Here is a 53897-nt window from a genome sequence, read left to right on the forward strand (position 1 = left end):
CTTCCCGCCCTCCCGATTCATTCCGGCACACATGCCGCCTCGCCGCAGCCCGACGCGACTGCGCGGGCCGCTGCCGGCACGCCCTCTTAAAAAGTGAACGACCGTACTTTTTTCGATGCGTTTGGCGGCCAAATCCTCTACAATCCGCCGACGCCCGATGCGCCGCCCGCGCGCCGGCGTTCTCCGCTTCGACCCCGACGCCGCTGCTGCGGCGCCAACGCGCGCATGCGCGAGGAAACCGCTACCCGATCATGAAAGTCATCAGCTCGATCCAGGAACTGCGCGACCAGTTGCGTGGACAGAACCGCACGGCGTTCGTGCCGACGATGGGCAACCTGCACGAAGGGCACCTGTCGCTGATGCGCCTCGCGCGCCAGCACGGCGACCCGGTCGTGGCGAGCATCTTCGTCAACCGGCTGCAATTCGGCCCGAACGAGGATTTCGACAAGTATCCGCGCACGCTCCAGGACGATATCGAGAAGCTGCAGCAGGAAAACGTCTACGTGCTGTTCGCGCCGACCGAACGCGACATGTACCCGGAACCGCAGGAATACCGCGTGCTGCCGCCGGACGATCTCGGCGGGATTCTCGAGGGTGAATTCCGGCCCGGCTTCTTCGCCGGCGTGTGCACGGTCGTCACGAAGCTGATGTCCTGCGTGCAGCCGCGCGTCGCCGTGTTCGGCAAGAAGGATTACCAGCAGCTGATGATCGTGCGCCGGATGTGCCAGCAGCTCGCGCTGCCGGTCGAGATCATCGCAGCAGAAACCGTACGCGACGAGGACGGCCTCGCGCTGTCGTCGCGCAACCGCTACCTGACGACCGACGAGCGCAAGGAAGCGCCCGAACTCGCGAAAACGCTGCAGCGCGTGCGCGACAGCGTGCTCGGCGGCGAGCGCGACCTCGGCAAGCTCGAGCATCACGCGCGCACGCACCTGGCCGAGCGCGGCTGGCTGCCCGACTACATCGCGATCCGCCGCCGCGCGAACCTGATCGCACCGAGCGCCGCCGAACTCGAAGCCGGCGAGCCGCTCGTCGTGCTCGCGGCCGCGAAGCTCGGCGCGACGCGCCTCATCGACAACCTGGAAATCTGACGGGCCGCCCGCCCGCGCCTCTCACGACGCATCACGGAGACACCATGCAGCGCCACATGCTCAAATCGAAGATCCACCGCGCGGCCGTCACGCACTGCGAACTGCACTACGAAGGCTCGTGCGCGATCGACGAAGACCTGCTCGAAGCGGCCGGCCTCATCGAAAACGAACGGATCGACATCTGGAACATCAACAACGGCGAGCGTTTCTCGACCTACGCGATCAAGGGCGAGCGCGGCAGCGGGATGATCTCGCTGAACGGCTCGGCCGCGCGTCGCGCGCAGCTCGGCGACCTCGTGATCATCGCCGCATTCGCGATGGTCGATGAAGCCGAGATTCAGGCCGGCTGGAAGCCGAAGCTCGTGTTCATCGACGACGGCAACAAGATCAAGGGCCACCGCGATCACGTGCCGACGCAGAACTGGACCTGACCTGACTGGCCGGCCGCTTGCGGTCGAAGGGTCGAAGGGTCGTAGGATCGAAGGGCCGGATGCCGTATGCCACGGGATCCGGCCCTTTCTCATTTCATCGCGTACCGGCCCGGCGGCCGCGCGATCAGGACGCCTTGGCGGCCCTCTCCGTCTTCTCGGCCTTCGGCGCGCGGCGTTCGGCCCATTCGACGATCGGCCGCCACTGTTCGAGATCCTTCTCGACCCGGCTCTTCGCGACGTCCCACAGCGTGAGGCCGTGCGCGGCGATCTGCACGTAGTTCTGCGTGTCGCGCACGTAGCCGAGCACCGGCAGGCCGAGCCCTTCGACGAACCGGTGAAGCTGGTCCGACGAGCGCGTGCGCGCATCGACCCGCATCCCGACGATCCCGACCTCGACGCTGCCCTTGCGCACGGCCTTCTCGCCGGCGAGGCGCTCCAGAAACTGCTGCGTGGCCAGAATATCGAACATCGACGGCTGCAGCGGCACGATCACCTTGTCGGCCAGTTGCAGCGCGACGTTGAGCCGGTTGCCGTGCAGCCCGGCCGGCGTATCGATCACCGCATATTCGAGGCCGCGCGGCGGCTTCGTCGGCGCGTCCGGATCGAGTTCCCATGCCTCGATTGCCGGCAGTCCGGCCGGCCGCAGGTCGAGCCACGCATGTGCGGACTGCTGCCGGTCCAGGTCGGCAAGCGCGACCCACGCGCCCTGCGCCGCGAAATAGCCGGCAAGATTGGTGGACAGCGTGCTCTTCCCCACGCCGCCCTTCGGATTCGCCACCACGATCACCGTCATGAATTCCCCCGAAAAAGCCGCGCGGCGCCTGCCGCGGGGCAGGCGCCGCTCGATTGCGGATACAGGGAGCGATGATATCGGCAAACGGGGTGTCACCGAAACGGGTTGCGCCGCGCCGTGTATGCCGGCTTACCCCGCCGACTTACCCACTTACCCCATTACGCACGCTGAACCGCGGCTTCCCGTGCGCCGAGCGCGAACGCGCCGCCGCCCAGCAGCGCCTGCACGGCGAGCGTGACGGCCCAGAACGCCGGGTATTCCCAGCCGCCGTTCGGCGACGCGAAGCTCCAGCCGTTCGGCAGATGCGCGGCGGTCGCGCCGAGCATGAACGGCAGCAGCACCAGCGCGGCGACGCGCACGCGGAAGCCCGCGAGCAGCGCCAGGCCGCCGGCCAGCTCGACGAACGTCGTCAGGTACGCGAGCCAGCCCGGCAGGCCGATCGACGCGAAGAACTGCGCGGTGCCGGGCAGCGTGAAGACGAACACCTTCTGCGCGACGTGCGCGAGGTACAGCACGCCGAGCGCGACGCGCAGCAGGGTCGCGGCGAAATCGTTGAGGCGATTGGGGTTCATGGCGAATTCCTTCGTGAGTGGTGTGAATGGATCGCACTCTATTCGAATCGATTCGACCGATAAACGCGCCAATTCGCTTTAACTCATTCCCCAATGGAATCAATCGAGACGTAAAAAGGGGCATGACCGATCATGCCCCGCGACCTGCTTCAGTAACCGCTCTTGCCTTGTGTGGCGTTGCCGGAACCGGACTGGCCGCCGCCCGGTACGGACGAATCGCACGCATGCGCAACCGCCGACACGCCCAGCAGTGCCGCGAGCAGCATGCCCCACCACCATCGAGCCTTCATCGTCGCACTCCTCCAGGCGGACATCCGCCCTCCTGTGTTGTATGCGATCCGGCGGAAAAAGCGAGCATGGCCCGGCCCGCGTCAACGAAACTCGGCGTACAGCGCGTCGAGATCGAGATGGTCGGCGAACGAGTCGGCCAGCCGCTCGAGCGATGCCTCGCGCAACGCCGGATAGTCGATGCGCTCCGCGCCGTCGAGCCCGGCCCACGCGAGCAGCGCCGCGCATGCGTCGGGCGAGTCGAACAGCCCGTGCACGTAGGTCGCGAGAATCTGGCCATCGGCGGACACCGCGCCGTCCGGGCGTGTGGCGTCGGAGGCGTCGGGTGCGGCGTCGGCTGCCAGCGTCAGCGCGGGCGACGCGAGCGCGGGCCCGTGCGTGTCGCCCATGTGGATCTCGTAGCCGCGCACGGCCGCCCCGCCCGGCAGCGCGAGATGCCCGGTCACGTTCTTCAGCGTCTTGTCGCGCTGCAGGGTCGTGTCGAAATCGAGCAGCCCGAGCCCCGGCACGCTGCCGGGCGCCCCTTCGAGGCCGAGCGGATCGTCGAGCGTGCGGCCGAGCATCTGCATCCCGCCGCAGATGCCGATCACCTTGCCGCCGTAGCGCAGATGGCGACGGATCAGCGTGTCCCAGCCCGCGTCGCGCAGCCATGCGAGATCGCGCTGCACGCTCTTCGAACCGGGCAGGATCAGGAGGTCGGCATCCGGGACGGGGCCGCTCTTCCAGTACGTGAATTCGACCTGCGGATGCGCGCGCAGCGGATCGAAATCGGTGTGGTTGCTGATGCGCGGCAGCGCCGGCACGACGACGCGCAGCAGGCCGGCATCGCCGCGTGCGGCGGCGCTGCGCGCCTGTGCGGGCAGCATGTCCTCGGCGTCGAGCAGCAGGCCGTGCAGGTACGGCAGCACCCCGAACACGGGCTTGCCCGTCTGCGCACGCAGCCAGTCGAGCCCCGGTTCGAGCAGCTTGACGTCGCCGCGGAAGCGGTTGATCACGAAGCCGCGCACGCGTGCACGCTCGCTGTCCGACAGGCACGCGAGCGTGCCGACGAGGTGCGCGAACACGCCGCCGCGGTCGATGTCGGCGACGAGCACGACCGGGCAGTCGACGCGTTCGGCAAACCCCATGTTCGCGATGTCGCCTTCGCGCAGGTTGATCTCGGCCGGGCTCCCCGCGCCCTCGACGATCACCGTGTCGTAGCCGGCGCGCAGGCGCGCGTACGACTCGAGCACCGCTTCGAACGCGACCGGCTTGTAGCCGTGATACGCGCGCGCATCGAGGTTCATGCGCGCCTTGCCGTGAATGATCACCTGCGCGCCGCGGTCGCTCGTCGGCTTCAGCAGCACGGGGTTGAAATCCGTATGCGGCGCAACGCCCGCGGCCAGCGCCTGCAGTGCCTGCGCGCGGCCGATTTCGCCGCCGTCGGCCGTCACCGCGCTGTTGAGCGCCATGTTCTGCGGCTTGAACGGCGCAACGCGCGCGCCGCCGCGGCGCGCGAGCCGGCACAGGCCCGCGACCAGCGTGCTCTTGCCCGCGTCGGACGTCGTGCCCTGGATCATCAGCGTGCCGCGCGGCCGCGGCTCGGGTGCATTCATCGTGTAAAGGTCGTCGCGAAGCAAAGGCCGCATTATCCCCCGCGCCGGTGTGCCCGCGCCGTTACAATCACGCGATGATTCCGCACGACCTCACCTTCGTCCTCGGCGGCGCACGCTCGGGCAAGAGCGCGCACGCCGAGCGCCTCGCCGCCGACAGCGGCCGCCCCGTCACCTACATCGCCACCGCAACCGCCGCCGATGCCGAATTCGCGCAGCGCATCGCGCACCATCGCGCGCGCCGGCCGGCCGCCTGGGGGTTCGCCGACGCGCCCGTCGACCTCGCCGGCACGCTCGCGCGGCTCGACGATCCGCACGCGTGCCTGCTCGTCGACTGCCTGACGCTGTGGCTCACGAACCTGCTGTGCCCGGCCGACGGCGAACCGCTCGACGATGCGCAGTACGCGGCGCAGGTCGACCGGCTCGAGCACGCGTTGCGCGGCGCGCGCGCGAAGGTGATCGTCGTCAGCAACGAGATCGGGCTCGGCGTCGTGCCGCTCGGGTCGGTCACGCGTCGCTACGTCGACGAACTCGGGCGCCTGAACCAGCGTGTCGCCGCGCTTGCGACGCGCGTGACGCTGCTCGTCGCCGGCCTGACGCTCGACCTCAAGACGGGAGCGCCGTCATGCTGATGCTGTCGCTGCCCGTAGTCGCGATGTTCGCGGTCGCGGCCGCGATCATCGACCGCGCGATCGGCGAACCGGCCGGCTGGCATCCGCTCGTCGCATTCGGCCGCCTCGCCGCGCGCATCGAAGGCGCGCTGAACACCGGCCGGCGCGGCCGCGTGATCGGCGTCGCCGCATGGATCGCGGCGGTCGTGCCGCCGGTCGCCGTCGCGGCATGGCTCGCGGCCGTGCTGCCATGGCCGCTCGCGGCCGCGCTGCACATCGCCCTGCTGTGGTTCGCACTCGGCGCGAAAAGCCTCGCCGACCACGTCGCGCCGATCGCCGCGGCGCTGCTGCGGCGCGACCTCGGCGCCGCCCGCACGCTCACCGCGCGCATCGTGTCGCGCGACACGAGCGACGCGGACGAAGGCGCGCTGTCGCGTGCGGCCGTCGAATCCGCGCTCGAGAACGGCAACGACGCGATCTTCGGCGCGCTGTTCTGGTTCGTCGTCGCAGGCGGCCCCGGCGCGCTGCTGTTCCGGCTCGCGAACACGCTCGACGCGATGTGGGGCTACCGCACGCCGCGCTTCCTGACCTTCGGCTGGGCCGCCGCGCGCCTCGACGACGCGCTCAACTGGATTCCCGCGCGCCTGACGGCCGCGAGCTACGCGCTGCTCGGCGACACGGCCGCCGCATGGCGCTGCTGGCGCACGCAGGCACGCCACTGGGACAGCCCGAACGCGGGCCCGGTGATGGCCGCCGGCGCCGGCAGCCTGAACGTGCAGCTCGGCGGCCCGGCCGTCTATCACGGCGAGATCGAGGATCGTCCCGCGCTCGGCACCGGCGCGACGGCGAGCGCAGTCCATATCGTCGCCGCGTTGTCGCTCGTCACGCGCACGCTTGCCCTGTGGCTCGCGCTGCTGGTCGCGAGCGGCGCACTCGTCATGGCCACCCATCATGTCTGACACCCGCATCACGCACGGCGGCAACCTGCATGAAGCCGCACGCCGCCACGGCATTCCGTACGACACGTGGCTCGACCTGTCGACCGGCATCAATCCGGTCGGCTATCCGGTGCCGCCCGTCCCGGCCGACGCATGGCGCCGGCTGCCCGACGACGGCGACGGCCTCGCGGCCCGCGCCGCGCAGTACTACCACGCGCCCGATCCCGCGCACGTGCTGCCGGTGGCCGGCAGTCAGGCTGCGATCCGCGCATTGCCCGCGCTGCTGCCGGCCGGCGACGCCGGCGTCGCGACGCTCGCGTACGGCGAATACGCGCCCGCTTTCGCGCGACACGGCCATCGCGTCGTCGCGCTCGACGTCGGCACCGATACGTTGCCTGCGACGCTGCGCCACGTCATCGTCGGGAATCCGAATAATCCGACCGCCGAATTCGTGCCGGCCGAACGCCTGCTCGGCTGGCATGCGCAGCTGGCAACGCGCGGCGGCACGCTGATCGTCGACGAGGCGTTCGCCGATACGGGCGCGACGCAGTCGCTCGCGCCGCAGGTCGATCGCCCGGGGCTCGTCGTGCTGCGTTCGGTCGGCAAGTTCTTCGGGCTCGCCGGCATCCGCGCAGGCTTCGTGCTCGCGTGCCCCGGCCAGATCGTCGCGCTGCGCGACATGCTCGGCGCCTGGACGGTCGGCGGGCCCGCACGCCATGCGGTCGCCGCGGCGTTCGCCGATCGCGCATGGCAGGCCGCCGCCCGCGAGCGGCTCGCGGCCGACGGCGAGCGGCTCGCCGCACTGCTGCGCGCGCACGGCTTCGCTGCCCGCGCGACGCCGCTCTTCAGCTGGACCGACGACCCGCGGGCAGCGGCACTGCATGCGGCACTCGCGGCACGCGGAATCTGGACGCGGTACTTTCCGATACCGTCGAGCGTACGCGTCGGCCTGCCGGGCAGCGAAGCCGAATGGCAGCGCCTCGGCGACGCACTCGCGCACTGCGTGTCGCTGCTGCAACGGGAATCCGCATGATTGCGCGCCTGTTGCGCCGGCTGACACCGGTCGCGATGCTGACCGCACTCGCTCACGCACCGCTCGTCCACGCCGACATCACGACGCGCGACGACGCCGGCAACACCGTCACGCTGCCTGCACCCGCGCAGCGCGTGATCAGCCTCGCGCCGCACGCGACCGAGCTCATCTATGCGGCCGGCGGCGGCGCAAAGCTCGTCGGCACGGTCACGTACAGCGACTATCCGCCTGCCGCGCAAGCGATACCGCGCGTCGGCGACAACAAGGCGCTCGACCTCGAGCGGATCGCCGCGCTGAAGCCCGACCTGATCGTCGTCTGGCGGCACGGCAACGCCGAGCGGCAGACCGACGCGCTGCGCGCATTGCATATCCCGCTGTTCTTCAGCGAACCGAAGCACCTCGACGACGTATCGTCGTCGCTGCGCCGGCTCGGCACGCTGCTCGGCACGCAACCGGCTGCCGATGCGGCCGCGGCCGCCTATACGCGCGACATCGCGGCGCTGCGCGCACGTTATGCCGCGCGGGCGCCCGTCACGATGTTCTTCCAGGTCTGGGACCGGCCGCTGATGACGCTCAATGGCGCGCACCTGATCAACGACGTGATCGAGCTGTGCGGCGGCCGCAACGTGTTCGCGTCGCTCAGGCCGCTCGTGCCGACCGTCACCGACGAGGCCGTGCTCGCGGCCAATCCGGAGGCGATCGTGACGACGAGCGCGGGGGCGTCGCGTACGGACGAACCGTTGCCGAGCCTGGCGCGCTGGCGCGCGTGGCCCGCGCTGACGGCCGTGGCGCGCAACAACCTGTTCGCGATCGACGGCGATCTGCTGACGCGACCGTCGCCGCGGATCGCGCAGGGCGCGGCCGCGCTGTGCGAGGATCTCGAAGCCGCGCGTGGGCGGCGGCCGGCGCGCCGAGTTCCGGCGGCTTGCGCGCCCGTCGCGCATCTGAACCCGATGCGTCGGTGTTCGAGACAGATCGACCGCGCGCCGCGTCGTTCAGATGCGGACGCCGGTGCGCCTATTCATCCCAGTGCACCACTTCCCACGCTCCCGTGGCGGCATCCGCGCGCAGCCAGACGACACCACCGGTCGGCACCGGCCGCGACAACAGCGTATCGAGCGGAACGCACAGTACGTGCGCCGCGAACACGCGGATCACGCCCGCATGCGTGACCGCCCATTGCGGCCGGTCGAACCGCGCGACGGCATCGGCCCGCCGGGCGACCCGGGCAGCGAACCGCGCGACGCTTTCGCCGCCATGCGCGCGCGCATGCATCAGGTCGGCCGCCCACGCATCGAGTGCCGCGCGATCGATATCGTCCCAGCGCCGCATCTCCCACGCGCCGAAATCCATTTCCTGCCAGTCCGCATCGCGTTGCAGCGGCACGCCGCATGCCTGCGCAATCCGCTCGGCAACGGACGCGCAGCGCGTCAGCGGGCTAGTCCAGACCTGTTCGGGAAGCGGCGCGCCGAGTAGCGACAGATGTGCGCGCACGGCCTGCGCGCCGGCGTCGGCCGGCGCGGCGAGCGGCACGTCGCTGCGTCCGTAGCAGATGCCCGGCTCGACACCGACGGCCGGATGACGGATCAGGACGACGTCCATCCGAGCACCACGAGATAGATCGCCAGTTCGCACAGTTGTTGCGTGAAGCCGAGACAGTCGCCGGTATAACCGCCGATCCGCTTCACGAAATAGCGGGCTGCCCACGCGCGCACGAGCACGAGCGCCACGCAGGCGGCGACGCCCATGCGCCAGTCGGGCCAGAACAGCCACGGCAATCCGAACAGCGCGGCGACACACGCCGCGCGTGCCCCCATCCGTTGCGCGACCGGTTTCGCCTTGCCTTCGGGCCGCACGTAGTCGAGCGTCATCAGCAGGCTCACGGCCGCCGCGCGGCTCGCCGCGTGCGCGGCGATCATCGTCCATGCGGCACGCAACGGCAGCATCGACACGAGCGCCTGCCATTTCACGCCGAGCGCGATCACGAGCGCGACCGCACCGAACGTGCCGATCCGCGAGTCGTGCATGATGCGCAGCACGTCGTCGCGCGTATAGCCGCCGCCGAACGCATCGCAGCTGTCGGCGAGGCCGTCCTCGTGGAAGGCCCCCGTGGCGAGCAGCGTGGCGGCCATCGACAGCCCGACCGCGATCGACACGGGCAGCGCGCGCAGCGCGACGAGATAGACGAGCGCGCCCCACGCGCCGACGCATGCGCCGACGAGCGGGAAATATCGCGCGGCCTGGTCGAGATCGCCGGCCGCGTAGCCGATCGCGCGCGGCACGGGCACGCGCGTGAAGTAGCCGAGCGCGACGAAGAAGTAGCGCAGTTCGGCCCGCACGCCGCGCGCGCGATCAGGCGTCACGATCGTCGACGCCGGCGGATTCGAAGCTCGCCATTTCCGTGAGGAACGCGGCAGCCGCACGCACGAGCGGCAGCGCGAGCGCCGCGCCCGTGCCTTCGCCGAGCCGCAGGTCGAGCGCGAGCAGCGGCTTCGCGCCGAAATGCTCGAGCATGCGCCGGTGCCCGGCCTCGTGCGACGTATGCGAGAACACGCAGTAGTCGCGCACGCCGGGCGCGATGCGCTCGGCGACGAGCAATGCGGCCGTCGCGATGAAGCCGTCGACGAGGATCGTCATCCGTTCGCTCGCGGCCGCGAGGTACGCGCCCGTCATCATCGCGATCTCGAAGCCGCCGAACGTCGCGAGCACGTCGAGCGGCGCAATCGCGTGCGAGTGCTTGCCGAGCGCACGGCCGAGCACCGCGCGCTTGTGCGCGAGGCCCTGGTCGTCGAGGCCCGTGCCGCGCCCGACGCACGCGTCGATCGGCACGCCGAGCAGGCGGCTCATCAGGCACGCGGCCGACGACGTGTTCGCGATCCCCATCTCGCCGAAGCCGATCACGTTCGTGCCGAGCGACGCATGCAGGCGCACGCGCGCCGCACCGGCTGCGAGTGCCGTCATCGCCTCGTCGCGCGTCATCGCCGGTTCCGTCGCGAAGTTGCGCGTGCCGCGCGCGACCGGCAGCGACACCAGGCGGTCGGACAGCGGCAGCGGCGACGCGACGCCCGCATCGACGATCTCGAGCGTGCTCTGCGCGACGCCGGAGAACGCGTTGATTGCCGCGCCGCCGGCGAGGAAGTTCGCGACCATCTGTGCGGTCACCGCTTGCGGATAGGGGCTCACGCCTTCGGCGGCAATCCCGTGATCGCCGGCGAACACGATCATCACGGGACGCTGCACGACCGGCCGCTCGGTGTGCTGGATCAGGCCGACCTGCAGCGCAACTGCCTCGAGCTGGCCGAGGCTGCCGGGCGGCTTGGTCTTGTGGTCGATCACATGCTGCAGGCGCTTGCGCAGCACGTCGTCGAGCGGTGCGATCGCGGGCGGGAAGTGGGTCGGGGTCGTCATCGGGAAGCCGTGTCGTGGGCGCGGCGTGCACCGCGCATCGGAAAAGGAAAAGTCATTGTCGCTCGGGCCACGCCGGCAGCAGCGCGTCGCGGCCGTTCTCGCGGATCAGCACGAGCGGATAACCGAACGCATCGCTCGCGCGCTCGGGTGTCAGCACGTCGTGCACGGGGCCGGCCCACGCGTGGCCACGGCCGTCGAGCAACAGCGCATGCGTCGCGAAACGCCGCGCGAGGTTCAGATCATGGCACGAGAACAGCACCGTGCGCGGGCCCGCGTCGAGCCAGGCGACCAGCGCGGTCAGGCAATCGATCTGGTGATGCAGGTCGAGATGCGCGAGCGGTTCGTCGAGCAGCATCAACGGCGCGTCCTGGCACAGCGTCGCGGCCAGCGCGACGCGCTGCCGCTCGCCGCCCGACAGCGACAGCACGTCGCGCGACGCAAGCGCGGTCAGGTCGAAGGTCGCCAGCGCGTCGCGCGCGGCCGCGCGGTCGCCGTCGCGCTCCCAGCCCCAGCCGCCGAGATACGGAAAGCGGTTGAGCAACACCGTATCGAACACGGTCGCGCTGAATGCGTCGTGCAGTTGCTGCGGCATCAGCGCGCGGCGCTGCGCGAGCTGCGCGGGCGGCCATGCGGAAAGCGGGCGGCCGTCGATCGCGACGTGTCCGCCGGCCGGCGGCTGCAGCCCCGAGAGGGTCGCAAGCAGCGTCGTCTTGCCTGCGCCGTTCGGCCCGGCGATGCACCAGATCTCGCCCGGACGGAACGCCTGCGTGAAGCCGTCGAGCAGCGTGCGCGCGCCAGCCTTCAGCGTCAGGCCGACGGCCGCGCAGCTCATCTCGTCGCCGCTGGCGCGCAATCCGGCACGGGTCATCGCATCGGCCTCCTGAGCAACATCCACAGGAACACCGGCACGCCGATCAACGCGGTCATCACGCCGACCGGCAGTTGCGCGGGCGCGATCGCGGTGCGCGCGAGCAGATCGGCGGCCATCACACCGCCGCCGCCCGCGAGCATCGCGGCCGGCAGCAACATCCGCTGGTCGTTGCCGAATGCGAGCCGCAGCGCGTGCGGCACGACGAGGCCGACGAAGCCGATCGTGCCGGCGGTCGTCACTGCGGCCGCGGCGGCCAGCGACGCGACGAGATAGATCCGCACACGCAGGCGCGCGACCGGCACGCCGAGCGCGAGCGCCGTCGCATCGCCGCGCAGCAGCACGTTCAGTTGCGGCGCGGCCGGCAGTGCGATGCACGCGGCCAGCAGCAGCGCGCCCCACGCGAACCACGGTGTGCTCACGCCGTTCAGGTCGCCCGTCAGCCAGAAGATGATGCCGCGCAGCCGCGCATCGGGCGCGAGCGACAGCAGCAGCGTGACGAGCGCACCCCACCCCGCCGCGATCACGACGCCCGTGAGCAGCAGCCGCGGCGACGCATCGCGCGACTCGCCGCGCCCCAGCTCGCGGCGCGCGAGTCCGAGCACGAGCACGACCGACACGAGCGAGCCGGCGAACGCCGACACATCGACGAGCCACCATGCGCCGCCCGCGATCATCGCGACGAGCGCGAAGCCGGCCGCGCCGCCGGACACGCCGAGCACGTACGGATCGGCGAGCGGGTTGCGCAGCAACACCTGCAACAACGAGCCGGCCAGCGCGAGCAGCGCACCGCACGCGAAGCCCGCGAGCGCGCGCGGCAGGCGCAGCGTGCGGACGATGTCGGCGAACAGCGCGTCGCCGCCATGCGGCACGAGCGACGCGAGCGCCTGCCACGGCGACATCGGCACGCTGCCGATCGACAGCGACGCGACGAACAGCAACGCGACCGCCGCGGCCAATGTGGCCCAGATCGCGGTGGCGCGCGCGGCGCTCATGCGGCCCTCCGCGCGACGGACGACACTGCGCGCATCGGCGCGCTACCGCTGCGGGCCGGGCGCGACATCGGCGCAGTGCAGCGTGTTGCAGGCATAGCCAAGCTCGTGATCCTTGCGGTCAGGTGGTCGACGCGCGCGACGACCTTCCGGTGGTCGCCCGGTTCGAGAACGTCATCAAGATGGCAGAAATCGGCGCCGCCGACGATTGGGGTCAGCATCGAAGATCAATCCCGTGAAGCACTGCACGCCCCGCTTCCCCGCAGGCCGCGCGTCACGAAGCCCGTGCGGGCTCCCCGCCTCGGCCGGTATCCGGGCTGGCGGCGGTCCGGCTCGCCTTCCCGCGCGAAGACGCGCAGTGGCCCGCGTCCGCATGCGAAACGTGCATGCGGAACGCGCCCGAGCCGGCCTGCGTCATGCAACGCGGCCGCTTACCGTTGCGGGGGCAGCGCAGGTTGGCGGCGTCCTGGCGGAGCCCGCGCCCTGCTTCCCGTTTAACCGCGCGTTGCACGCGCGAGCACCGAGGCGGCGCCAGTTTAGGAGCGGGTCGCACGAGCGTCAAGGAAGCATCCGGACACGCACGTGACGCGCCGATTCGCGGCAAGAAGCAGGGGTGTTACGACTGGAAACGTTACAGATGTCGGTTTGCGCGTTATTCCGCGCTAAAATGCTGGGTCTTTAGAGGACGCAGCAAATGCTCAACGAACTCGAAACCCTATCTCAAAATATTGGCCGTCTGATTTCGCTGAACAAGCGCTATCACTCGGAACGGCTCGCGCTCGAGGAGCAGGTCGCGCAATTGCGCGCGGACGCGGACACGGTCCGCGCGGAACTCGCGCAACTGCGCGACGAACGCAATGCGCTCGCGGCCGAGCGCGACACGCTGTCGGCAAAGATCGACGACGCCCAGGTGAAACTGAACGCGATTCTCGAAAAGCTGCCGCGCTCGAAAAGTGCGGAGCAAGCCGACAACCAGCTCGACCTGCTGGATGCGCAGGCGCGTACGGATGGCGATGACGCGGCCAGCCACGGAGAACATGCATGAGCACCAAGCAGATCGAAGTCTCGATTCTCGGTCAGGCCTATCGGCTCGCCTGCTCGGCCGAGACCGAAGCGGCACTGCTCGAAGCGGTCGCGCGCGTCGACGCCGAAATGTCGAAAATCCGCTCGAACAGCTCGGTACGCGGCACCGATCGCATCGCCGTGATGGCGGCGCTGTCGCTCGCTTCCGAATTGCTGCGGCTGCAAACGAGCGTGCGGCACGGTGAAGCATTTCCGGCGGAGGAAATCCGTCGTACAATGCACCAGATGAATGAACAGCTCGGCGCGGTGCTCGCACAGCACGAGACGCAGTAACGTTTTAATCGATGCGTCGATTCCCCTTGATCTCGGCGATCAACGGTGGTCAAATTGGCGCATCGAATCACAGTTCAGTCAGCTTCCCTGCCTGGTTCGCCAAGGTCATATATTCCTTGAACCAATGCCATGTGCACGGTTGCGGAAATTTGTAGCACGGGCGCGCGCGTCACTCTGTCTGATGTACCCGAAGTGCTGCTAACTGCGACCAATTCTGAACCTCAGGTTCAGGATGCCGGCCTAGCGGCCAAGGCGGGGGCCTATCCAACGGCATCGGGCGAAGCCCGGTGCCGTTTTCTTTTGTAGCAGCCTCTTTCTGCGTCGATCACGATCCATGCAATACTGGCTGATGAAGTCCGAACCGGACGAAGCAAGCATCGACGATCTCGCCAACGCACCGCAGCGCTCGCTGCCGTGGACGGGCGTGCGCAATTATCAGGCGCGCAATTTCATGCGCGACACGATGAAGATCGGCGACGGCGTGCTGTTCTATCACTCGAGCTGCCCCGAGCCGGGCATCGCGGGCCTCGCCGAAGTATCGTCGACGCCCTACCCCGACCCCACGCAGTTCGATCCGAAAAGCCCCTATTACGATCCGAAGTCGACCCGGGAAGCGCCGCGCTGGCTGCTCGTCGACGTGCGCTACGTGAAAAAATCGCCGCTCGTGCCGCTCGCCGCGCTGCGCGAACACGACGAACTCGCCGACATGCGCGTGCTCGCGCGCGGCAACCGGCTGTCGATCACGCCCGTCACGCGCGCCGAATGGCGGTTCATCACCGAAAAGCTGATGAAGTAGGCAAGCAGGCACACGCCAAACGTCAAATCTGGTCAGTATGCGCGGCCGCCACGGAACTCGCGGCACTTTCGCGCGGCCTAAGCAACCGCTGCCGGCCGATCAAGCCGGCCGTCGTTCTTTTCGTCGCGCGGTACGCCCGCGTCGCGCACGCGTGATCCGCGTGCGCGCCCTCGCACAAGGAGTCCAACAATGACCAAGAAATCCGCACTCGCGCTGTCGCTCGCCCTTGCCGCCGCCGTTCCCGTCGCGCTGACGCTCGCGTCACCCGCCGCGCACGCGCAGGCCGCGAACCCGCACTTTCCGGAGCCGGCAGGCGTGCTGTCGCTGTCGTCGCAGGCCAGCGCCGACGTGCCGCAGGACATCATCCACATCACGCTGTTCTACGAGCAGCAGGCCAAGGATCCGGGCAGCCTCACCGCGCAGTTGAACCAGCGCGCCGACGCCGCCCTGTCGCAGGCGAAAAGCGTATCGGGCGTCACGGCACACACGGGCGCATTCTCCGTCTATCCGAGCACCGATCGCGACGGCAAGATTTCCGCATGGCGCGGCCGCACCGAGGTCGCGCTCGAATCGCGCGATTTCGCCGCGGTGTCGAAGCTGGCCGGCCAGTTGTCGAACCTGATGCAGGTCGCGAACGTCGAGTTCTCGCTGTCGCCCGAAGCGCAGCGCGCAGCCGAGCAGAAGCTGACGACCGAGGCGATCAAGTCGTTCCGCGCCCGCGCGGACGAAGCCGCGAAGGCATTCGGCTACAGCAGCTACACGATCCGCGACGTGAACGTCGGCGGCGGCCGCAACGTGCAGCCGTATCCGCGCATGATGGCAATGGCCGCGGCACCGATGGACAGCGCGAAGATGAGCGCACCGATCGCGGTCGAAGGCGGCAAGGCCACCGTGTCGGTCACCGTCAACGGTTCCGTGCAGATGAAGTAACGCGCGGCGCGCGGCAGTCCGAAATGAAAACGCCGGCCCGAAGGCCGGCGTTTTCATTTCAATGCGTGGGACCATGCACGCGCCGATCGCGCGTGCATCGTCATCACCTCACGCAACGGCATTCGCCGCGCGGCGGCGATACGCCCAGACCATCAACGCGATGCCCGCGATGATCATCGGCAGCGACAGCCACTGCCCCATCGACAGGCCGAGCGCGAGCAGGCCGAGGAAATCGTCGGGTTCGCGCGCGAACTCCACCGTGAAGCGCGCGAGGCCGTAGCCGATCAGGAACAGCGCGGACACCGCGCCCATCGGCCGCGACTTGCGCGCGAAGAGGAACAGCGCGAAAAACAGCACGATGCCTTCGAGCGCAATTTCATAGAGCTGCGAAGGATGACGCGGCAGCATCTGGTATTGCATGAACACGTCGGCGAGATGCCACTTCTCGACGAGTTCCGGATGCTTCGGCAACCATGCCGCATCGTCGCGCATCGCGCCCGGGAACAGCATCGCCCACGGTGCGGACGGATCGGTCACGCGGCCCCACAGTTCACCGTTGATGAAGTTGCCGAGCCGCCCGGCCGCGAGCCCCGTCGGTACCATCGGCGCGACGAAATCGGTGACCTGCAGCCAATGGCGCTTGCGCTGCCACGCGAACAGCATCATCGCGAGCGTCACGCCGAGGAAGCCGCCGTGAAACGACATGCCGCCCTCCCACACCTTGAACACGTCGAGCGGATGCGAGAAGTAGAAATCGGCCTTGTAGAACAGCACGTAGCCGAGACGGCCGCCGAGCACGGTGCCGAGCACGCCGTAGAACATCATGTCGTCGATGTCCTTCACGGTCCAGCCCTGCGCCGCGACGTGCGGCAGCTTCAGGCGGATCCGGCCGACGACGATCGCCGCGATGAAGCCGACGAGATACATGAGCCCGTACCAGCGCACGGCCAGCGGCCCGAGATGGATCGCAACGGGGTCGAAATTCGGGTGAATGATCATGGGTTAGCGAAGAAGTTTTCGAATGCGGTACGGCCGTCGCACACGCGCAGCACCGCGCGTTGGACGGCACCGGCGCGCCATCGTTCACGTCACGTGGCGAGCCCCTGCGCGCGCACGACGTCGAGGAAGCCGGCCAGCACGGGGCTCACGTCGCCGGTACGCCACACGAGGCCCGTCTCGACGACCGGCGCGTGACCGGCGAGCGGCCGGTAGACCACGCCGGTGCGCCGCAGGTTACGCAGCGATTGCGGCACCAGTGCGACGCCCATGCCGGCCGACACGAGGCTGACGATCGTCTGCATCTGGATCGCCTCCTGGCCGATGCACGGGGTTTCCCCCGCCGCGCCGTAGCAGCCCGTAATGATGTCATAAAAGCCGGGCGCCAAACGACGCGGAAAGATCACGAGCGGCAATGCGGCGACGTCCGCGAGATGAACGGGCTCGTCTTCAGGCGCGTCGCTCGCGGCCGCCGGCATCGCGATCACCAGCGGCTCGCGCAGGACGGGCAGGTACGACAGCCCGGCCGAGTGGCGCGGCGGCACGGGCGGAATGACGAGCCCCGCATCGATGCGGCCGGCGACGAGTTCGTCGATCTGCACGTCGCTCGTCGCCTCCGCGAGTTGCAGGCGCACCTGCGGATAACGTGCGCCGAACGCCCGCAGCAGCGAGGGCAGCAGCCCGTAATCGGCGGTCGACACGAACGCGAGCGACAACGAGCCGGCCTCGCCGCGCGCGAGCCGTCGCGCCAGCGGCGGCAACGCATCGGCCGACGCAAGCAGCCGGCGCACATCGGGCAACAGTGCGGCACCAACCGCCGTCAGCGCCACCGAACGCTTGCTGCGCACGAACAGCGCGACGCCGAGCGTGTCCTCGAGCGCGCGGATCGCCTGCGACAGCGGCGGCTGCGTCATCGACAGGCGTTCGGCCGCGCGGCCGAAATGGCGCTCGTCCGCAACGGTCGCGAAATAGCGCCACTGGCGCAGGTCGGGAGTCGGATCAGCCATGCGTCCTTCATTCATAAAACGACTTAATAGGCGACAAATAATATATTGGACATCCCAATCCGGAAACTCCATGCTTGACTAATCCGAACCGGCGCGCGCCGTGCACCGGCGCTGCCCAGACAACGATGGAGTCCCCCATGGCTTACAACCGCCGCTCGAAGCACATCACGCAAGGCGTGGCCCGATCGCCGAATCGCTCGATGTATTACGCGCTCGGTTACCAGAAGGACGATTTCGACAAGCCGATGATCGGCATCGCGAACGGCCATTCGACGATCACGCCGTGCAATTCGGGCCTGCAGCGCCTGTCGGACGCAGCCGTCGCGGCCGTGAAGGCATCCGATGCGAACCCGCAGATCTTCGGCACGCCGACGATTTCGGACGGCATGTCGATGGGCACCGAAGGCATGAAGTACTCGCTCGTGTCGCGCGAGGTGATCGCCGACTGCATCGAGACCTGCGTGCAGGGGCAATGGATGGATGGCGTGGTCGTCGTCGGCGGCTGCGACAAGAACATGCCGGGCGGGATGATCGCGCTCGCGCGCCTGAACGTGCCGGGCATCTACGTGTACGGCGGCACGATCCGCCCCGGCAACTGGAAAGGCCGGGACCTGACGATCGTCTCGTCGTTCGAGGCCGTCGGCGAATTCACCGCGGGCCGGATGTCGCAGGAGGATTTTGAAGGGGTCGAGCAGAACGCATGCCCGACGTCGGGTTCGTGCGGCGGGATGTACACCGCGAACACGATGAGTTCGTCGTTCGAGGCGCTCGGGATGTCGCTGCTGTACTCGTCGACGATGGCCAACCCCGACCAGGAGAAGGTCGATTCGGCCGCCGAGTCGGCACGCGTGCTCGTCGAGGCCGTGAAGCGCGACCTGAAGCCGCGCGACATCATCACGAAGGAATCGATCGAGAACGCGGTGTCGGTCATCATGGCGACGGGCGGTTCGACCAATGCCGTGCTGCACTATCTCGCGATCGCGCACGCGGCCGAGGTCGACTGGACGATCGACGACTTCGAGCGCATCCGCAAGCGCGTGCCCGTGATCTGCGACCTCAAGCCGTCGGGGAAGTACGTCGCGACCGACCTGCACCGGGCCGGCGGGATTCCGCAGGTGCTGAAGATCCTGCTCGACGCGGGGCTGCTGCACGGCGACTGCATGACGATCACCGGCCGCACGATCGCCGACGAACTGAAGGACGTGCCCGCCGTGCCGCGCGCGGACCAGGACGTGATCTTCCCGATCGACCGCGCGCTGTACAAGGAAGGCCACCTTGCGATCCTGAAAGGCAATCTCGCGGAAGACGGCGCGGTCGCGAAGATCACCGGCCTGAAGAACCCCGTGATCACGGGCCCGGCGCGCGTGTTCGACGACGAGCAGAGCGCGATGGATGCGATTCTCGGCGACCGGATCCAGGCAGGCGACATCCTCGTGCTGCGCTATCTCGGCCCGAAGGGTGGCCCCGGCATGCCCGAAATGCTCGCGCCGACGTCCGCGATCATCGGCAAGGGGCTCGGCGAATCGGTCGGCTTCATCACCGACGGCCGCTTCTCGGGCGGCACCTGGGGCATGGTGGTCGGCCATGTCGCACCCGAGGCGTTCGTCGGCGGCACGATCGCGCTCGTGCAGGAAGGCGACTCGATCACGATCGACGCGCACCGGCTGCTGCTGCAGTTGAACGTGGACGACGCGGAACTCGCGCGCCGCCGCGCCGCGTGGCAACAGCCGGCACCGCGCTACACGCGTGGCGTGCTCGCGAAATTCGCGGCACTCGCGCGGCCCGCGAACCAGGGTGCCGTCACGGGTTGACACGCGTACATCAGCGCATGCGACCCCGTTAAACACGGCCGCCGGGGGAACGCGCAAAACGTGCTTTCCCTTTGCTTTTATAATGCGCGGGTCATGAAGCCGGCCGTCCCCGCCGGCGGAGAACCGCATGAAACACTCGATATTGCGCGTCCTGCTCGCCACGCTGCTGATCGGCAGCGGGGCGGCGGCGCGCGCCGACCAGGCCGACGGGCTCGCGCTTGCCCAGCGCAAGAACTGCATGGCCTGCCACGCGATCGGCAAACCGCTGATGGGCCCGTCGTTCCGCGACATCGCCGGCAAGTATGCGGCGCGCGGCGACGCCGTCGATTACCTCGCCCAATCGATCGTGAAAGGCAGCGTCGGCGTGTGGGGCAGTGTGCCGATGCCCGCCAATACGCAACTGACGAGCACCGAAGCCCACACGCTCGCGCAATGGGCGCTGTCGGTACGCTGATCCGGGTTCAACGGGCGGAAACCGCCTTCGCGCGGGGCTCCGCCGGGAGGCAGGCCCGCCGAGGGCCGACCCGCACCTCGCCGGCCGCTTCATCGGCCTTTACTGGAATCGCACCCTGTTTTTTACCTGAACGGCCGCGCACTCAACCGGCATGACCGGCGCGGCGGCGTGCGATTTCTTCGTCGACCGCGTCGCGAACCCAGTCCATCACCTCGGTTTCCAGCGCCAGCGCCACTTCGCGCGTGATCTGGCCGACCAGCCAGGCCGAATGCTCATGCAGCGCGTCGCGACAACGGGCTTCGATGGCGTCGCGCCCGTCCCCGGTCAGATAGTTCGTCAGGCGATTGCGCAGGCGTTCGGCGATGTGCTGGGCATCTTCCGGCGTCAGTCCGGCCACTGCCTGCGCATCCTGCTGCGGCGCGGGGGCCGGTGCGACGGCCTCCGGCATGTGCGCCTCACGCGCGTGCCCGACCGCCTCACGCGCCACCGCGGCGAACGCGTGCGGCAGCACATCGTCGTCGGCCAGCGACGAGCGCAGCGGCGCACTCATCGCCGCCGAGTCTTCGGCAACCACGTGCTCCGCGGCGCCGGGCTCCGCCGGCGCATCGGTCTCGCCAAGCGCGGCGGCGGCGACAGTCGCAGTCTCCACCGCCTCGTCGCCCGGCAGTTCGAGCGCCGGCACGTGCGGCGTCGGCACGGGTTCGACCACGACGGAATCGGGGTCGAGCGCGTCGGACATGGAATCGGCCGGCGCCGCACCCGCGGTGCGTGGCGCGACCACGTCGGTCAGCACCGGAATCGCCGCGCCGGCAGGCGGCCGCGGAGCGTCGGGCGCGGGCCCGCGCGCCGGCACCGGCTTGCCCGGCACCAGCACGTCGGTCAGCGTCGGGATCGAGGATGAATCGGCTTCTGTCACGGGAACACTCCGTCGACGGTTGCGGCTAGCTGCCCTGCTTGTAGTTGTTCAGCGCGTATCCGCGGTCGCGGTAGAACCGGTAGCGGTCGCGGCCCGCGGCCAGTTCGTCCGGCGCGTTGCCGACCACTTCGAGCAGGCGCTCGAAGCGGGCGAACTGCGCAGGCACGGCCGCGCCGAGGTTCAGCAGCACGTGATGATGCGGTGCGCGGTCGAGATCCGCGGCCAGCACGATCGGCGTGCCGGCTGCGTGCTCGCTGTCGACACCGCAATGCGGGATGAAATCGAGCGGCGAGAACGTCCAGAGCCGCTCGTCGAGCGCGCGCAGGCGCGCGGGCTCGGCGAGCACGACGACCGGCTGCCCGGCCTGGTAGGCCTTGCGCAGCAGCCGGCACGCGTACGCGAGCGAATCGCCGACGTTCGAGTGGAAATCGATCCGCGTCATTGCCCGCGTACCCGCAGCGTCGTCAACACCGCCATCACTGGCCGGCGCGGTCGATCAGGAACTGCGCGAGCAGCGGCACCGGACGGCCCGTCGCCCCCTTTGCCGCACCGCCCTTCCACGCGGTGCCCGCGATGTCGAGGTGCGCCCACGGATAGCTGTCGGTGAAGCGCGACAGGAAGCACGCGGCGGTCACGGCGCCGGCCGGGCGCCCGCCGATGTTCGCGAGATCCGCGAAGTTCGACTTCAGCTGATCCTGGTACTCGTCGTCGAGCGGCATGCGCCATGCCGGGTCGTTCGCCTCGCGCGACGCGTCGAGCAGTTCGCCCGCAAGCGCGTCGTTCGTCGAGAACAGGCCGCTGTTGTGGCCGCCCAGCGCGATCACGCACGCGCCCGTCAGCGTTGCGACGTCGATCACGGCGGCCGGCTTGAAGCGCTCGGCATACGTCAGCGCGTCGCACAGGATCAGGCGCCCTTCGGCGTCGGTGTTCAACACCTCGATCGTCAGGCCCTTCATGCTGGTGACGATGTCGCCCGGCTTCGTCGCGTTGCCGCCCGGCATGTTCTCGCAGGTCGGCACGATCGCGACGACGTTGATCTTCAGGCCCATCTCGGCGACCGCACGCATCGTACCGAGCACCGAACCGGCGCCGCACATGTCGTACTTCATCTCGTCCATGCCCTCGCCCGGCTTCAGCGAGATGCCGCCCGTGTCGAACGTGATGCCCTTGCCGACCAGCACGACCGGCGCGGCCTTCGCGGCGGCGCCCTGGTAGTGCAGCACGATGAACTGCGGCGGCTCGACCGACGCGCGCGCGACCGACAGGAACGAGCCCATCTTCAGCGCCTGGATCTGCTTGAGCCCGAGCACTTCCGCCTTCAGGCCCCAATCCTTCGCAATCTTCTTCGCGGTGTTGCCGAGGTAGGTCGGCGTGCAGACGTTACCCGGCAGGTTACCGAGGTCACGGGTGAGATCCATCCCGTTCGCGAGCGCGACGGCCTGCTTGACCGCGACCTTCGCAGCCTTTTCGTCGGACGGATCGACGCTGAACACGACGCGCTTGAGCGTGTGCGACGCCGGTTCCGGCTTGCTCTTCATCTGCGTGAAGCGGTAGGTCTCGTTGCGCAGCGCGAGAATCGCCGCGCGCACGCCCCAGTCGGAGCTGCGCTCGTCGACCGGCAGTTGCGCGAGCGTAAACGTGACCTGGACGACCTTGGTCGCCAGCAGTGCGCGCCACGCGGCCGTCGCTGCGTCGTTATAGGCTTTCTGGTTGAAAGCATCCTGCTTGCCGAGGCCGACGAGCAGCACGCGCGACGCGCCGATGCCCGACACTTCGTGCAGGAACAGCGTCTTGCCGCGCTTGCCGTCCATGTCGCCGGCCTTCACCACGCGCGAAATCAGTCCCTTGGTGGCCGTGTCGATGTCGAGCGCCGCGCCCGAGAGGGTCTGCGCCTCGAAGATGCCGAGCACGATGCAATCGGACTTCCCGGTCAGGAACCCCTTCGCCTCGCCTTTGCTCCAATCACAGCCTTTTATGCTAAAGTCCATCGCGCTTGTCCTCGGATAAAATCTGGGCTAAGGATGAAAGCCGCAATTATCCGCTATTTTTCCCGTGGCGGCGCGAGCGCTCCGCTACGCGTGCGCAGCCTCCCGCCCTCTTCTCTTCAAGAATGATCTTCGAACGCTCCCTCCAGCGCGAGCTTGCGTATACGGCTGGCGCCGTGTTCATGGTGCTGCTCACGATCATGCTCACGACGATGATGATCCGCATCGTCGGTTACGCCGCGTCCGGTGAAATCGATCCGCGGGACGTCCTCGTGCTGATCGGCCTCACCGTGATCGGCTACCTCGCCGTGATGCTCGTCGTCACGCTGTTCGTGTCGATCCTGTTCGTGCTGACCCGGTGGTACCGGGACTCCGAAATGGTCGTGTGGCTCGCGTCGGGCGTAAGCCTCACGCGCCTCATCAAGCCGATCGGCGTGTTCGCCACGCCGATCATCCTGCTGATCGCCTTCTTCGCGTTCGTCGGCTGGCCGTGGTCGAACCAGCAAAGCAAGATGATCAAGGCACGCTTCCAGCAGCGCGACGAGATCTCGCTGCTCGCGCCGGGCCAGTTCCGCGAGTCGGCCACGAACCACCGCGTGTTCTTCATCGAGAAGATGACGCCCGACCAGAGCAAGGTGCAGAACGTGTTCGTCACGTCGACCGAGAACGGCAAGGTCAACGTGGTCGTATCGCAGACGGGTCACACGGAAACGCGCGACGGCAGCCGCTTCGTCGTCCTGGAAGACGGCCGCCGCTACGACGGCACGCCCGGCCAGCCGAACTTCAAGATCATGGAGTTCGAGCGCTACGGCGTGAAGATCACGAGCACGCCGGTCACCAACGTGCCAACCACGAACAGCACGCCGACGCCGGACCTGCTGCGCAACCCGACGCGCGACAACCTCGCGGAATTCGCGTGGCGCGCGGGGCTGCCGCTGATCGCGATCAACCTGCTGGTGCTCGGCATTCCGCTGTCGTACCAGAACCCGCGCCGCAGCCGCACGATCAACCTCGTGATGGCCGTGCTGATCTACCTCACGTACTCGAACCTGCTGAACGTCGTGCAGGCGCAGATCGAGCAGGGCAAGATGTCGTTCGGCGTCGGCCTGGTCGGCCTGCACCTCGTCGTCGCCGCGATCGTCGCGTTCATCTTCTGGTTGCGCGTGCGCAATCGTCCGCTGTTTACACGCGCGCTGTTCGGCCGCTCGGGAGCATGATCGATGCGGCTCTATGAAAAGTACTTCGCGCGACAGATCTACGTCACGTTCGTCTTCATCCTGTTCGCGTTCTCGGGCCTGTTCTTCTTCTTCGACCTGATCAGCGAACTGAACTCGGTCGGGCACGGCAACTACAAGTTCGGCTACGCGGTGCTGCGCGTCGCGCTGCAGACCCCGTCGCGCTTCTACGAGATCATCCCGGTCGCCGCGCTGATCAGCGCGATCTACGTGTTCGCGCAGATGGCCGCGAACTCGGAATTCACGATCTTCCGCGTGTCGGGTCTCGCGACCAACCAGGCGCTGCGCTCGCTGCTGAAGATCGGCATTCCGCTCGTGATCGTCACCTACCTGATCGGCGAATTCGTCGGCCCGTACGCCGATCAGTTGTCCGAGCGCGTGCGGCTGCAGGCGCTGGGCGCATCGGTGTCGTCGAACTTCCAGTCGGGCGTGTGGGTGAAGGACACGCTCGCGGCCCGCGAAAACGGCGAGCAGGTCACGCGTTTCGTCAACGTCGGCAGCCTGTCGCCCGACTCGACGATCAGCAACGTGCGCATCTACGAATTCGATTCGAAGTTCCAGCTCCAGAACGTGCGGATCGCGCAGACGGGACGCTACGAGCCGCCCGGCCACTGGCTGTTGAAGGGCGTCTCCGAGACCGAGCTGACGCCGATCAAGCCGATCAGCGGCCAGCCGGCCGACGCGCTCAACCCGGTGTACCGGTCGCAGCAGGTATCGCTGCCCGAATACCGGCTGCGTTCGGACCTGACGCCGCAGATCCTGTCGGTGCTGCTCGTATCGCCGGAGCGCATGTCGATCATCAACCTGTTCCGCTACATCCAGCATTTGCGCGAGAACCAGCAGGACACGCAGCGCTACGACATCGCACTGTGGCGCAAGCTGCTGTATCCGTTCGCCGTGTTCGTGATGCTCGTGCTGTCGCTGCCGTTCGCGTACCTGCACACGCGGGCGGGCGTGGTCGGCGTGAAGGTGTTCGGCGGCATCATGCTCGGCATGAGCTTCCAGCTCCTCAACACGCTGTTCTCGCACATCGGCACGCTGAACACGTGGCCCGCGCCGCTCACTGCCGCGACGCCGGGCCTGATCTATCTCGCGCTCGGCCTGTTCGCGCTCAAGTGGGTCGACCGGCACTGAGCGCCGCGTCATGACGGAGGCTTCGACATGAGTTCGCACGGCATCGTCCTGTTCGGCCACGGCGCCCGCGACCCGCGCTGGGCCGAGCCGTTCGAGCGGCTCGCCGCGCGGCTGCGCGGCGCCGCCTCCCCCGCGGCCCACGTGTCGCTCGCGTTCCTCGAACTGATGACGCCGACGCTCGGTGACGCGGTCGCCGCGCAGGTCGCGGCCGGCTGCTCGCACATCACCGTGGTGCCCGTGTTCTTCGGCCAGGGCGGCCATGTCCGCCGCGATCTGCCGCAACTCGTCGATGCGTGCCGCGCCGCGCATCCGGGCATCGAGATCCGCTGCGCGACGGCCGTCGGCGAAGACGACGGCGTGCTGGACGCGATCGCGCGCTACTGTATCGACCAGATAGACGGCAACGCGTGAGTCGCGCGGTTAGCGGTTAGCGTTGCACAAAGAAAAAGCGCCGGCTTGATGAAGCCGGCGCTTTTTTGTTTCGGACTGCGGCGGGATCCCGCTCAGGCAGCCCCGCTCAGGCCGCATTTCGCAGCGAATCGCCCTCTTTCGCCTGTCCGGCCCGCTCGGCGAACGCATCGCCGATCATCAGCAGGCTCGGTTCCGCGGGATCGAGCCACGCCTGCGCGTCGCCCGCCGCCATCTGCGCGAGCGTCAGCGTCAGCGCGCGCTCGCGCGCGGTGCTGCACGCCTCGACGATCGCCACGGGCGTCGCCGGCGCACGGCCTGCGTCGATCAGTTCCTGCGCAATGCCGGGCGCGCTGTCGCGGCCCATGTAGTACACGATCGAATCGGCGCGCGCGGCTTCGCGGATCTCGTCGCTGCCCGGCGCGCGGCTGTGCGTCGCGAACGCGACGCTGCGCGACACGCCGCGCAGCGTCAGCGAACGCTTCAGCGTCGCCGCGCCGGCCAGTGCCGCGGTGATGCCCGGCACGACCTCGTAGTCGATGCCGGCTGCTTCCAGCGCGCGCATCTCCTCTTCGGCACGACCGAACAGCATCGGGTCACCGCCCTTGAGCCGCACGACGCACGCGTGCTCGCGCGCCGCATCGACGATCTGCTTGTTGATGAAGTGCTGCGCGGTCGACCGCTGCCCGCAGCGCTTGCCGACCGCGATCCGGCGCGCGTTCGGCGCGTAGTCGAGCATCGCGGGCTCGACGAGCGCGTCGTGCAGCACGACGTCCGCCTGCGCGAGCAGCCGCGCGCCGCGCACCGTGATGAGGTCCGCTGCGCCCGGCCCTGCTCCGATCAGATACACCTTGCCCATGTTTGTCGCTTCGCTTCGTCCGTGCGGACGTTTGCCTACGGCCCGCGCCGCCGTGCGGCGGCGCGGTTTGCCGCGCAGATTGACGATTACGCCGAGAACGCCCGGATCATGCCCGCGGCGACCGTGTGATGCGTCGCCTCGTCGATCAGCACGAACGCACCGGTACCCGGATGCGCGTCGTACGTGTCGCAGACGATCGGCTTCTGCAGCGTCAGCGCGACACGGCCGATGTCGTTCATCTTCAGGTCGTGACGGTCGGTCGCATGCGACAGCGTGTGCACGTCGAGCACCTGCTTGACGCCGCCGATCTTCGCGAACACCGTGCTGGTGGTCTGCTTCAGCAGGTACTTGCGCTGCGGCGACAGCGGCGTCTCGTCGAACCAGCACAGATCGGCTTCGAGCTTCTTCGCCGGTGCAACCGGCTCGCCGGAGGTGACGAACATGTCGCCGCGCGACACGTCGACGTCTTCCGCGAGGCGGATCGTCACGGTCTGGCCCGCGAACGCGTGCGCGACCGACGCGGTACCGCCCGGCACCGGCGCGACGATCTCGGCGACCGTTGCCGTGCGGTTCGACGGCAACACGGCGATCTCGTCGCCGACCTTCACTTCGCCCGACTCGATACGGCCCATGTAGCCGCGGAAATCGTCGGCCGAGCTGCCGTCCTGGCGCGCAACCCACTGCACCGGGAAGCGCAGCGCGTCATGCGCCTGCGTCTCGACCGGCAGCGATTCGAGCACGTCGAGCAGCGGTTCGCCCGCGTACCACGGCATACGTTCGCTCGCGCCGACGATGTTGTCGCCCTTCAGCGCCGACACCGGCACGAAGCGCACGTCGGTGAGGCCGAGCTGCTTCGCCAGCGTGACGTACGCGTCGCGGATCTCGTTGAAGCGCGCTTCGCTGTAGTCGACGAGGTCCATCTTGTTGATCGCGACGATCACGTGCTGCAGCGCGAGCAGCTTGACGATCGCGCTGTGACGCTTGGTCTGCGGCAGCAGGTCGGCGACACCGTTCTCGACCGTCACGCGCGTCGCGTCGATCAGGATGATCGCCGCGTGCGCGGTCGATGCGCCCGTCACCATGTTGCGCGTGTACTGCTCGTGGCCCGGCGTATCGGCGATGATGAACTTGCGCTTCGCGGTCGCGAAGTAGCGGTACGCGACGTCGATCGTGATGCCCTGCTCGCGCTCGGCTTCGAGACCGTCGGTCAGGAGCGCGAGGTCGAGCTCGTCGCCGACCGTGCGCTTGTTCTTCGCGCGCGACAGCGCGGACAGCTGGTCGGACAGCACGGCCTTGCTGTCGTACAGCAGGCGGCCGATCAGCGTGCTCTTGCCGTCGTCGACGCTGCCTGCGGTGATGAAGCGCAACACGCCGAGGTCTTCGGTGTTCTCGATGATGCTCATGATGTGAATGTCCTCGTGTGCTTCAGAAATAACCTTGCTTCTTGCGCTGTTCCATCGCGGCTTCGGACGCCTGGTCGTCCATCCGGGTCGCGCCGCGCTCGGTGATCTCGGTCACCGCCGTCTCGGCGATGATCTTCTCGACGTCGTCCGCGTCGCTCTCGACCGGGCACGTGCAGCTGATGTCGCCCACGGTACGGAAGCGCACCTGCGCGAGCTCGCTCGTCTCGCCGTCACGCATCGGCGTGAGCGGCGTGACCGGCACGAGCAGGCCGTTGCGGCGCACGATCTCGCGCTGGTGCGCGTAGTAGATCGACGGCAGTTCGAGGTTCTCGCGCGCGATGTACTGCCACACGTCGAGTTCCGTCCAGTTCGAGATCGGGAACACGCGCAGGTGCTCGCCGTTGTGCAGGCGGGCGTTGTACAGGCTCCACAGTTCCGGGCGCTGCGCCTTCGGGTCCCACTGGCCGAATTCGTCGCGGAACGAGAAGATCCGCTCCTTCGCGCGTGCCTTCTCTTCGTCGCGGCGCGCACCGCCGATCAGCGCCGTATAGCCGTACTGTTCGATCGTCTCGAGCAGCGTGACGGCCTGTGCGGCGTTGCGCGAATCGGTTTCGCGACGCAGCACGACCGTGCCGCGCTTGATCGAATCCTCGACGTGACCGACGACCAGCTCGGCGCCGAGTTCTTTCGCGCGGCGGTCGCGGAAGTCGATCACTTCTTCGTAGTTGTGGCCCGTGTCGATGTGCACGAGCGGGAACGGCAGCGTCGTCTTGCGGTTCGCGCCGAGGCCGAACGCCTTCAGTGCCAGATGCAGCACGACGACCGAATCCTTGCCGCCCGAGAACAACAGCGCCGGCTTGCTGCATTCGGCGACCAGTTCGCGCAGGATGTGGATCGACTCGGCTTCGAGCCAGTCGAGGTGGCCCATGCGGTTGTCGGCACCGGCGGGCGGGGCAAAGGCGGATTGCTCGAGCGTCGTGCTCATGATTTCAGTCCTTCTCTTCTGGGTTCGTGCCGCCCGCTGTCGCGGGCGGCGCAATATTCAGTTTCTTGTCAGGCTTTCAGTGCGTGGCGCCGGCAACGGCGTCCGCGGGAATCGGCGTGATCGTGATGTGCAGGCCGCATTCCTTCGTGTCGCGCGACTCCCACCACCAGCGGCCCGCGCGGCTGTCCTCGCCGGGGCGGATCGCCCGCGTACAGGGCTCGCAGCCGATGCTCGGATAGCCGCGCGCATGCAGCGGGTTCACCGGCACGTCAAACGCGTTAAGGTACGCCCACACGTCGCTTTCCGTCCAGTCGGCGAGCGGGTTGTACTTCGCGATCCCGCGCGCTTCGTCCTGCTCTTCCTCGTGCAGCTCGGCACGCGTGACCGACTGCTCGCGGCGCTGGCCCGTGACCCATGCCCCGACGTCGGCCAGCGCGCGATTCAGCGGCTCGACCTTGCGGATGTGGCAGCACGACTTGCGCAGCTCGACGCTTTCGTAGAACGCGTTCAGGCCGTGCTCGGCGACGTACTGGTCGACCGCGTCCTGCTGCGGGTGAAACTGCTCGATCTCGTAGCCGTAGCGCTCGCGCACGCGGTCGATCATGCCGAGCGTTTCCGCGTGCAGGCGGCCCGTGTTCAGCGAGAAGATGCCGATCCGGACGCCCTTCGACAGGATCGCGTGCGTCAGCAGCATGTCTTCCGCCGCGAGACTGCTCGCGAACTTCACCTTCTCGTGACGCGCGCCGATCTGCGCGAGCAGCGCGTCGAGGCGCTCGACCTTCGCGGCGAGTTCCGGGCTCAGCGCGGTGGCGGCGGCGGTGCTCATGCGCCCACCTTCGCTTGCGCCACGCCGGCCGCCGCGGCGCGGCGGCGGAACAGCGGTTCGGGCTGGTCGAACGCGCCCTGATAACGCTGCGTGAATTCCGTGAACGCGTTCAGCGCGTCGTGGATGTCCTTGTCGGCGCGCACCGCGAATGCGTCGAAGCCGCAACGCGACATGTACAGCAACTGGTCGCGCAGCACGTCGCCGATCGCGCGCAGTTCGCCCGTCCAGCCGTGGCGCTCGCGCAGCAGGCGCGCGATGCTGTAGCCGCGGCCGTCCGCGAAGCGCGGGAAATCGACGGCGACCAGCGAAATCGCGCCGAAGTCGGCCACGAGATCGGCCGGCTCGCTGTCCGGGGCGAGCCACACGCCGAGCTCGTCCTTCGTCTTCGCGGCGACGAGCGCCGCGCGCTCGGCCTGCCACAACGCGAACGGCACCAGCACCTTGCCGGCCGGCAACGCGTCGACCGCGGGCAGTGCACCGTCTTCCGCCGCGCGCACGACCTGCCATGCATCGTCGATCACTGCGCGGTTCTTGATAATCGAAGCCATCTGCTAATTCCTTCTACCCGGTTGGTTACGCGTTCACTGCCTGGCGCGCCGCATACACGCGCTCCTTGAACGGCGCGATGCCGATGCGGTCGTACGTGTCGACGAAGCGCTCGCCGTCGACGCGCGATTCGACGAACGTGTCGATCAGCTTCGCGATCACGTCGGGCACTTCCTCCGCCGAGAACGACGGCCCGATCACGCGGCCGAGGCGCGCGCCGTTCCGGCCCGTGCCCTGCTCGCCGCCGAGCGACACCTGGTACCACTCGGCGCCGTCCTTGTCGACGCCGAGGATGCCGATGTTGCCGACGTGGTGGTGACCGCACGAGTTCATGCAACCGGAAATGTTCAGCGACAGGTCGCCGAGGTCGTACACGTAGTCCAGATCGTCGAAACGCTGCTGGATCGCCAGCGCGATCGGGATCGACTTCGCGTTCGCGAGCGAGCAGAAGTCGCCGCCCGGGCACGCGATGATGTCGGTCAGCAGGCCGATGTTCGGCGTCGCGAAACCGGCCGCCTTCGCCTTTTCCCAGACCTCGAACAGGTCGCGCTTCTTCACGTTCGCGAGAATCAGGTTCTGCTCGTGCGACACGCGCAGCTCGCCGAACGAGTAGGCGTCGGCCCAGTCGGCCACCAGGTCCATCTGCTGGTCGGTCGCATCGCCCGGCGCGATGCGGTGATCCTTCAGCGACAGCGTGACGGCTGCATAGCCGGCCACCTTGTGCGGTGCGACGTTACGCTCGACCCAGCGCGCGAACGCCTTGTTCTCGAGCAGGTGCTGTTCGAACGATGCATCGGTGTCGGCCAGCTTCTCGTAGACGGGCGGCTGGAAGTACTGCGACACGCGATCGACTTCCGCCTGCGTGAGCGTCGACGGGCCGTCCTTCAGGTGCTGCCACTCTTCCTCGACCTGCTGCGCGAACTTCGCGGGCGACAGCGCCTTCACGAGGATCTTGATGCGCGCCTTGTACAGGTTGTCGCGGCGGCCGTAGCGGTTGTACACGCGCAGCACGGCTTCGCAGTAGGTCAGCAGGTGCTGCCACGGCAGGTCTTCCTTGATCACCGCGCCGATGATCGGCGTACGGCCGAGGCCGCCGCCCGCGAGGATGCTCGCGACCACTTCGCCCTGCGCGTTCTTCTTCAGGTACACGCCGAGGTCGTGAATCTGCACGGCCGCGCGGTCGTCCTTCGAGCCCGACACCGCGATCTTGAACTTGCGCGGCAGCCACGCGAATTCGGGATGGAACGTCGACCACTGGCGCAGGATTTCCGACCACGGGCGCGGATCGATCTCTTCGTCCTGGGCGACGCCGGCGAACTGGTCGGCCGTGATGTTGCGGATGCAGTTGCCCGACGTCTGGATGCCGTGCATCTGCACCGACGCGAGCTTCGCGAGGATCTCGGGCGTTTCCTCGAGCTGGATCCAGTTGAACTGGATGTTCGAGCGGGTCGAGAAGTGGCCGTAGCCGCGGTCGTGTTCGCGGGCGATGCGCGCCAGCATCCGGAGCTGGTCGCTGCGCAGGTTGCCGTACGGAATCGCGATGCGGTGCATGTACGCGTGGCGCTGCATGTACAGGCCGTTCTGCAGGCGCAGCGGACGGAATTCTTCTTCGCTCAACTCGCCCGACAGCCGGCGGCGCACCTGATCGCGGTACTGCGCGACACGCTCGTCGACGATCGTCTGGTCGTATTGGTCGTACTGATACATTCGGGGACCCCAGGGTTTTCGTGGTGACCGCGCGACGTCCTAGCCACGTCGCGCCCGAATCTCCGTTCCGCCGTCACCGCCCCCATCCGCTGGCGGATGGATTGCTAATGACGAAAACAGATATCCATATTTGAAAAACTCCGGTGAATCGTAATAAACTCGCCTTATATTTCAAACGACTAAAAAATTCTGTTGATATGCGGAAGGGTTATAAATGAACCTGCACCAATTTCGCTTCGTGCGCGAGGCCGTCCGGCAGAATTTCAACCTCACCGAGGCCGCCAAGGCGCTCTACACGTCGCAACCGGGGGTATCGAAGGCGATCATCGAGCTCGAGGACGAGCTCGGCGTGGAGATCTTCACGCGGCACGGCAAGCGCGTGCGCTCGCTCACCGAGCCGGGCAGGATCATCCTCGCGTCGGTCGAGCGGATTCTTCAGGAGGTTGAAAGCCTTAAAAGGGTCGGGAAAGATTACGCAGCACAGGATCAGGGCAACCTGACCATCGCCGCGACCCACACGCAGGCCCGCTACTCGCTGCCGGCCGCGATCGCCGAATTCAAGAAGCGCTTTCCGAAGGTGCACCTGTCGATCCTGCAAGGCAGCCCGACGCAGGTGGCCGAGATGGTGATCCACGACCAGGCCGATCTCGCGATCGCGACCGAGGCGATCTCCGACTACAAGGAGCTCGTGTCGCTGCCCTGCTTCCAGTGGCATCACGCGGCCGTCGTGCCGGCCGACCACCCGTTGCTCGAACGCAAGCCGGTCACGCTCGACGATCTCGCCCAGTACCCGCTGATCACGTACGACGACGCGTTCGCGGGCCGCAAGAAGATCAACCATGCGTTCGCGCTGCGCGGGCTGTCGCCGGACATCGTGCTCGAGGCGATCGACGCCGACGTGATCAAGACCTACGTCGAACTCGGCCTCGGCGTCGGGATCATGGCCGACATCGCGTTCAATCCCGAGCGCGACCGCAACCTGCGGCTGATCCCGGTCGGCCACCTGTTCGGCAGCAACGTGACGCGTGTCGCGCTCAAGCAGGGCGCCTACCTGCGCAGCTACGTGTATACGCTCGTCGAACTGCTGTCACCGACGCTGAACCGCAAGCTGATCGAACAGGCGCTCAAGGGCGAAGCCGAATCGTACGAGCTTTGACCGGCCTGTATAAACACTGGGGCGCGAATCCGAACCGCGCCCCTTTTCGTTGCCCGACGGAGAATCCCGCATGACGCTTCCCGCCCTGTTGCGCCGCGCCGCCGCCGGCGCGCTCGCGCTCGCCTGTGCCGCCGCCCATGCCGACCTGAAGGTCGGCGTCGACCTGTCGTCGACCGGCCCGGCCGCCGCGATCGGCATCACGAGCAAGAACGCCATCCTGATGTGGCCGAAGACGATCGCCGGGCAGCCCGTGCAGGTGACGGTGCTCGACGATGCATCCGACCCGGGCACCGCGGTGCGCAACATCCGCAAGCTGGTCGACGAGGATCACGTCGACGTCGTGGTCGGGCCGAACATCACGCCGGCCGCGCTCGCGGCGCTCGACGCGGTCGCGGCCGGGCAGACGCCGATGATCACGCTGGTCGGCTCCGGCGCGATCGTCGAGCCGCAGGAAGGCGCTCGGACCTGGGCGTTCAAGATGGCGCAGAGCGACCGCGCGATGGCCGACGTGATGACGCGCTACATGGCGAACCACGGCGTGAAGACGGTCGGTTTCATCGGCTTCGCGGACAGCTACGGCGACAGCTGGCTCAACGAGTTCACGCGCTTCGCCGACCTGCGCAAGATCCGCGTCGTCGCGACCGAGCGCTACAACCGCACCGACGCGAGCGTCACGGGCCAGGCATTGAAGCTGATCGCGGCGAAACCCGACGCGATCCTGATCGCGGGCTCGGGCACGCCGGCCGTGCTGCCGCAGCGCACGCTGATCGAGCGCGGCTACAAGGGCCCGGTCTACCAGACGCACGGGATCGCGACGCCGGAATTCATCAAGCTCGGCGGCAAGGACGTCGACGGGACGCTGTTCCCGACCCAGCCGGTGGTCGTCGCGCGCACGCTGCCGGCCGATCATCCGGCCCGCAAGGCCGCGCTCGCGTTCGTCGACGCGTACGAGGCGAAATACGGCGCCGGCACGGTCACGCAGTTCGCGGGCGACGCGGCGGGCGTCTACCCGCGCCTTGCCGATGCGGTCGGCCGCGCGCTGAAGGCCGCGCAGCCCGGCACGCCCGCGTTCCGAGCGGCGCTGCGGCGCGAACTGGAACGCGCGCACGAGCTCGTCGTGCCGAACGGCGTCGTCAATACCAGCGACAAGGATCATGTGGGGCTCGATCAGCGCGCGAGCGTGATGGGGATCGTCAAGCAGGGCCGGTTCGTCTACCTGAGCCAGTGACGTGCGCGACCGGCACCGGGGCAGCTTGCCCGGCGTCGGGATTTCAGACATAATCCGCGTTTCGCCGCGCACAATCGCATGCGCGGCCAGGATCAAGCCCAGGTGGTGAAATTGGTAGACGCAGGGGACTCAAAATCCCCCGCCGCAAGGCGTGCCGGTTCGATTCCGGCCCTGGGCACCAGTATTTCGCAGCGTCGTGCGCTGCATCTGTCGAAACCCGCGCAAGCTCGCCGCTTCGCGGGTTTTTTGTTTTTGCCGCACGCGCCGCAACGCGCGCCCCCGCGCAACAGTCCAAGCATCATGAGGATGCGCGGCACGGAGGCACGCCATGTCCATGCGCACGATTTCATCCCCGCTCCGCCGCCGCGTGCTCGCCGTGGCGCTCGTGCTCGTGCTGGGCGGATGCGACGTCCTGACCGCGCCGCCGGTGCCTGACTGGCCGGGCCCGCACGCACCGTATCCGTTCCCGGACAACATCCCGCATCGCACCGAATGAAGCGCCGGCCGGCCTGCCGCCGGCCGTGCCTCGCGCTCAGGCCATCAGTTCGCGAACGAAGTCGAGAAACACCCTCACCTTCGCCGAGACGAGGTTTGACGCGTGGTGATACGCGTAAAGCGGGAACGTCTCGTCCGCCCATTCCGGCAACAGCAGCACCAGCCGCCCTTCAGCCAGGATGTCCCTCGCATAGAGTTCCAGTAATTGCGCAATCCCCGCGCCGCCCAGGCACGCACCGAGCAGCATGCCCGTATCGTTGACCATCAGCCGGCCGGCGGCATCGAACGGCACCACTTCCTTGCCGCGATGGAATTCCCATTCGAATGGCCGCCCCGTCACCGGGTCGCGGATCAGCACGCAACGGTGCCCGTCCGCGAGGTCCCGCGGATGCCGCGGTTCGCCATGACGCGCGACATAGGCTGACGACGCGCAGGTGAGCACACGCGTTTCCAGCAGCAGCCGCGCACGATACGACGACGGCTCCGGAATGCCGAATCGCACGGCCACGTCGAACCCGTCGGCGACGAGGTCGCCCATCCGGTCGCGCACGCTGATCTCGACGGACAGGTCGGGGAAGCGGTCAAGAAACTCCGCCATCTTCGGTGCCAGCACGTAGTGGCCGAAGGTCGCGTCGACATTGACGCGCAGCCGCCCCCTGACACGCGCCTTCGACTGGCCGGCGTCGATCGCCGCCTCCTCGATGCCGGCCAGCAGCGGCGCGACCGCCTCATAGAAACGCCGGCCCTCGTCGGTCAGCGTGATCGCGCGCGCCGTGCGGTTGAAGATCCGGATGCCGACGCGCTCTTCCAGCCGGGCGACGGCACGGCTCACCGCCGGCTGCGTCAATCCCATCGCCTCGCCGGCGCGCGCGAAGGTGCCGGCCTCGATCACCGCGGAGAGCACGCCGATACCGCTCAAAAGCCTGCTGTCGAATGCCATAAGACATACTTTTAGTCATTATTGATCTTCCGATTATTCATTATTTTTATTGACCGAGGAAGCCTACATTAGTCCTGTCGCCGGATCGCACGGCACTCACAAACCAAGGAGCAGGACATGAGCACATCGGAACAGGTCGCCCTCGTCACGGGTTCGTCGCGCGGCATCGGCGCGGAAATCGCGCGCCAGCTCGCCCGGGACGGCTTCCGGGTCATCGTCAACTATGCAGGGAGCGCCGGCCCGGCCCGCGAAGTGGTCGACGCGATCGTCGCCGACGGCGGCCATGCCGTCGCGGTGCAGGCGAACGTCGCCGACCCGGCGGCCGTGGCCGCGCTGTTCGACGCCGCGCAAGATGCATTCGGCGGCGTGGATGTCGTGGTCAATTCCGCGGGCGTGATGAAGCTGGCGACCATTGCCGACTGCGACGATGCGCTCTTCGACGATACGATCGCCATCAACGTGAAAGGCACCTTCAACGTATGCCGCGAAGCGGCCAGGCGGGTGCGCGACGGGGGACGCATCATCAACCTGTCGACCAGCGTGATCGGCATGCGCATGCCGACTTACGGCGTGTACGTCGCCAGCAAGGCGGCAGTCGAAAGCCTGACTCAGGTGCTCGCGCAGGAAATGCGCGGGCGCGGCATTCGCGTGAATGCCGTCGCGCCGGGACCGGTCGCGACCGAGTTGTTCCTGCAGGGCAAGAGCCCCGAACTCGTCGATCGGCTCGCGAAGCTGAACCCGCTCGAGCGGCTCGGCCAGCCCGACGACATCGCGCGCGTCGTCGCATTCCTCGCCGGCCCCGACGGCGCGTGGGTCAACGGCCAGATCCTGCGCGCCAACGGCGGCATGTGCTGACGGGCCGCCTGCCTCGCCCCTCGCTTACCGGAGAAAGATCATGAAGGAAGTCATTCTCGTCACGGGTGCGTCCAGCGGCTTCGGCCTGCTGACGGCCCAGGCGCTCGCCCGCGCCGGCCACACCGTCTACGCGTCGATGCGCGAAAGCACCGGCCGCAACGCGCCGCGCGTCGCCGCCATTGCCGCCTACGCGCAGGAGCACGGGGTCGACCTGCACACCGTCGAGCTCGACGTCGGCGACGACGCGTCCGTCGGTGCCGCCATCGATCGCGTGATCGCGGACAACGGCCGCCTGGACGTCATCGTCCACAATGCCGGCCACATGGTGTTCGGTCCGGCCGAAGCGTTCACGCCCGAGCAGATCGCCCTGCTCTACGACATCAACGTCGTGTCGACCCAGCGCGTCAACCGCGCGGCGCTGCCGCACCTGCGCCGTCAGGGCCGCGGCCTGCTCGTCTGGGTGTCGTCGTCCTCCGCGCGCGGCGGTACGCCACCGTTCCTCGCCCCTTACTTCGCCGCGAAGGCCGCGATGGATTCGCTCGCGGTGTCCTATGCCGCCGAACTCGCCCGCTGGGGTATCGAGACGTCGATCGTCGTGCCGGGCGCCTTCACCCAGGGCACGAATCACTTCGCCCACGCGGGCAAGCCGGCCGATGCGGCCGTGCAGGCCGCCTACGACGACGGCCCCTATGCGGGCGTCGCCGGGCAGGCGCTGCAGGGCCTCGCCGCGCTCGAACCGGCAGACGCCGATGCCGGCACCGTCGCGACGGCGATTGCCGACATCGTCGCCGCACCCGCCGGCAAGCGTCCGTACCGCGTATTCGTCGATCCGTCGCAGGACGGCGCGGAGGAGGTGTTCCGCGTCGGCGATCGCGTGCGCCGCGAGATGTTCAGGAACATCGGCCTCGCCGACCTGCTGGCCGCCCGCGTCGGCAGTTGATCCGGTGCGCGCCCGGCGCCGGGCACGCCGGCGCGCATCAGTGCGGCTCGCAGAACCCGAGGATCGCTTCCGCAACCGCCGCCGGCGCCTCGCGCTGCGGAAAGTGGCCGACGCCGTCCAGCACCTGCCGCGCGTAGCGGCCCGTGAAGAAGCGCTCACGCCCGGCCGAGCTGTCCGGATGATTGCAGGTATCCGCGCCGCCGTGCAGCACCAGCGTCGGCAATGCCAGCACCGGCGCGGGATTCAGGCGCGCGTCGTCACCGGCATGGGCCGGCGTGCCCGGCGCGAATCCCCACCGATGCCGGTACGAATGCAGGACGACGTCGATCCAGTCGGGGCCGTCGAACGCGTCTGCCGCCGCCTCGAAATCGCCGTCGCGATACCAGCCCGGTGGCGACCACGTGTCCCACATCAAACGGGCAAACGCGCGGCGATCGTCGCGCAACGCCTGCTCGCCGCGCGGCGTCGCCATGAACCAGTGATACCAGTAATTGCGCGCCTGCTGCAGCGACAGCGGCTGCCCGGGATCGTTGGTGCCGTATCCGACCGACAGCATCACGAGATGCGATGCGGCGTCATCGCGCAGCCCGCACGCGTTCGCGGCCGCCCGGGCGCCCCAGTCGTGCCCGACCAGCATGGGTCGCTCGAGGCCGAGCGCATCGACGAAGTCGAGCACATCTCGTCCGAGCGCCGCGAGCTGGCCGCTGCGCGGCACGGATGCATCACGAAAGCGTGTCGGCGCAAAGCCGCGCAGCGCAGGCGCGAGCACGCGGTAGCCGCGCGCGGCAAGCGTCGCCGCCACGGCGCCCCAGCCGATCGGGCTGTCCGGCCAGCCGTGCAGCAGTACCGCCACGCGCTCGCCGCGCGGGTTCCATTCGAGATAGGCAATATCGAGCGACGCGGTCGTCGCATGCGCGTAGGTCGTCATCGTGCACTCCGTTGAGTCGATCCGAGTGGACGATGGTAGGCCGGTCGTTCATCACGATTCGCGGAGTATCATTGTTCACTCTTCGCGTATTGTGTTGAATCGAACCATGGAACCGCTGACCGATCCCGCGTCGACCGCGCTCGACATCACGCTGCTGCGCACCTTCCTCGAAGTCGTCGACAGCCGCGGGTTCGCACCGGCCGCGGAACGGCTTGCGTTGACACCGTCCGCCGTCAGCGGCCACATCAAGCGGCTCGAACAGGCGGCCGGCACGGTGCTGCTCGCGCGCACGACGCGCCGCATCGCGCTCACGCCGGCCGGCGACACGCTGTACGCGTACGCGCGCAACATCGTCGACATGGAGCGCGAAGTGCGCGCGAGGCTGCGCGGCGCGCCGGCGCACGGGCCGCTGCGGGTCGGCGCGTCGGAGGATTTCGCGGGCGCATGGTTGCCGCATGTGCTGCGCACGTTTCGCGATCGCCACCCGCGCACGTCGATCGAACTGAAGGTCGGCATCACCGCGTCGCTGCTGCGCGAGCAGACGCTCGGCCGGCTCGACGTCGTGTTCGGCAAGCAGTGCCGGCAGGTCGACACGCCGGGCGAACTGCTGTGGGAAGAGCCGCTCGTGTGGGCGTTCGCGTCGGATCGCACGCTCGATGCCGGCGGCGACGTGCCGCTCGCGCTGTTTCCGCAGCCATGCGTTTATCGTGAAGCCGCCGTCGCGGCACTCGCCGCCGCGCTGCGCCCGTTTCGCGTGCTGTTCGAGAGCGGCAGCATGGCCGGCTGCGTGTCGGCCGCGCTCGCCGGCTTCGCGGTCACGGCGCTGGCGCGCAGCCAGTTGCGCGACGGCTTGCGCGAATGCGGGCCGCAAGACGGCCTGCCGGCGTTGCCGGCCGCACGCTTTTACGCGTTCGCGTCGAAGCCCGACGGCGCCGGCGCCGCGCTGATCGACGCGGTGCGGGCCACCGGGCGCACGCGGCAGTTCTCCGCACACGCCGACTGAACGCGCGCCGGTCGCAATGGATGTCGAATGCCGCCGGCGCGCCCCCGCCGATCGCGGTCGGCGCGTGCGGGCGCGGCGCCCCTTTCGGTCGCCGGTCCTCAGTCGCCGGTCGCGGTCGCGCCCGTGCCGTTCAGCGCATCCGCCATCAACTCCGCGAACCATTCGATGAACGCGTTGAGCCGTCTCGACCGGTGCCGGCGATGCGGATACACGGCCGACACGTCCATCGGCGCGGCACGGTGGCCGGGCATCACGTCGACGAGTGCGCCGCTGTCGAGCAGATGCTCGACGTCGAAGCGCGGAATCTGGATCAGCCCCATCCCGGCGATGCAGCTGGCGATATAGGTTTCGGCGTTGTTGACGATCACGCGGCTCGGCAGCGTGAGGGTGTACCGCTGGCCGTCCGAACAGTATTCCCAGTCGAGTTCACGCCCGGTCGTCGGCGACGCATAGCCGATCGCCCAGTGTCCGTGCGCGAGCGCATCCGGATGCTCGGGCACGCCGCATTCGCGCAGGTAGTCGGGGCTCGCGCAGTTGATCAGCGTGAACTGCCCGAGCGGCCGCACGACGAGACTGCTGTCCGCGAGCCGCCCGACGCGGATCGCGCAGTCGACGCCCTCCTGCACCAGGTCGATCGACCGATCCGTCGAGCCGAGCGACAGTTGCAGCTTCGGGTAACGGCGAAACAGCGACGGCAGCGCGGGCGCCACCATGCGGCGCGCGATCCGGCTCGGCACGTCGACGTTCAGCCGGCCGATCACGTCGCGGTCGCGGCGGCGGAACAGGCGGTCGAGTTCGTCGGCTTCCGCGAGCAGGCGCCGGCCGCGTTCGAGCAGCAACGCGCCGTCGGCCGTCAGCTGCACCTGGCGCGTCGTGCGATGCAGGAGGCGCGTGCCGAGCCCCGTCTCGAGTTGCTGGACGGCCGCCGACACGGTCGCGCGCGGCACGTCGAGCGCGTGCGCGGCCTTGATGAAGCTGCCCATCTCGGCAACCTGCAGGAAGATTCTGACCTGATCCAGCTTGTCCATCGGCAGGGAACGTAGGTTCGGAAACGCGTCGCCGCCGGCTGTCGCGCGTCGCGGCAAGGTTCGGCGGCACAGAAAAACGGGCGCGCAGCCGCGAGGCCGCGCGCCCGTCCATTGTCCACGCAAACGCGCCATTGCGGTGCACGCCGCACCCCGCGACGTCCGCCGAAGCGGCGCGTTGCCCGGCCGGTTACTTGGTCGCTTATTTGGTCGTATAGCCGCCGTTGATCAGGATCGTCTGGCCCGTGATCCACCAGCCGTCGGTGACGAGATGGCGAATGAACGGCACGACGTCCTCGATGTCGGTCAGGCCCGTCTTGCTGAACGGCGACAGCGCGGCCGCCGTCTTGTGATACGCGACCGCATCGGCGCCCTCGGCCGGATAGAAGAACGGCGTGTCCATCGGACCCGGCCCGACGGCCGTCACCGAGATCCCGCGCGCGCCGTACTCCTTCGACGCCGCACGCGTGAAATGCTCGACCGGCGCCTTCGATCCTTCGTACGCCGCATAGAACGGCGTGAACGCGCCGAGCAGCGACGTCACGAGCGTGACGAGCTTGCCGTGATCCTCGAGGTGCCGCCCCGCTTCCTTGATGAAGAAAAACGCCGACTTGCTGTTGACCGCGAACATCTCGTCGTACTCGGCCTCGCTGATCTCGGTAAACGGCTTCTTCAGCACCTTGCCGACCGTGTTGATCGCGATGTCGATCTTGCCGAAGCGCTGTTTCGCGTCGTCGAACAGCTTCTCGACCGCGGCGGCCGTCGTCAGGTCGCCCTGGAACGTGGCAGCCTCCGCGCCAGCCGCGCGCACCGCGGCGGCCGTCTCCTCGGCCTGTGCCTGCGATGCGGCGCTGTTGTAGTGAATCGCCACTGCCTTCGCGCCGTGGCTCGCCAAATCCCGGGCGATCAGGCCGCCGAGATTCTTTGCGCCGCCTGCGATCAGGACGACCTTGTCTGCGAGCGTATGAATTGCCACGGTGGACTCCTTTTCTCGATGAACGAATCCTGGAGTGTAGGCACGCGCGACGCACCGGTCAGCCGGTCGCGGCTGGATGGATTATCCAGAAAATCCGCCCAATCGCCGCAACGTAATGTGGCCTGCCGCACCGACAGGATTTCCGGAATCGCCGATCGATGCCGCGGATGCCGGCCGGCTCAGCGCGCGTACAGCGCCGCGTCGATCTTGCCGAGCAGCCATTGCATGCCGGCCAGATGCTGCTGGTCGTGGCTGCACAGGTAGTGGACGAGCCCGCGCACGGTCAGCGAGCCGTAACCGTCGAACTCCCCGGTGCGTGCGAGCTGCTCGGGCGTGAGGCGCGACACGAGGTCCAGCGTCTCGCGCCGTGCTTCGCGGATCGCCGCGAGCACGTCGGACGCATACGCGTCGTTGTAGCGGCGCTCGATCGCGAGCGCGTCGCCATCGATCGACACGAGTAGCGGCCGGTCTTCCTCGAGCATCCGCCGCAGCCGCACGTGATAACCGTCGGTCTCGATGTCGCGCACGTGGCAGAGCTGTCCGAGCGGCGAGAAGTGCTCGCTCGGGATTCCGGCCCAGTCGCCGGGCGTCCAGCGCGCGTAGCCGTCCGGGACGGCTGCGAAATGCGCTTCGAGCTGACGGGGAAAATCGGCGAGTGCGTCGAGCGTCGTCGGATTCATGCGGGACTCCCTGTCGAATGGAAGCGACGGCAGCCCTGGCACGGGCCTGCCGCCGCCGTTGCGTCACGTCACTTCACGCTGAAGCCGTACGCGCCCTGCGTGCGGTGCCCGTCGGTCGCGACGGCCACCCATTTCACCGTATAGGCGCCCGTGCCGGCCGCCGTGAGCGGCACCGTCATCCGCTTGCGGTTCGACGCGTCGATGCGCGCACGGCCGTCCGACACCGTCTTGCCGTTGCCGTCGACGACGACGATCGAGCTGAACGCCGGCTCCAGCGGCTCGGTGAAATCGATCGTGACGGCAGCCGGTGCGGCGGCCACCGCCGCGCCCGCCGCCGGGTCGCTCTTCGCGAGATGCGCGTGCGCGAACGCAACCGACGAGACGGTTGCGGCGAGGATGACAGCGGCAGCCTTGCGGCCGAACGGGAACGAAGCGAAAGGCATGGACTTTCCGTGAAGAGTGAACGGGCGCCGCGCCCCGCGCGGCGTACCGGCAGCTTACCAGCGCATGCGGGTTCACGCCGGCCGCGCGCCGCCGCTTGATAGAATGCGCGCGCTATGGATCTCGAAAGCATTCTCTACACCCAGGGCTTCGGCTCGCGCCGCCAGTGCCGCGGCCTGATCGAAGCGGGCCGCGTCAGCGTGGCGGGCGCGTGCGCGACCGACCCCGACGCCGCGTTCGATACCGACGGCCTTGTGTTCTCGGTCGACGATACGGCGTGGCCGTTCCACGCGCGCGCATATCTCGCGCTCAACAAGCCGGCCGGCTACGAGTGTTCGCGCGACCCGCAACACCACGCGAGCGTGTTCAGCCTGCTGCCCGCGCCGCTCGTCGCGCGCGGCGTGCAGTGCGTCGGACGTCTCGACCAGGACACGACGGGCCTGCTGCTGCTGTCGGACGACGGCCAGTTCGTGCACGCGTACACGTCGCCGAAGCGCAAGGTGCCGAAAACCTACGTGGCGACCGTGCGCCACCCGCTCGACGACGCGCAGCTGAATGCGCTGCGCACCGGCGTGCAGCTGCACGGCGAGCCGAAGCCGATCGCTGCGGTCGCCGCCGACGCGCGCGCACCGCACGCGCTCGCGCTGACCGTCCTCGAAGGCAAGTATCACCAGGTCAAGCGCATGGTCGCGGCGGCGAGCAATCGCGTCGAAGCGCTGCATCGCGAAAGCATCGGCGGCTTCGCGCTGCCGGGCGATCTCGCGCCGGGTGCGTGGCGCTGGCTCGATGACGCCGACCTTTCAGCGCTGCGCAATCCCGTCGAAACCCTGTAAGGGAAAATCCGCACGATCGTTCGGTGCCCGGCCGCGTCTCGGCCGCATGTTCCCCCGCTATACTGAAATCACAAGCTGCACGAGCAGCGATGCAGGGGGAGATACCATGAACGTCAACCATACTTTCGAACTGTCGTACATGATGATCGCGTTCGCGGTCGTCGGTGTCATCGTGATCGGCGGCCTGCTGGCCATGATGCACGCGAAGCACAAATATCATCCGAACCTGATTGGCGCGCTGATCGGCGCGCTGCTGTGCTTCCTGCTGATCGAGGCATTACCGGCGCTGACCTGATGCGCTGCCCGGCGCGAGCGTTTGAAGGAAATCGTCTACGGTCGGATACCGCAACGTCACGCACAATTCGGCCTTGAGCCGTGCGTTGGACAGGCGCCGCGACTCGCGCATGAACGACAGCAGGGTCGGCTCGAGCTGACGCTCGGCGTCCGCGCGGCTGACGCGTGGCGGCCTCGGCAGGCCGAGCGCCTGCGCGACCCGGTCGAAATATTCCCCCATCCGCAGTTCGCTGTCGTCCGACGCGTGCACGGCGCGCGCCGGCTTGCCGCGTTCGGCCGCGCGGCGCAGGATCGCCGCGAGATCGTCCGCGTGGATGTGGTTCGTGTAGACGTCGTCGGCCAGTTCGAGTGCCGGCGTGCCGCGCTCGAGCCGTGCGACCGGCAGGCGGTTCGCCGCGTAGATGCCCGGAATGCGCACGATGCGCGCGGACAGCACGCCGCGCACCGTCGCCGCGCGCAGTTGCCGCTCGGCCGACACGCGTCGGAACGCGCGCGGATTCGCGGGGCGCAAGGGCTGCGTCTCGTCGATGCGCGCGCCGCCGCAGTCGCCGTATACGCCCGTCGTGCTCGCATAGACGAGCCTCGGCGCGCGAAGGCCGTCGGGTACAATACGCGCTCCCCGAACGGGTGCGCCGGCCTGCCGTGCAGCGGTGCGCAGCGTTCGGAGCCGGCCGACCGCCGGTGCCGGCGGAGTCGAAGGCCGACGCGCAGGCACGGTCGTTGCGGCAATCAGCGCACGCGTGCGCCGGTCGTCGCGGCCGTCGGATGGCGGCGGCGCGAGATGCAGGATCGTGCGGGCCAGGCCCGCGAGGCGGCCGAGCGTCGCCCGGCGATCGAGGTCGCCGACGATCGGCGTCGCGCCCGCGGCACGCAGTTCGTCGCGGCGGGCCGGGTGGCTCGTCAGCGCGAAGATCCGCAGGCTGCGGTGCGTGTCGCGCCATTGCGCGACGCAGCGCATGCCGACGTCGCCGCAGCCGACGATCAGTGCGCGCGGCCGGCGCAGGATTCGAGTCGCGATCATGTTGGTTGCGAAATCAGTAGCCACCGTTGCGCGACGCGCAACGGGCTTGCATTGTAGCTGCCGTGCCCGACATGCACGGTCCCCACATTTTGTTCTAGTTTGGTTCTATGGCATTCAACGTCACTCTCAAGCAAAGCGGCCGGCAATTCCAGGTCGAGTCGGACGAAACCGTGCTGGCGGCTGCACTGCGCCAGAACGTCCATCTGCCGTACGGCTGCAAGAACGGCGCGTGCGGCTCCTGCAAGGGCCAGATCGTGTCGGGCCAGATCGAACAGGGCCCGCACGCCGCGTCGGCGCTGTCCAACGACGAGCGCACGCGCGGCCTCGCGCTGCTGTGCTGCTCGAAGGCGCAGTGCGATCTCGAAATCGACGTGCGCGAAATCGCCGGCGTCGACGGCGTGCAGGTCAAGAAGCTGCCGTGCCGGATCGCCGCGCTCGAACGCAAGGCCGACGACGTGATGGTCGTGAAGCTGCAGCTGCCCGCCAACGAACGCCTGCAGTATCTCGCGGGCCAGTACGTCGAGTTCATCCTGAAGGACGGCTCGCGCCGCAGCTACTCGATGGCGAACGCGCCGCACGAGGAAGGCCCGATCGAGCTGCACATCCGCCACATGCCGGGCGGCAAGTTCACCGACCACGTGTTCGGCGCAATGAAGGAGCGCGACATCCTGCGCTTCGAAGGCCCGCTCGGCACGTTCTTCCTGCGCGAGGATTCCGACAAGCCGATCGTGCTGCTCGCATCGGGCACGGGCTTCGCACCGATCAAGGCGATCATCGAGCACGTGAAGCACACGGGCATCACGCGCCCGATGACGCTCTACTGGGGTGCACGCCGCAAGAAGGACATCTACCTCGACGAGCTCGCCGAGCAGTGGGCACGCGAGATCCCGAACTTCAAGTACGTGCCGGTGCTCTCCGAGCCGGACGCCGGCGACCAGTGGACGGGCCGCACCGGCTTCGTCCATCGCGCGGTGATCGAGGATCTGCCCGACCTGTCGGGCTACCAGGTGTACGCGTGCGGCGCGCCGGTGATGGTCGAATCCGCGCAACGCGACTTCACGCAGCATCACGCGCTGCCGGCCGACGAGTTCTACGCCGACTCGTTCACGAGCGCCGCCGATCTCGCGCATCCGGTCTGACCACCCGCGTCCCGCGTTGCGCACCGCGATGTCACATCCGTGGCATCGCGGCGGTTTACAGTGAGGCGCGGGATGCCTTATGCTTGCGCACATGAACTGCTTCCTGTCCGCCCTTCGACGTCGCCGCTCGCCGCTCCGCCCGGATGCCGCAGGCTCGTCACGGACTCGCGCGTAACCCCCACACCGCTTCACCGGTTACGCACAAGCTGTTCGACCCACCAGCCACGGCCTTCCGTGGCTTTTTTATTGCCTGTTTCCCTTTCAACGCCCGCTGGAGTCTGCTGCCATGCCCCTGAACGATTATCCGATCGACTCGCTGATGTACATCACGAACCGCCCCGACATCGTGTTTACGCACGGCAAGGGTTCGTGGCTCTACGATCACACGGGCAAGCGCTATCTGGACTTCATCCAGGGCTGGGCCGTCAACAGCCTCGGCCACTGCAACGACGGCATCGTCGAAGCGCTGAAGACGCAGGCGGAAAAGCTGCTGAACCCGTCGCCCGCGTTCTACAACGAACCGATGGCGAAGCTCGCGGGCCTGCTCACGCAGCACAGCGTGTTCGACAAGGTGTTCTTCACGAACAGCGGCGCGGAGGCAAACGAAGGCGCGATCAAGCTCGCGCGCAAGTGGGGCCGCAAGTTCAAGAACGGCGCCTACGAGATCATCACGTTCGACCACAGCTTCCACGGCCGCACGCTCGCGACGATGTCGGCCAGCGGCAAGCCGGGCTGGGACACGATCTACGCACCGCAGGTGCCGGGCTTCCCGAAGGCCGAGCTCAACGACATCAACTCGGTCGAGAGGCTGATCACCGACAAGACCGTCGCGGTGATGCTCGAGCCGATCCAGGGTGAAGGCGGCGTGATTCCGGCGACGCGCGAATTCATGCAGGCGCTGCGCGCGCTGACGAAGCAGCACAACCTGCTGCTGATCGTCGACGAGGTGCAAAGCGGCTGCGGCCGCGCGGGCACGCTGTTCGCATACGAGCTGTCCGGCATCGAGCCGGACGTCATGACGCTCGCGAAAGGCATCGGCGGCGGCGCCCCGCTGGGCGCGCTGCTGTCGAAGGCCGAGGTCGCGGTGTTCGAGGCCGGCGACCAGGGCGGCACGTACAACGGCAACCCGCTGATGACGGCGGTCGGCTATTCGGTGATCTCGCAGCTCGTCGCGCCCGGCTTCCTCGAAGGCGTGCGCGCGCGCAGCGAATACCTGAAGCGCAAGCTGCTCGAACTGTCGGAAGAGCGCGGTTTCGAAGGCGAACGCGGCGAAGGCCTGCTGCGCGCGCTGCTGCTCGGCAAGGACATCGGCCCGCAGATCGTCGAGAAGGCGCGCGACATGCAGCCCGACGGCCTGCTGCTGAACGCCGCGCGGCCGAACCTGCTGCGCTTCATGCCCGCACTGAACGTGACGACCGAAGAGATCGACCAGATGATGGCGATGCTGCGGTCGGTTCTCGACACGCTCTGAGGAGACCCCGCCGATGGATGCCGCCGCCGATGCTGTCGCAATCCGCCCGTTCGAACGCGCCGACACCGATGCCGTGCTCGCGGTATGGCGCGACGCGTTCCCGCAGTACGACGAAGCCGGTGCGCCGCCGCACCGCGATCCGATGCGATCGATCGAGCTGAAGCTCGCGACGCAGCCGGAGCTGTTTTTCGTCGCGACCAGCGGCGCACGCGTCGTCGGCACGCTGATGGCGGGTTTCGACGGACATCGCGGCTGGCTCTACTCGTTCGGCGTATCGAACGACGCGCGGCGGCTCGGCATCGGCCGCGCGCTGATCGCGCATGCGGAACGCGCGCTCGCCGCGCGCGGCTGCCTGAAGATCAACCTGCAGGTGCTGCCGGGCAACGACGACGCGTGCCGCTTCTACGCGGCGCTCGGCTACCGCGTCGAGGAGCGCATCTCGTTCGGCAAGACGCTGCCGGCCGCATGACGCGACAGCCGGCCGCCGGCGATCTCAGCGCGTGATCGGCCCCGCGCCCGGCAGCGGATTGCCGAGCGCGTCGGTCGGCACGGCCTGCTGCTCGAACGCGGCGAAATAGGCGGCCCACTGCGTGTCGCTCACGCGCACGATCAGCGCGCCGTCCTGCCAGATGTCGTTGTGGTCGTTGTGGTCGTCGCCCGCACGGTGCACGTAGTTCGAGCCGGTCGAACCCTGGTTCATGTGCGTGTCGTGGATGCCGTTGCCTTCGGCATACGAGCGGCCGAACACGACGACGTCGAGCTCCTGCGACTGCGCGGCGTTCACGAGCCGCAGCAGCGACGGGATCGGCTCCGGATTCTCGGTGCCGTCCATCACGGCGCTCGCGCGCCACGCCCCCGTTTCGTTCAGGATGTCGCTGCGCAAGTAGTCGAGCGCGGGCAATGCGGCCTGCCCCGTCAGGTCGGTATAACCTTCGGCCGCGGCCGCGAGCGTCTGCGTGATCGGGTGGTGGAAATCGTAGACGAGCTTGTAGTTCAGCAAGTCGTCCGCGTCGCTGGTGCCGACGTTGATCGCGACGTCCCAGTTGCCGCCCGGCAACGCCAGCGTCAGGTGGATGTGATACTGGATCTCGCTGCCGTGCGGCGAGCCCTTCAGCTTCGCCACCGATGTCACCTTCGCCTTCACGAAACCGTAGTCCAGACTCATGCGTGCTCTCCGTGTCCCGAGGGGCCGTCGATGCTACACGGCCCGTGTGTCGGTTTGTGGGCGACCGGCTGCGGACGACCCGCTGCGGGTGGCCGCCCCATCGCCCCCGCGCCGCGTGCGCGGCGTAACAGTCGAATGGAGTCGCATCCGAACGCACAAGTTCGATCCGAATGGCACGACACGAAAAAAAGGCTGTCACGGCATCCCGTGACAGCCTTTCGAAAGCCCGTGTGCGACGCGCCCGGCACCTGCCGTCGCGCGCCATCGGGCCCGCTCATTCACTCACTCATTCACCGAGATACGCGGCACGCACCTTCGGATCGTCGAGCATCTGCTTCGCATCGCCTTCCATCGTGACCGTGCCCGAATCCATCACGTAACCACGGTCGGCCGCCTGCAGCGCGAGGCGTGCGTTCTGCTCGACGAGCAGCACCGTGATCCCCTCCTTCGAGATCTCGCGCACCACTTCGAAGATCTTCTCGACCATGATCGGCGACAGGCCCATCGACGGCTCGTCGAGCAGCAGCAGCTTCGGCTTCGACAGGATCGCGCGCGACATCGCCAGCATCTGCTGCTCGCCGCCCGACAGCGTGCCCGCGAGCTGCGTCGCACGCTCCTTCAGGCGCGGAAAGAAGCCGAACATGCGGTCGACGTCCTTCTTGATCTGCTCGGTGTCGTTGCGCAGGTACGCGCCCATCTGCATGTTCTCGACGATCGACATCCGCGCGAAGATCCCGCGGCCTTCCGGCACCATCGCGAGGCCGCGCTTGAGCAGCTCGTGAGTCGGCACGCCCTTGATCGACTTGCCGTCGTACTCGATGTCGCCCGCCGAATACGCCTTGAGACCCGTGATCGCCTTCATCGTCGTGGTCTTGCCTGCGCCGTTCGCGCCGATCAGCGTCACGAGCTCGCCCTGACGGACTTCCATGTCAACGCCCTTGACGGCCTGGATGCCGCCGTAGTTGACCTGCAAGCCCTTGATTTTCAACATTGCCGCTGCCATCAGTGCACCCCTGCGCCGAGATATGCCTCAATCACCTTCGGATTCTTCTGCACGTCCTGCGGCAGACCCTCGGCGATCACCTTGCCGTAATCGAGCACCGTCATCCGGTTGCACAATCCCATCACGAGCTTCACGTCGTGCTCGATCAGCAGGATCGTGCGGCCGTCCGAGCGGATCTTGTCGAGCAGGCGCGTGAGTTCGACCTTTTCGGTCGCGTTCATCCCGGCCGCCGGCTCGTCGAGCGCGAGCAGCTTCGGGTCGGTCGCGAGCGCGCGCGCGATCTCGAGACGGCGCTGGTGGCCGTACGAGAGGTTGCGCGACGTGTAGTCGGCGTACTGCAGCACACCGACGTATTCGAGCAGCTCGATCGCGCGTTCCTTGATCTCGCGCTCTTCCTGGCGTTCGGCCGGCGTCTGGAACACCGCGCCGAGCAGCCCGTGCTTGGTGCGCACGTGGCGGCCCACCATCACGTTCTCGAGGGCCGTCATCCCGCCGAACAGGCGGATGTTCTGGAACGTGCGCGCGATGCCCGTCTTCGCGACCTGGTGCACCGCGGTCGGCTTGTATTCCGAGCCGTCGAGCTTGAACTCGCCGGAGTCCGGCGTGTAGAGGCCCGTGATCACGTTGAAGAACGTCGTCTTGCCGGCACCGTTCGGGCCGATCAGCCCGTAGATCTCGCCTTCCTTGATCTCGAGGCCGACGTCGGACAGCGCCTGCAGGCCACCGAAGCGCTTGTTCACGCCCTTGACGGACAGTCGGATTTGCTTGTCGCTCATGTGTATATCCCCTGTGTCCGTAGGTTAAGCGCGCACCGGCTTCTTGCTGTTGCGCTTCGCCAGTTTCGCGATCTTGTCCTCATGCTTCGGCGCGGGCCACAGGCCTTCCGAGCGGTACAGCATGATGACCACCATCGCGAGGCCGTACAGCGCCTGACGGATCACTTCCGTATCGACGACGTCATGACCGAACAGCGCGTGCTGCAGCGGGCTCATCGTCGAGCGCAGGAATTCCGGGAAGATCGCGAGCAGCACCGCGCCCAGGATCACGCCCGGGATGTGGCCCATGCCGCCGAGCACCACGCAGGCGAGCACGACGATCGATTCCCAGAACGTGAACGACTCGGGCGACACGAAGCCCTGGAACGCACCGAACATCGCGCCCGACAGGCCGCCGAACGACGCGCCCATCGCGAACGCGAGCAGCTTCACGTTGCGGGTGTTGATGCCCATCGCCTTCGCCGCGATTTCGTCTTCGCGGATGGCTGCCCAGGCACGGCCGATACGCGAGTGCTGCAGGCGCGTACACACCCAGATCACCAGCAGCGAGCACAGCACGAACAGGTAGTAGTACATGTAGACCGACGGCAGCTGCAGGCCGAACAGCGAGTGCGTCTGCGACAGGTTGAAGCCGCCGACGTGCACCGGATCGATGCCCGTGATCCCCTTCGGGCCGTTGGTGATGTTCACCGGACGGTCGAGGTTGTTCATGAAGATCCGGACGATTTCACCGAAGCCCAACGTCACGATCGCGAGGTAGTCGCCGCGCAGGCGCAGCGTCGGCGCGCCGAGCAGGATCCCGAAGGTCGCCGCCAGCGCCATCGCGATCGGCACGATGATCAGGAACGGGATGTGCAGGCCGTTCGGCGCGAGCGCCGCGATCCACTCGAACTGCGAGGTCAGGTGCGGCGAGCTCAGCAATGCCGCCGTGTACGCGCCCACCGCGTAGAACGCGATGTAGCCGAGGTCGAGCAGGCCGGCGAAGCCGACCACCACGTTCAGGCCCAGCGCGAGCATCACGTACAGCATCGCGAAGTCGAGCACGCGGACCCAGTAGTTGCCGCCTGCCGAGCCGATGATGATCGGCGCGGCGATCACGAACGCAGCGGTCAGGATGCCGATGATGACGGTCTTGGCGGTGTTGCGCTCTTCGACGAGCGACGTCGAGGATTCAATCGGTTGAATGGATGTCATGTTGTTTGCTCCCTTCCGTTACGCGCGATCCGCGACACGTTCGCCCAACAGGCCGGACGGACGGAACACCAGCACGATGATCAGCACGACGAAGGCGAACACGTCCTGGTAGTTACTGCCGAACACACCGCCCGTGAGGTTGCCGATGTAGCCGGCCCCGAGCTGCTCGATCAGGCCGAGCAGCACGCCGCCGACCATTGCGCCGCCGAGGTTGCCGATCCCGCCCAGCACCGCGGCCGTGAATGCCTTCATGCCGGGGATGAAGCCCATGTAGAAGTGCACGTTCCCGTATTCGGACGCGATCATCACGCCGGCCAGCGCGGCAAGCGCGGAGCCGATCATGAACGTCGCCGAGATCACGAAGTTCGGGTTCACGCCCATCAGGCTCGCGGTGTTCGGGCTTTCGGCGATCGCGCGCATCGCGCGGCCGAGCTTGGTCTTGTGCACGAGCAGCAGCAGGCCGCCCATCACGAGGAACGCCACCGCGATGATCACGATTTCAGTGACCGAGATCACGGCGCCCGGCGTCGTGTCGGTCGCCTTGATCACGTTGATCGGATCGGTCGGCAGCAACTGCGGGAACGGCAGCGGGTTGCGCGACCAGATGATCATCGCGGCGGTCTGCAGCAGGATCGACACGCCGATCGCGGTGATCAGCGGGGCGAGGCGCGGTGCGCGGCGCAGCGGCCGGTATGCGACGCGCTCGATCGTGAAGCCCACGAACGCACAGACGACGGCGGCGATGCCCAGGCCGATCGTCAGCGTCGCGACGTTGCCGAGTCCGGGAAAATGGTTCTGCAGCACGGTGATGGCCGACAAGGCGACCATCGCGCCGATCATCAGCACGTCGCCGTGCGCGAAGTTGATGATGCCGAGAATGCCGTACACCATCGTGTAGCCCAACGCGATGATGGCGTAGACACTGCCGAGCACCAGCCCGTTGAGAACCTGCTGGACGAAAATATCCATTTAAAGCTCCTTGGCCCGTGCTGCCGGAGGACGCTGCGCCCCGCGGGTAAGCGAGGAATCGCGCCTTCTCGGCGACACTGCGGGTACTAGTCGATACCGGTAAGGGTGGATCGTCCCGGCGCGCGCCGCCCGGCCTGTACGGCCGGACCTGCCGCCGGAGCGGATACAGAAACGGCACCGCACTGTTCCGGTGCCGTCATGAGTCCCGTCGCTAAATCGTCACGACATCGAGGACGGTGTTCGTGGCCTCCTTGAAGTCGTGGGGCAGCATGCCGAGACGGCCATCGTCCGGTTGCCCGGCATCCGTGCCTTTTCCCGTCCGGTGCGAGGCGAGCCCCGCATCCGGGCAGATCGGATTCCGTGTCGCGCTGCCCCGCAAGGCACCGCGAACGCCGCGCCCGACATTCGTCAGGACTGCGTTGGAATCCATCGTACGAACCAGACCGCGCGCCGCGACACCATGGCTCGCGGCAACACGCTGTTTCGTCGAATCGAAATGAAAAGAGGCCGGCGACATCGGCACGCTGCCCGCAGCGCCGGGCACCATGGCCGGCCTGCGTCGATCGGCGCGCACGGTCGCTGTCACGCCACGACCGGCGGCTTGCTGCGCTGCAACCTGCGTGCCCGCTGCCTGGCCGTTCGCCAGGTCAAGCGCGTTGATTTCCTCGATCGCCAAACGTGCCCCGTTTTCCTTGTCCTTGCCCAATTGCGCGATGCGGCACGCGAACGGTGCCGCACGACCGGTTCCGGCGACGCGCACGCCGCTGGCCGGCGGTGCCGCGAACACCGCAGCCTCCCTCCCCGCCCCGCCGTCGCTCTTTTTGCTGCAGCCGGCATGCATTGCAACCGGTGCGGCGACGGACACGGCGTAAGCCAACTTCACATGCATCGAATGGTCTCCCGCGCCTTGCCAAAACCCGATTTCAAAGCCATTCAGGCCTGAAAACGGGCGCATTGTAACTCCATTTATAGGACGCCAATAATCCTGATTCGATGGGGTTTTCCTGCATTGCAACCAATTTTGAGAGACGCTTGAAAACGATGGGAGCAACCCGGTTGCACCATGAATGCAAAGAATGGTTGCGATTGCAATTCCGACGGGTAAAAAAAAGCGCGCCGGGAGGCGCGCTTCGGTGTGTCCGCAGGTGCGCTGCGTCAATCAGGCAGCGGGCGGCAGGTTCAACCCGCGCGGCAGCGGAAACGACACGTTTTCCTCGATGCCTTCGAGCGCGCGGACGTTGCGCACGCCGAGCTCGCGCAGGCGCGCGATCACGGCCTGGGCGAGCACTTCAGGTGCCGACGCGCCGGCCGTCACGCCGATGCGGCGCTTGCCCGCGACCCATGCCGGGTCGATCTGGTCGGGTGCATCGACCATGTAGGCGTCCACGCCGCGC

At 67.9% G+C, this 53897-nt stretch carries 60 protein-coding genes, 1 tRNA gene, 1 other RNA gene, 1 pseudogene and 1 riboswitch (1 of these 64 running past the window's edge); of the genes and pseudogenes, 28 read left to right on the forward strand and 35 right to left on the reverse strand.

Annotated elements, in window-relative coordinates:
- Positions 1-251: 251 nt before the first annotated feature.
- The gene (gene panC / locus DPV79_RS11710; RefSeq protein WP_021164249.1) at positions 252-1091 is read left to right on the forward strand and encodes a pantoate--beta-alanine ligase; all 840 of its coding nucleotides are present in this window, start codon (positions 252-254) and stop codon (positions 1089-1091) included.
- A 44-nt stretch (positions 1092-1135) separates the two neighbouring features.
- Positions 1136-1522 (forward strand): aspartate 1-decarboxylase, encoded by a 387-nt coding sequence (panD, locus tag DPV79_RS11715; RefSeq protein ID WP_021164250.1) that lies wholly within the window; start codon positions 1136-1138, stop codon positions 1520-1522.
- A 124-nt stretch (positions 1523-1646) separates the two neighbouring features.
- Here the strand turns inward: panD and DPV79_RS11720 are convergent, their stop codons facing one another.
- The 4 genes from DPV79_RS11720 to DPV79_RS11730 form a co-directional block, all read right to left on the reverse strand.
- Complete coding sequence (locus DPV79_RS11720) at positions 1647-2315, reverse strand: ParA family protein (protein ID WP_059496656.1); 669 nt, start codon at positions 2313-2315, stop codon at positions 1647-1649.
- 158 nt (positions 2316-2473) lie between these two features.
- The gene (locus DPV79_RS11725; protein ID WP_027786730.1) at positions 2474-2887 is read right to left on the reverse strand and encodes a DoxX family protein; all 414 of its coding nucleotides are present in this window, start codon (positions 2885-2887) and stop codon (positions 2474-2476) included.
- Positions 2888-3036: 149 nt separating this feature from the next.
- Complete coding sequence (locus tag DPV79_RS42600) at positions 3037-3177, reverse strand: hypothetical protein (protein ID WP_165581354.1); 141 nt, start codon at positions 3175-3177, stop codon at positions 3037-3039.
- An 81-nt stretch (positions 3178-3258) separates the two neighbouring features.
- Complete coding sequence (locus DPV79_RS11730; RefSeq protein ID WP_113045501.1) at positions 3259-4770, reverse strand: cobyric acid synthase; 1512 nt, start codon at positions 4768-4770, stop codon at positions 3259-3261.
- Between the two features lie 74 nt (positions 4771-4844).
- On the opposite strand from DPV79_RS11730, the gene cobU reads away from it, so the two are divergent.
- The 4 genes and pseudogenes from cobU to DPV79_RS11750 form a co-directional block, all read left to right on the forward strand.
- Complete coding sequence (cobU, locus tag DPV79_RS11735; RefSeq protein WP_048022573.1) at positions 4845-5399, forward strand: bifunctional adenosylcobinamide kinase/adenosylcobinamide-phosphate guanylyltransferase; 555 nt, start codon at positions 4845-4847, stop codon at positions 5397-5399.
- Positions 5393-6337: an adenosylcobinamide-phosphate synthase CbiB gene (gene cbiB, locus DPV79_RS11740; protein ID WP_059484662.1), complete on the forward strand. Its 945-nt coding sequence runs from the start codon at positions 5393-5395 to the stop codon at positions 6335-6337. Before cobU ends, cbiB begins: the two co-directional genes overlap by 7 nt.
- Complete coding sequence (cobD, locus tag DPV79_RS11745) at positions 6330-7349, forward strand: threonine-phosphate decarboxylase CobD (protein ID WP_113045502.1); 1020 nt, start codon at positions 6330-6332, stop codon at positions 7347-7349. Before cbiB ends, cobD begins: the two co-directional genes overlap by 8 nt.
- Positions 7346-8260 (forward strand): annotated as a pseudogene (locus DPV79_RS11750) (cobalamin-binding protein); the annotation flags it as partial. The gene cobD and the pseudogene DPV79_RS11750, both read left to right, overlap by 4 nt.
- 106 nt (positions 8261-8366) lie before the next feature.
- Here DPV79_RS11750 and cobC read toward each other — a convergent pair.
- The 6 genes from cobC to DPV79_RS11780 are packed head-to-tail and all read right to left on the reverse strand — an operon-like array spanning position 8367 to position 12838.
- A complete protein-coding gene (cobC, locus tag DPV79_RS11755; protein ID WP_113045503.1) occupies positions 8367-8951 on the reverse strand; it encodes an alpha-ribazole phosphatase in 585 nt (194 codons plus the stop codon).
- Entirely contained in the window at positions 8936-9712 is a 777-nt protein-coding gene (locus DPV79_RS11760) for an adenosylcobinamide-GDP ribazoletransferase (protein WP_113045504.1), read from the reverse strand. Before DPV79_RS11760 ends, cobC begins: the two co-directional genes overlap by 16 nt.
- A complete protein-coding gene (cobT, locus tag DPV79_RS11765; RefSeq protein ID WP_113045505.1) occupies positions 9702-10757 on the reverse strand; it encodes a nicotinate-nucleotide--dimethylbenzimidazole phosphoribosyltransferase in 1056 nt (351 codons plus the stop codon). The genes DPV79_RS11760 and cobT overlap by 11 nt, the downstream gene beginning before the upstream one ends.
- 52 nt (positions 10758-10809) lie before the next feature.
- Positions 10810-11625, reverse strand: a complete 816-nt coding sequence (locus DPV79_RS11770) for an ABC transporter ATP-binding protein (protein ID WP_113045506.1) — start codon at positions 11623-11625, stop codon at positions 10810-10812.
- Complete coding sequence (locus DPV79_RS11775) at positions 11622-12620, reverse strand: FecCD family ABC transporter permease (RefSeq protein WP_113045507.1); 999 nt, start codon at positions 12618-12620, stop codon at positions 11622-11624. Before DPV79_RS11775 ends, DPV79_RS11770 begins: the two co-directional genes overlap by 4 nt.
- Positions 12617-12838: a hypothetical protein gene (locus DPV79_RS11780; RefSeq protein WP_113045508.1), complete on the reverse strand. Its 222-nt coding sequence runs from the start codon at positions 12836-12838 to the stop codon at positions 12617-12619. Before DPV79_RS11780 ends, DPV79_RS11775 begins: the two co-directional genes overlap by 4 nt.
- A 65-nt stretch (positions 12839-12903) precedes the next feature.
- Positions 12904-13157, reverse strand: a riboswitch (cobalamin riboswitch).
- 154 nt (positions 13158-13311) lie between these two features.
- Between DPV79_RS11780 and DPV79_RS11785 the strand changes: the two genes are divergently transcribed.
- The 5 genes from DPV79_RS11785 to DPV79_RS11805 all read left to right on the forward strand — a co-directional run bounded on the left by DPV79_RS11785 (position 13312) and on the right by DPV79_RS11805 (position 15699).
- Entirely contained in the window at positions 13312-13662 is a 351-nt protein-coding gene (locus DPV79_RS11785) for a hypothetical protein (RefSeq protein WP_021160796.1), read from the forward strand.
- Positions 13659-13973: a cell division protein ZapA gene (locus DPV79_RS11790; RefSeq protein ID WP_011352906.1), complete on the forward strand. Its 315-nt coding sequence runs from the start codon at positions 13659-13661 to the stop codon at positions 13971-13973. Before DPV79_RS11785 ends, DPV79_RS11790 begins: the two co-directional genes overlap by 4 nt.
- A gap of 81 nt (positions 13974-14054) precedes the next feature.
- A non-coding RNA gene (gene ssrS / locus DPV79_RS11795) (6S RNA) lies at positions 14055-14236 on the forward strand.
- Between the two features lie 71 nt (positions 14237-14307).
- Positions 14308-14769, forward strand: coding sequence for an EVE domain-containing protein (locus DPV79_RS11800; RefSeq protein ID WP_021160795.1), 462 nt, complete (start codon positions 14308-14310; stop codon positions 14767-14769).
- A 189-nt stretch (positions 14770-14958) separates the two neighbouring features.
- Positions 14959-15699, forward strand: a complete 741-nt coding sequence (locus tag DPV79_RS11805) for an SIMPL domain-containing protein (protein ID WP_113045509.1) — start codon at positions 14959-14961, stop codon at positions 15697-15699.
- A 108-nt stretch (positions 15700-15807) separates the two neighbouring features.
- Here DPV79_RS11805 and lgt read toward each other — a convergent pair whose 3' ends face one another.
- Together lgt and DPV79_RS11815 are read right to left on the reverse strand one after the other, a co-directional pair.
- Positions 15808-16698, reverse strand: a complete 891-nt coding sequence (gene lgt / locus DPV79_RS11810) for a prolipoprotein diacylglyceryl transferase (RefSeq protein ID WP_048022580.1) — start codon at positions 16696-16698, stop codon at positions 15808-15810.
- An 89-nt stretch (positions 16699-16787) separates the two neighbouring features.
- Positions 16788-17702 (reverse strand): LysR family transcriptional regulator, encoded by a 915-nt coding sequence (locus DPV79_RS11815; RefSeq protein ID WP_113045510.1) that lies wholly within the window; start codon positions 17700-17702, stop codon positions 16788-16790.
- 137 nt (positions 17703-17839) lie between these two features.
- Between DPV79_RS11815 and ilvD the strand changes: the two genes are divergently transcribed.
- Both ilvD and DPV79_RS11825 read left to right on the forward strand, forming a co-directional pair.
- On the forward strand, positions 17840-19513 hold the full coding sequence (ilvD, locus tag DPV79_RS11820; protein ID WP_113045511.1) for a dihydroxy-acid dehydratase: 1674 nt from the start codon (positions 17840-17842) through the stop codon (positions 19511-19513).
- 127 nt (positions 19514-19640) lie between these two features.
- Positions 19641-19967, forward strand: coding sequence for a c-type cytochrome (locus tag DPV79_RS11825; protein ID WP_021160789.1), 327 nt, complete (start codon positions 19641-19643; stop codon positions 19965-19967).
- 142 nt (positions 19968-20109) lie between these two features.
- Here DPV79_RS11825 and DPV79_RS11830 read toward each other — a convergent pair whose 3' ends face one another.
- Genes DPV79_RS11830 through DPV79_RS11840 form a run of 3 tightly spaced genes read right to left on the reverse strand, consistent with a single transcriptional unit; the run spans position 20110 to position 22871 of the window.
- The gene (locus DPV79_RS11830; protein ID WP_113045512.1) at positions 20110-20883 is read right to left on the reverse strand and encodes a DUF2486 family protein; all 774 of its coding nucleotides are present in this window, start codon (positions 20881-20883) and stop codon (positions 20110-20112) included.
- 25 nt (positions 20884-20908) lie between these two features.
- The gene (locus DPV79_RS11835) at positions 20909-21325 is read right to left on the reverse strand and encodes a DNA polymerase III subunit chi (protein WP_021160787.1); all 417 of its coding nucleotides are present in this window, start codon (positions 21323-21325) and stop codon (positions 20909-20911) included.
- A 34-nt stretch (positions 21326-21359) separates the two neighbouring features.
- Positions 21360-22871 (reverse strand): leucyl aminopeptidase, encoded by a 1512-nt coding sequence (locus tag DPV79_RS11840; RefSeq protein WP_021160786.1) that lies wholly within the window; start codon positions 22869-22871, stop codon positions 21360-21362.
- A 122-nt stretch (positions 22872-22993) separates the two neighbouring features.
- On the opposite strand from DPV79_RS11840, the gene lptF reads away from it, so the two are divergent.
- From lptF to DPV79_RS11855, 3 genes are read left to right on the forward strand one after another with little or no spacing between them, the layout of a single operon-like run.
- On the forward strand, positions 22994-24085 hold the full coding sequence (gene lptF, locus DPV79_RS11845; protein WP_021160785.1) for an LPS export ABC transporter permease LptF: 1092 nt from the start codon (positions 22994-22996) through the stop codon (positions 24083-24085).
- Positions 24086-24088: 3 nt separating this feature from the next.
- Positions 24089-25237, forward strand: a complete 1149-nt coding sequence (gene lptG / locus DPV79_RS11850; protein WP_021160784.1) for an LPS export ABC transporter permease LptG — start codon at positions 24089-24091, stop codon at positions 25235-25237.
- Between the two features lie 27 nt (positions 25238-25264).
- Positions 25265-25648 (forward strand): sirohydrochlorin chelatase, encoded by a 384-nt coding sequence (locus DPV79_RS11855; protein ID WP_048022584.1) that lies wholly within the window; start codon positions 25265-25267, stop codon positions 25646-25648.
- 106 nt (positions 25649-25754) lie between these two features.
- On the opposite strand, the gene cobA is transcribed toward DPV79_RS11855, so the two are convergent.
- From cobA to DPV79_RS11885, 6 genes are all read right to left on the reverse strand, one after another.
- Complete coding sequence (cobA, locus tag DPV79_RS11860; protein ID WP_113045513.1) at positions 25755-26504, reverse strand: uroporphyrinogen-III C-methyltransferase; 750 nt, start codon at positions 26502-26504, stop codon at positions 25755-25757.
- A gap of 86 nt (positions 26505-26590) precedes the next feature.
- Positions 26591-27907: a sulfate adenylyltransferase subunit 1 gene (locus DPV79_RS11865; RefSeq protein ID WP_021160781.1), complete on the reverse strand. Its 1317-nt coding sequence runs from the start codon at positions 27905-27907 to the stop codon at positions 26591-26593.
- 22 nt (positions 27908-27929) lie between these two features.
- Entirely contained in the window at positions 27930-28892 is a 963-nt protein-coding gene (cysD, locus tag DPV79_RS11870) for a sulfate adenylyltransferase subunit CysD (protein ID WP_021160780.1), read from the reverse strand.
- A gap of 76 nt (positions 28893-28968) precedes the next feature.
- Complete coding sequence (locus tag DPV79_RS11875; RefSeq protein ID WP_027786707.1) at positions 28969-29718, reverse strand: phosphoadenylyl-sulfate reductase; 750 nt, start codon at positions 29716-29718, stop codon at positions 28969-28971.
- A complete protein-coding gene (locus DPV79_RS11880; protein WP_027786706.1) occupies positions 29715-30266 on the reverse strand; it encodes a DUF934 domain-containing protein in 552 nt (183 codons plus the stop codon). The genes DPV79_RS11875 and DPV79_RS11880 overlap by 4 nt, the downstream gene beginning before the upstream one ends.
- Positions 30267-30291: 25 nt before the next feature.
- Complete coding sequence (locus tag DPV79_RS11885; RefSeq protein WP_027786705.1) at positions 30292-31971, reverse strand: nitrite/sulfite reductase; 1680 nt, start codon at positions 31969-31971, stop codon at positions 30292-30294.
- 214 nt (positions 31972-32185) lie between these two features.
- On the opposite strand from DPV79_RS11885, the gene DPV79_RS11890 reads away from it, so the two are divergent.
- The 4 genes from DPV79_RS11890 (at position 32186) to DPV79_RS42605 (ending at position 34851) form a co-directional block, all read left to right on the forward strand.
- Positions 32186-33127, forward strand: a complete 942-nt coding sequence (locus DPV79_RS11890; RefSeq protein WP_113045514.1) for a CysB family HTH-type transcriptional regulator — start codon at positions 32186-32188, stop codon at positions 33125-33127.
- Between the two features lie 70 nt (positions 33128-33197).
- On the forward strand, positions 33198-34355 hold the full coding sequence (locus tag DPV79_RS11895) for an ABC transporter substrate-binding protein (protein WP_021160776.1): 1158 nt from the start codon (positions 33198-33200) through the stop codon (positions 34353-34355).
- 96 nt (positions 34356-34451) lie between these two features.
- Positions 34452-34536 (forward strand) — tRNA-Leu (locus DPV79_RS11900).
- A gap of 147 nt (positions 34537-34683) precedes the next feature.
- Positions 34684-34851 carry a hypothetical protein gene (locus DPV79_RS42605; protein WP_021160775.1) on the forward strand — a complete coding sequence of 56 codons (168 nt, stop codon included), beginning with the start codon at positions 34684-34686 and terminating at the stop codon, positions 34849-34851.
- Positions 34852-34887: 36 nt separating this feature from the next.
- On the opposite strand, the gene DPV79_RS11905 is transcribed toward DPV79_RS42605, so the two are convergent.
- Positions 34888-35790: a LysR family transcriptional regulator gene (locus DPV79_RS11905; protein ID WP_113045515.1), complete on the reverse strand. Its 903-nt coding sequence runs from the start codon at positions 35788-35790 to the stop codon at positions 34888-34890.
- Positions 35791-35907: 117 nt separating this feature from the next.
- Here DPV79_RS11905 and DPV79_RS11910 point away from each other — a divergent pair, with 117 nt between their 5' ends.
- Positions 35908-36645 (forward strand): SDR family oxidoreductase, encoded by a 738-nt coding sequence (locus tag DPV79_RS11910; protein ID WP_113045516.1) that lies wholly within the window; start codon positions 35908-35910, stop codon positions 36643-36645.
- Positions 36646-36685: 40 nt separating this feature from the next.
- Positions 36686-37585 carry an SDR family oxidoreductase gene (locus DPV79_RS11915; protein WP_113045517.1) on the forward strand — a complete coding sequence of 300 codons (900 nt, stop codon included), beginning with the start codon at positions 36686-36688 and terminating at the stop codon, positions 37583-37585.
- A 37-nt stretch (positions 37586-37622) separates the two neighbouring features.
- On the opposite strand, the gene DPV79_RS11920 is transcribed toward DPV79_RS11915, so the two are convergent.
- Complete coding sequence (locus DPV79_RS11920) at positions 37623-38513, reverse strand: alpha/beta fold hydrolase (protein WP_113045518.1); 891 nt, start codon at positions 38511-38513, stop codon at positions 37623-37625.
- Positions 38514-38619: 106 nt separating this feature from the next.
- On the opposite strand from DPV79_RS11920, the gene DPV79_RS11925 reads away from it, so the two are divergent.
- A complete protein-coding gene (locus DPV79_RS11925) occupies positions 38620-39516 on the forward strand; it encodes a LysR family transcriptional regulator (protein ID WP_113045519.1) in 897 nt (298 codons plus the stop codon).
- Positions 39517-39614: 98 nt separating this feature from the next.
- On the opposite strand, the gene DPV79_RS11930 is transcribed toward DPV79_RS11925, so the two are convergent.
- The 4 genes from DPV79_RS11930 to copC form a co-directional block, all read right to left on the reverse strand.
- Positions 39615-40544 (reverse strand): LysR family transcriptional regulator, encoded by a 930-nt coding sequence (locus tag DPV79_RS11930; RefSeq protein WP_048022592.1) that lies wholly within the window; start codon positions 40542-40544, stop codon positions 39615-39617.
- 199 nt (positions 40545-40743) lie between these two features.
- Positions 40744-41517, reverse strand: coding sequence for an SDR family oxidoreductase (locus DPV79_RS11935; protein WP_021160770.1), 774 nt, complete (start codon positions 41515-41517; stop codon positions 40744-40746).
- A gap of 179 nt (positions 41518-41696) precedes the next feature.
- Positions 41697-42197: a DinB family protein gene (locus DPV79_RS11940; protein WP_059493058.1), complete on the reverse strand. Its 501-nt coding sequence runs from the start codon at positions 42195-42197 to the stop codon at positions 41697-41699.
- Between the two features lie 68 nt (positions 42198-42265).
- On the reverse strand, positions 42266-42640 hold the full coding sequence (gene copC / locus DPV79_RS11945) for a copper homeostasis periplasmic binding protein CopC (RefSeq protein WP_021160768.1): 375 nt from the start codon (positions 42638-42640) through the stop codon (positions 42266-42268).
- Between the two features lie 114 nt (positions 42641-42754).
- On the opposite strand from copC, the gene DPV79_RS11950 reads away from it, so the two are divergent.
- Together DPV79_RS11950 and DPV79_RS11955 are read left to right on the forward strand one after the other, a co-directional pair.
- A complete protein-coding gene (locus DPV79_RS11950) occupies positions 42755-43471 on the forward strand; it encodes a pseudouridine synthase (RefSeq protein ID WP_048022595.1) in 717 nt (238 codons plus the stop codon).
- Positions 43472-43577: 106 nt separating this feature from the next.
- Entirely contained in the window at positions 43578-43766 is a 189-nt protein-coding gene (locus tag DPV79_RS11955; RefSeq protein WP_021160766.1) for a hypothetical protein, read from the forward strand.
- Here the strand turns inward: DPV79_RS11955 and DPV79_RS11960 are convergent.
- Positions 43749-44786 (reverse strand): NAD-dependent epimerase/dehydratase family protein, encoded by a 1038-nt coding sequence (locus DPV79_RS11960; protein ID WP_113045520.1) that lies wholly within the window; start codon positions 44784-44786, stop codon positions 43749-43751. The two genes, DPV79_RS11955 and DPV79_RS11960, sit on opposite strands and share 18 nt — an antisense overlap.
- A 107-nt stretch (positions 44787-44893) precedes the next feature.
- Here DPV79_RS11960 and DPV79_RS11965 point away from each other — a divergent pair, with 107 nt between their 5' ends.
- The 3 genes from DPV79_RS11965 to DPV79_RS11975 all read left to right on the forward strand — a co-directional run bounded on the left by DPV79_RS11965 (position 44894) and on the right by DPV79_RS11975 (position 47865).
- Complete coding sequence (locus DPV79_RS11965; RefSeq protein ID WP_021160764.1) at positions 44894-45925, forward strand: CDP-6-deoxy-delta-3,4-glucoseen reductase; 1032 nt, start codon at positions 44894-44896, stop codon at positions 45923-45925.
- A 286-nt stretch (positions 45926-46211) separates the two neighbouring features.
- The gene (locus DPV79_RS11970; protein WP_027786679.1) at positions 46212-47396 is read left to right on the forward strand and encodes an acetylornithine transaminase; all 1185 of its coding nucleotides are present in this window, start codon (positions 46212-46214) and stop codon (positions 47394-47396) included.
- Positions 47397-47409: 13 nt separating this feature from the next.
- A complete protein-coding gene (locus tag DPV79_RS11975; RefSeq protein WP_027786678.1) occupies positions 47410-47865 on the forward strand; it encodes a GNAT family acetyltransferase in 456 nt (151 codons plus the stop codon).
- A gap of 24 nt (positions 47866-47889) precedes the next feature.
- On the opposite strand, the gene DPV79_RS11980 is transcribed toward DPV79_RS11975, so the two are convergent.
- From DPV79_RS11980 to ispH, 7 genes are all read right to left on the reverse strand, one after another.
- Positions 47890-48561 carry a DUF2278 family protein gene (locus DPV79_RS11980; protein WP_113045521.1) on the reverse strand — a complete coding sequence of 224 codons (672 nt, stop codon included), beginning with the start codon at positions 48559-48561 and terminating at the stop codon, positions 47890-47892.
- Positions 48562-48847: 286 nt separating this feature from the next.
- Positions 48848-49564 (reverse strand): ABC transporter ATP-binding protein, encoded by a 717-nt coding sequence (locus DPV79_RS11985; protein ID WP_042975782.1) that lies wholly within the window; start codon positions 49562-49564, stop codon positions 48848-48850.
- The gene (locus DPV79_RS11990) at positions 49564-50340 is read right to left on the reverse strand and encodes an ABC transporter ATP-binding protein (protein ID WP_021160760.1); all 777 of its coding nucleotides are present in this window, start codon (positions 50338-50340) and stop codon (positions 49564-49566) included. Before DPV79_RS11990 ends, DPV79_RS11985 begins: the two co-directional genes overlap by 1 nt.
- Positions 50341-50364: 24 nt before the next feature.
- Positions 50365-51534 (reverse strand): ABC transporter permease subunit, encoded by a 1170-nt coding sequence (locus DPV79_RS11995; protein ID WP_027786675.1) that lies wholly within the window; start codon positions 51532-51534, stop codon positions 50365-50367.
- 18 nt (positions 51535-51552) lie between these two features.
- A complete protein-coding gene (locus tag DPV79_RS12000; RefSeq protein ID WP_021160758.1) occupies positions 51553-52503 on the reverse strand; it encodes a branched-chain amino acid ABC transporter permease in 951 nt (316 codons plus the stop codon).
- A 211-nt stretch (positions 52504-52714) separates the two neighbouring features.
- Positions 52715-53458, reverse strand: coding sequence for an amino acid-binding protein (locus DPV79_RS12005; protein ID WP_208866720.1), 744 nt, complete (start codon positions 53456-53458; stop codon positions 52715-52717).
- A gap of 204 nt (positions 53459-53662) precedes the next feature.
- On the reverse strand, positions 53663-53897 hold the end of the coding sequence (gene ispH, locus DPV79_RS12010) for a 4-hydroxy-3-methylbut-2-enyl diphosphate reductase (RefSeq protein ID WP_021160756.1). The gene runs 746 nt beyond the window's last position; only the last 235 of its 981 coding nucleotides appear in the window; its start codon lies beyond the right edge, outside the window; its stop codon occupies positions 53663-53665.

Origin of the sequence: Burkholderia reimsis, from assembly GCF_003294055.1 — a bacterium.
GTDB classification, from domain to species: domain Bacteria; phylum Pseudomonadota; class Gammaproteobacteria; order Burkholderiales; family Burkholderiaceae; genus Burkholderia; species Burkholderia cepacia.

Bases quoted from the DNA above. Each gene is read 5' to 3' on its own strand.
- panC (WP_021164249.1), top strand. From the start codon at position 252: ATGAAAGTCATCAGCTCGATCCAGGAACTGCGCGACCAGTTGCGTGGA.
- panD (WP_021164250.1), top strand. From the start codon at position 1,136: ATGCAGCGCCACATGCTCAAATCGAAGATCCACCGCGCGGCCGTCACG.
- DPV79_RS11720 (WP_059496656.1), bottom strand. From the start codon at position 2,315: ATGACGGTGATCGTGGTGGCGAATCCGAAGGGCGGCGTGGGGAAGAGC.
- DPV79_RS11725 (WP_027786730.1), bottom strand. From the start codon at position 2,887: ATGAACCCCAATCGCCTCAACGATTTCGCCGCGACCCTGCTGCGCGTC.
- DPV79_RS42600 (WP_165581354.1), bottom strand. From the start codon at position 3,177: ATGAAGGCTCGATGGTGGTGGGGCATGCTGCTCGCGGCACTGCTGGGC.
- DPV79_RS11730 (WP_113045501.1), bottom strand. From the start codon at position 4,770: ATGAATGCACCCGAGCCGCGGCCGCGCGGCACGCTGATGATCCAGGGC.
- cobU (WP_048022573.1), top strand. From the start codon at position 4,845: ATGATTCCGCACGACCTCACCTTCGTCCTCGGCGGCGCACGCTCGGGC.
- cbiB (WP_059484662.1), top strand. From the start codon at position 5,393: ATGCTGATGCTGTCGCTGCCCGTAGTCGCGATGTTCGCGGTCGCGGCC.
- cobD (WP_113045502.1), top strand. From the start codon at position 6,330: ATGTCTGACACCCGCATCACGCACGGCGGCAACCTGCATGAAGCCGCA.
- cobC (WP_113045503.1), bottom strand. From the start codon at position 8,951: ATGGACGTCGTCCTGATCCGTCATCCGGCCGTCGGTGTCGAGCCGGGC.
- cobT (WP_113045505.1), bottom strand. From the start codon at position 10,757: ATGACGACCCCGACCCACTTCCCGCCCGCGATCGCACCGCTCGACGAC.
- DPV79_RS11770 (WP_113045506.1), bottom strand. From the start codon at position 11,625: ATGACCCGTGCCGGATTGCGCGCCAGCGGCGACGAGATGAGCTGCGCG.
- DPV79_RS11775 (WP_113045507.1), bottom strand. From the start codon at position 12,620: ATGAGCGCCGCGCGCGCCACCGCGATCTGGGCCACATTGGCCGCGGCG.
- DPV79_RS11780 (WP_113045508.1), bottom strand. From the start codon at position 12,838: ATGCTGACCCCAATCGTCGGCGGCGCCGATTTCTGCCATCTTGATGAC.
- DPV79_RS11785 (WP_021160796.1), top strand. From the start codon at position 13,312: ATGCTCAACGAACTCGAAACCCTATCTCAAAATATTGGCCGTCTGATT.
- DPV79_RS11790 (WP_011352906.1), top strand. From the start codon at position 13,659: ATGAGCACCAAGCAGATCGAAGTCTCGATTCTCGGTCAGGCCTATCGG.
- DPV79_RS11800 (WP_021160795.1), top strand. From the start codon at position 14,308: ATGCAATACTGGCTGATGAAGTCCGAACCGGACGAAGCAAGCATCGAC.
- DPV79_RS11805 (WP_113045509.1), top strand. From the start codon at position 14,959: ATGACCAAGAAATCCGCACTCGCGCTGTCGCTCGCCCTTGCCGCCGCC.
- lgt (WP_048022580.1), bottom strand. From the start codon at position 16,698: ATGATCATTCACCCGAATTTCGACCCCGTTGCGATCCATCTCGGGCCG.
- DPV79_RS11815 (WP_113045510.1), bottom strand. From the start codon at position 17,702: ATGGCTGATCCGACTCCCGACCTGCGCCAGTGGCGCTATTTCGCGACC.
- ilvD (WP_113045511.1), top strand. From the start codon at position 17,840: ATGGCTTACAACCGCCGCTCGAAGCACATCACGCAAGGCGTGGCCCGA.
- DPV79_RS11825 (WP_021160789.1), top strand. From the start codon at position 19,641: ATGAAACACTCGATATTGCGCGTCCTGCTCGCCACGCTGCTGATCGGC.
- DPV79_RS11835 (WP_021160787.1), bottom strand. From the start codon at position 21,325: ATGACGCGGATCGATTTCCACTCGAACGTCGGCGATTCGCTCGCGTAC.
- DPV79_RS11840 (WP_021160786.1), bottom strand. From the start codon at position 22,871: ATGGACTTTAGCATAAAAGGCTGTGATTGGAGCAAAGGCGAGGCGAAG.
- lptF (WP_021160785.1), top strand. From the start codon at position 22,994: ATGATCTTCGAACGCTCCCTCCAGCGCGAGCTTGCGTATACGGCTGGC.
- lptG (WP_021160784.1), top strand. From the start codon at position 24,089: ATGCGGCTCTATGAAAAGTACTTCGCGCGACAGATCTACGTCACGTTC.
- DPV79_RS11855 (WP_048022584.1), top strand. From the start codon at position 25,265: ATGAGTTCGCACGGCATCGTCCTGTTCGGCCACGGCGCCCGCGACCCG.
- cobA (WP_113045513.1), bottom strand. From the start codon at position 26,504: ATGGGCAAGGTGTATCTGATCGGAGCAGGGCCGGGCGCAGCGGACCTC.
- DPV79_RS11865 (WP_021160781.1), bottom strand. From the start codon at position 27,907: ATGAGCATCATCGAGAACACCGAAGACCTCGGCGTGTTGCGCTTCATC.
- cysD (WP_021160780.1), bottom strand. From the start codon at position 28,892: ATGAGCACGACGCTCGAGCAATCCGCCTTTGCCCCGCCCGCCGGTGCC.
- DPV79_RS11875 (WP_027786707.1), bottom strand. From the start codon at position 29,718: ATGAGCACCGCCGCCGCCACCGCGCTGAGCCCGGAACTCGCCGCGAAG.
- DPV79_RS11880 (WP_027786706.1), bottom strand. From the start codon at position 30,266: ATGGCTTCGATTATCAAGAACCGCGCAGTGATCGACGATGCATGGCAG.
- DPV79_RS11885 (WP_027786705.1), bottom strand. From the start codon at position 31,971: ATGTATCAGTACGACCAATACGACCAGACGATCGTCGACGAGCGTGTC.
- DPV79_RS11890 (WP_113045514.1), top strand. From the start codon at position 32,186: ATGAACCTGCACCAATTTCGCTTCGTGCGCGAGGCCGTCCGGCAGAAT.
- DPV79_RS11895 (WP_021160776.1), top strand. From the start codon at position 33,198: ATGACGCTTCCCGCCCTGTTGCGCCGCGCCGCCGCCGGCGCGCTCGCG.
- DPV79_RS42605 (WP_021160775.1), top strand. From the start codon at position 34,684: ATGTCCATGCGCACGATTTCATCCCCGCTCCGCCGCCGCGTGCTCGCC.
- DPV79_RS11905 (WP_113045515.1), bottom strand. From the start codon at position 35,790: ATGGCATTCGACAGCAGGCTTTTGAGCGGTATCGGCGTGCTCTCCGCG.
- DPV79_RS11910 (WP_113045516.1), top strand. From the start codon at position 35,908: ATGAGCACATCGGAACAGGTCGCCCTCGTCACGGGTTCGTCGCGCGGC.
- DPV79_RS11915 (WP_113045517.1), top strand. From the start codon at position 36,686: ATGAAGGAAGTCATTCTCGTCACGGGTGCGTCCAGCGGCTTCGGCCTG.
- DPV79_RS11920 (WP_113045518.1), bottom strand. From the start codon at position 38,513: ATGACGACCTACGCGCATGCGACGACCGCGTCGCTCGATATTGCCTAT.
- DPV79_RS11925 (WP_113045519.1), top strand. From the start codon at position 38,620: ATGGAACCGCTGACCGATCCCGCGTCGACCGCGCTCGACATCACGCTG.
- DPV79_RS11930 (WP_048022592.1), bottom strand. From the start codon at position 40,544: ATGGACAAGCTGGATCAGGTCAGAATCTTCCTGCAGGTTGCCGAGATG.
- DPV79_RS11940 (WP_059493058.1), bottom strand. From the start codon at position 42,197: ATGAATCCGACGACGCTCGACGCACTCGCCGATTTTCCCCGTCAGCTC.
- copC (WP_021160768.1), bottom strand. From the start codon at position 42,640: ATGCCTTTCGCTTCGTTCCCGTTCGGCCGCAAGGCTGCCGCTGTCATC.
- DPV79_RS11950 (WP_048022595.1), top strand. From the start codon at position 42,755: ATGGATCTCGAAAGCATTCTCTACACCCAGGGCTTCGGCTCGCGCCGC.
- DPV79_RS11955 (WP_021160766.1), top strand. From the start codon at position 43,578: ATGAACGTCAACCATACTTTCGAACTGTCGTACATGATGATCGCGTTC.
- DPV79_RS11960 (WP_113045520.1), bottom strand. From the start codon at position 44,786: ATGATCGCGACTCGAATCCTGCGCCGGCCGCGCGCACTGATCGTCGGC.
- DPV79_RS11965 (WP_021160764.1), top strand. From the start codon at position 44,894: ATGGCATTCAACGTCACTCTCAAGCAAAGCGGCCGGCAATTCCAGGTC.
- DPV79_RS11970 (WP_027786679.1), top strand. From the start codon at position 46,212: ATGCCCCTGAACGATTATCCGATCGACTCGCTGATGTACATCACGAAC.
- DPV79_RS11975 (WP_027786678.1), top strand. From the start codon at position 47,410: ATGGATGCCGCCGCCGATGCTGTCGCAATCCGCCCGTTCGAACGCGCC.
- DPV79_RS11980 (WP_113045521.1), bottom strand. From the start codon at position 48,561: ATGAGTCTGGACTACGGTTTCGTGAAGGCGAAGGTGACATCGGTGGCG.
- DPV79_RS11985 (WP_042975782.1), bottom strand. From the start codon at position 49,564: ATGGCAGCGGCAATGTTGAAAATCAAGGGCTTGCAGGTCAACTACGGC.
- DPV79_RS11990 (WP_021160760.1), bottom strand. From the start codon at position 50,340: ATGAGCGACAAGCAAATCCGACTGTCCGTCAAGGGCGTGAACAAGCGC.
- DPV79_RS11995 (WP_027786675.1), bottom strand. From the start codon at position 51,534: ATGACATCCATTCAACCGATTGAATCCTCGACGTCGCTCGTCGAAGAG.
- DPV79_RS12000 (WP_021160758.1), bottom strand. From the start codon at position 52,503: ATGGATATTTTCGTCCAGCAGGTTCTCAACGGGCTGGTGCTCGGCAGT.
- DPV79_RS12005 (WP_208866720.1), bottom strand. From the start codon at position 53,458: ATGCGCCCGTTTTCAGGCCTGAATGGCTTTGAAATCGGGTTTTGGCAA.